Raw genomic sequence first — 56,029 nt, 5'->3', positions numbered from 1 at the left:
ATTGGCCGGCCGAGGCGGCGGCCACCGAGCCCGTGCTGCTGTGGGGCGACGCCCGGGTGGGCAACGTGCTGTACAGCGACTTCCGGCCGGTCGCGGTGCTGGACTGGGAAATGGTGACACTGGGACCGCGTGAGCTCGATGTGGCGTGGATGATATTCGCACACATGGTTTTTCAAGAACTCGCCGGCCTGGCAACGCTGCCGGGGTTGCCGGAGGTGATGCGCGAGGAGGACGTGCGCGCCACCTACGCGCGGCTGGCCGGCGTCGAAGTCGGCGACTTGCACTGGTTTTACGTGTACTCGGGCGTGATGTGGGCCTGCGTGTTCATGCGCACCGGCGCTCGGCGGGTGCACTTCGGCGAGACCGAGAAGCCCGACGATGTCGAATCGCTGTTCTACCACGCCGGATTGATGTGGCGCTTGATCGGAGAGGACCAGTAATGCTCGGACCGCTCGACGAGTTCCCGGTACATCAGATTCCCCAGCCGATAGCGTGGCCGGGCTCCTCGGACCGCAACTTCTACGACCGCTCCTACTTCAACGCCCACGACCGCACCGGAGACATCTTCGTGATCAGCGGCATCGGCTACTACCCCAACCTCGGGGTCAAGGATGCGTTCCTGCTCATCAGGCGCGGCGACACCCAGACCGCCGTACACGTTTCGGACGCCATCGACCAAGACCGGCTCAACCAACGCGTCAACGGCTACCGCGTCGACGTCATCGAGCCGCTACACCAGCTACGGATCGTCCTCGACGAAACCGAAGGCATCGCAGCCGATCTCACCTGGAAAGGGCTTTTCGACGTCGTTCAGGAGCAGCCGCACATCCTGCGATCGGGCAACCGAGTCACGCTGGACGCGCAACGTTTTGCACAGTTGGGCAGCTGGAGCGGACACATCATCGTCGACGGTGAGGAAATCGCCGTCGATCCCAAGACGTGGCTGGGCAGCCGCGATCGGTCCTGGGGCATCCGTCCGATCGGCGAGGCCGAGCCCGCGGGCCGTCCCGCGGATCCGCCCTTCGAGGGCATGTGGTGGCTGTACGTACCAATGGCTTTCGACGATTTCGCGATCGTGCTGATCATCCAGGAGGAGCCCAACGGGTTCCGCTCGCTCAACGACTGCACCCGGATCTGGCGCGACGGCCGCGTCGAGCAGCTGGGCTGGCCGCGGGTCAAGATCCACTACCGCTCCGGCACCCGCATCCCGACCGGCGCGACCATCGACGCCACCACCCCAGACGGCACCCCGGTGCACTTCGACATCGAGTCCAAGCTGCCGGTGCCCATTCACGTCGGCGGCGGTTATGGCGGTGACTCCGACTGGACACACGGCATGTGGAAGGGCGAGAAGTTCGCCGAGCGCCTGACCTACGACATGACCGATCCGGCCATCATCGGGCGAGCGGGCTTCGGCGTGATCGACCACGTCGGCCGCGCGATCTGCCGTGACGGGGACGGCAGGCCGGTCGAGGGTTGGGGCCTCTACGAACACGGCGCGCTGGGCCGGCACGACCCCTCTGGCTTCAAAGATTGGCTGACGGTCGCGCCATAGCCGCAGGGTGGCCGCGGCGAGGCCGGGAGACGCTCCGACAGCTTGCACAATTTGCGGTGAAATCCGTCGAAATGCGGTTCACTGGACCGCGTGCCGAAACCCCCGCGGATTGTCGACGTTGTCGTGGTCGGTGCGGGCTTTGCCGGACTCGCGGCGGCCCGCGAGCTGTCTCAACAGGGCCACGACGTGGTGGTTTTCGAGGGGCGTGACCGAGTCGGTGGGCGGTCGCTGACCGGCAGCGTCGCAGGCTTGCCGGCCGATCTGGGCGGCACTTTCGTCGGGCCGACCCAGGACGCGGTCTTGGCGATGGCGGCCGAACTCGACGTCCCGACCACCCCGACCCACCACGACGGCAAGAACCTCATCCATTGGCGCGGGTGGACGCACGCCTATCACGGCACCATCCCCAAGCTTTCGCTGACCGGGCTGCTGGACATCGGCCGGCTGCGGTGGCAGTTCGACCGGATCGCCCGCAGCATCCCGCTGGCGGCGCCGTGGGATGCCCGCCGCGCCCGCGAACTCGACGGCTTGTCGCTCGGCGGCTGGTTGCGCTCCGTGCGCGCGACCGCTTCGTCGCACGACCTGCTGGCGATCGTGGCGCGGGTGACGTGGGGATGTGAACCCGACGACGTGTCGATGCTGCACGCCGCCCGTTACGCGCACGCGGCCGGTGGCCTGGACCGGCTGCTCGACGTGAAGGACGGTGCCCAACAAGATCGCTTTCCCGGTGGCACACAACAGATCGCCGAGGCCGCGGCCGCCGACCTGGGCGCGCGGGTGGTCCTCAACGCTCCGGTTCGCCGAATCGAACGCCACGGCGCGGGCGTGACCGTCACGACCGATCTCGGTGCGACCGAAGCCGGATTCGTCATCGTGGCGATCCCGCCCGCCCACCGCGCCTCGATCGAGTTCGCTCCCCCGTTGCCCGCCGAATACGAGCAACTCGCCCAGCATTGGCCGCAGGGCCGGCTCAGCAAGGCGTACGCGGCCTATTCCACGCCGTTTTGGCGGACCAACGGATTTTCCGGACAGGCGCTGTCCGACGAGGGCCCCGTCTTCATCACCTTCGACGTCAGTCCGCATCCGGAGGGCCCCGGGATCCTGATGGGTTTCGTCGACGCCCGCGCGTTCGACTCGCTACCCGGCGATCAGCGCCGCCGTGACGCATTGCGTTGTTTTGCAACGCTTTTCGGCGACGACGCGCTCAAACCCCTCGACTATGTCGATCATTGTTGGGGGGTGGAGGAATTCGCGCCCGGCGGCCCCACCGCCGCGGTCCCGCCGGGGTCGTGGACGCGGTTCGGGCCGTGGCTGCGCGAACCAGTCGGGCCGATTCACTGGGCCGGCACCGAAACCGCCGACGAGTGGACCGGGTTTCTCGACGGGGCGATCCGCTCCGGGCAGCGCGCCGCCGCCGAGATCACCGCCCTGCTATGAGCTGATACGGCGGGTGGCCGCGTTGTGGACCGCCATTTCGGCGAGTCCGCGCAAGTGGCGATTCACCTCACGCGGGTGTTCCAGCATCGAGCAGTGGCCGCCGGGCAGTTCAACCAGCTCGATCAGGTTGGGCGCGCAGCGTGCGATCCTGCGGGACTGGCTGATCGGGGTCAGCCGGTCGAGCGCGCTGCCGATGACCAACGTCGGCACGGTCAGCCCGTCCAGATTCAGATGCCGCGACCCCAGTGCGGTCACCAGCGCCCGCGCACAGCCGGCCCGTCCGGCCGGTGATGTGTTCTCGAACAGCTCGCAGACGAGCCTGGCGACACTCGGGTCGGCGTCTCGTCCGGTGGCCAGCATCGCCACCGCATACCGGCTCGGGATACGTGCCGCACGCGGGAGCGGGAACCCGCCGAACGCGTTGATCAGGGCGCGCCCGGCGAGAACCCGGGCCGGCGACAACCCGTAGGGCGCCCGCAACAGCTGCACCTGCCGGATCAGATCACCGGTGGTGGTGTTGATCAGCGCGACGGCGTCGGCGCGCCGGGGAACCTTGTGGCGGTAGCGCTCAGACCACGCGGCGATGGTGATGCCGCCCATCGAGTGACCCGCCACCACGGCCCGTTCGTGCGGCGCCAGGGTCGCATCCAGCACCGAATCCAGGTCGGAGGCAAGATGTTTGAGGCTGTAGTCTTTGCGTCCCGGTACGCCACTTCGTCCATGGCCGCGATGATCGAACGCGATCACCCGGTAGTCGTTGGACAAGTCGGCGATCTGATATGCCCACGCCCGTATCGCGCAGGTGATGCCGTGGATCAAGACAATCGGATAACCGTCGGGCGGCCCGAACACCTCCGCGTGCAGCCGGGTGCCGTCGGCGGCCCTAACAGCCACGGTCTCACTCGGCGGCAGCCGGTCGGGGAACGGGTCAACTGAGCGAGCCGACCGTCGAGCACTCATGTTTCCGCTCCCCCCTCGAACGCGGCCCCATTGCCGCAGCTAAGGATGAGACGATCTTATGCCTGGAGTCGGTCCGCTTTTGGCGAATCCGGCAACCGATTCTTAAGAAATGCTTAGACCTGCTGCCGCAGCGTGGTGTGCGGGCTCTGGCCGTACGTCTGCCGGTAGAGCACCGCGAACCGTCCGGTGTGGGCGAATCCCCACCGCTGGGCGATTTCGGTGACTGTCGCGGTAGCACTGGTCGCGGCGACCAGCTCTTGATGGGCGTGGCTGAGTCGGACACGACGCATGTACTCGGTGGGCGTCGTGTCGAGCTGCCTGCGGAAGAGGTACTGGACAGCTCGGGGCGTCAGATGCACGGCGGCGGCGACTTCGTTGATGCCGATGTCGTCTGCGGTGTGACGGTGGATGAAAGACACCGCCTCCTTCAGCGTTTCTGGCAGAGCGAGGTCACTGGCGGGATCTTGTTCGGTGAGGTTGGACGGGTAGCACTCGAGCAGCGCACCGGCGAGCAAGGTCGCCATCCCCGCGGCGATCAGCGGCTGGTGGGCGGTGTCGGCGGAGGCCAAGGTGCCGACGACATACTCCAGCGCTCGGTGCCACGCCCGTACGGCGGCACGCGAGCGCGGCCGCCAATTCACGAACTGAGTCTGCTGGCCCAGCGATGTCTGCCAATCCGCCGCGACTTTGTTCAGCACGTCGGCCTCGACGGTCACCACGTCGAAACGTGCCCCTTTGCAGTGCAATACGCATGGCATGCCATGGGCGACAAGGAGGGGAAAGTCTGCGGTGGCGACAGGACCACCAGCGACACTCAACGATCCCGCGCGCGGCTGGATCACCACAGTGGTGTCGGCGGCGGGAATCTCGAGCGTCACACGTCCCTGGATCATCACCTCGTCCACCATCATGGAGCCGGCATCACTACGCCGGTGTGACACCGCCGCGTGGCTGGTAAGTCCGGAGATGAGCCAACCCGGCTGATACGCGCCGGCGAAGAATCGCCGCGCCGCCTGCGCATCGGTGGTGCGAAACTGCTTGTATTGCACGACAACCGGACGGAACCCGTGCTCGGCATCCGGCGTGGGACAATTCGGGCAGTAGTTGGATCGAGGCCCGTCGGGCGACTCGCCGGCAGAACCGATGACGACCCTGGCGGCTTTGCCGTCGATCCCGCTCGTCGCGATGGTCATGGCCGGCCTTGCAAAAGGACCGCGTGCGCTCGCATCACCGCGCCGCCGTCGGTCGCAAACCTGCCCGATCCGGCGACCCGATGCTTCCGTAGATGCTCAGCGCATCGAGCGCTATTCGCTCCCACGCGAAGCGCGACACGGCGCGGGTTCGGCCCGCCGCGCCCATGCTCTCGCTTTGAAATCTTTGGCTCACAAGCTTTCTCAATGCCACAGCCAAGGCCGCGGGGTTCTCCGGCGACACCATGACGCCGGTGATGTCGTCCAGCACGACGTCGGCCAGGACGCCCACGGTGGCCGCGGCTACCGCCATCCCGGTGGCCATGGCCTGTAACACGGCGGTGGCGCGTGGTGGCTGCCGAGGCGTGCACACCGCGACGTCGACGGACCGCATCAACTTCGGCAATTCGTCATCGCTGACCGTTCCGGCAAAGCGGACGCGGTCACCCACGCCCAACTCCACAGCAAGATGTCGCAGCCGAGCCCGCGCGTCGTTGTGGACACCGTTCGTGGCGTCATTCTCCGCGATCACCAACTCCGCACCGGGCACGTTAGGCAGGGCACGGATGGCGATATCGATACCGTTGCACCGCAAAGGATTTGGTGCCACACAGAGAATGCGTTGCATCCCGTTACGTGAGACCCCCGGACCGGCCGGCGCGTAGAGCGAGGAGTCCACGCCGCAAGTCAGTGCGGACACTCGGGCGCGGCTACGCCGCAGCCGGGCCAGCGCGTCGACGTCGTCGCTGCTCTCGCCCGTTACCCAGGCCGCGCTGCGCGCCAGGAGCGGCTCGACGCGCAGTCGTTCGCTGTGGTGTTCCGCGTCGGCCTGTCCGCGCGACGTCGCGGCCAGACCCAGAAACGTTTGCACGACGGGGATACGCCGACGGCGAGCCGCCAGCTGAGCCGCCAGGCCGGCCAGCCAGCCATAGGCGTGCACAACGTCGGGTTGTTCTTTGGACCAGGCGCGCTCGAGTTTGGCGGCCCACTCTCCCACATAGGGCAGGACCTCGACGGGCGGTGCGGCCCTGCGCGGGCCTATGGGAGCCGACATACATCGGTAGTGGCCCTCGGCCGCCGCCTGTACAGCGCGTCGAGTTGCGCGCCGCAGACACGCCGTCGCGTCATGCCCTTGGGCCGCCAGGGCGGCACACAACTGCTCCGGGTCTTGCCCGACGATGTCATCGCCGCAGACAATTGCAATCCTCAACCGCAATCCCTCCGCGCGCCACGCCCATCCGCCAACAGTAGGCGAAATACCCTGCTCGATAGTCGCGAAACGGCCCGACGGCATCTTCGCAGGCTGGCCTAGCTTTCGCCTGCCGGCCGCTGCGTCCGCCGCAGCGCTATGTCGGCAGGTCGACACGGTGGAGACTTAAGAGGTGACGACTGACAAGCAAGGCCGCGGCGTTCAGCTGGTGGTCCTGCTGGCGTCGGCAGGCGGTCTGGAGCCGCTGTCGACCGTTTTGCGAGGTCTGCCTCGCGACTTTCCCGCCGCCGTCGTCGTGCAACAACACCTGGGCGGTCACCACAGCCTGCTGACCACGATCCTGCACCGCCACACGGGACGTGCGATCGGCTGGGCGCAGGACGGAATGGTGCTGCGGTCCGGACAGGTGGTCGTCTGCCCACCGGCGATACTGCTGCAACTCGACTCCGACGGCCGCTGCCGCCTGCAGACTGCCCAGAAGCATCAGGCGCTGGTGTTCGACGTGCTGCTGGCGTCGGTCGCCGGCTCGTTCGGCCCGCGCAGCGTCGCGGTGGTGCTGTCGGGTTCCGGACATGACGGCGCGGCGGGCACCGTCGCGATGAAGCTGGCCGGTGCCGTCGTCATCGCCCAAAGCCCGGAGACGGCGCAGTACCCGTCAATGCCGATCGCTGCCGCCCGCGCCGGCGCCGATCTGGTCTTGGATGTCGACGAGATCTCCGGCGTTCTCACCGACATTGTCGGAGGTGCGGCGCTGCCCCCCCGGCGAGAATCGTCGGCACCGACTCCCGAAGACCGACCCGATGCCACCCTCACCACCTACGACGTTCTCGATCGGCTGCCTCCGAAGTTTGCGACCAATAGCGCGGCGGCGCGGGGCGAGCTCGCCCGGCTGCGCGCGGCGGAACTCGAACGCCGCCGCAAGGAGCTGACGGCGGGATTCGGTGCCACGCGGGAAACGGTCGCCATGGCCCGGCGTAGGGCGCAGGAGTCGCGGTCCCGCGCTCAGCTGGCTCACCAGGCGGCCGAGGAGGCAACCACCCGGTGGCCCACCACAGCAGCGGGCCACCTCACTGCGGGCGGCTAACCCACCACCTCCATCAGCAGCAACGCCCCGCCGACCGTCCCCTCGATCGAACGGAACGACGTGCAGGTGATGCGCACGGTCGCCGGGCGGCCACGCCGGTTGACCGCCTCCACCACGACTTCGCCGGAGCTCTCCGGGTCGACGAAAGCGTTGCCGATCAGCGGCCGCACAGCGTCGAGCGGTAGGCCGATGTCCAGATTTGTCAGCCCGGTCCCCCTCGTCTCATCTGCACGCAATCCCCAGAGCTCCTCACAGCCGCGGTTCCACAAGATCACCTTCATCTCGCGGTCGACCACCACCATGCCCATCTGCACCGAGTCGATCAGCGAGTCCTGGAAATGCTTGGCTTCGTCGAGTTCCAGGCTGCGCTCGCGCAGCATGTCGTTGATGGTGTGCAGTTCGTCGTTGGTGGACTGCAACTCCTCGTTCATCGTCTCGAGTTCTTCGTTGGTGGACTGCAATTCCTCGTTCGTGGTCTCGAGTTCCTCAACGGTGGACTGCAATTCCTCGTTGGTCGTTTCGAGTTCTTCGTTGGTGGACTGCAGCTCCTCGTAGGCGGCCTCCAGCTGGCGGTTGGTCTGGACGACCTTGTCGAGCAGCGCGCGGGTCGCGGTGACGTCGAAGAAGACGATCGACACACCGAGCAGACCGTTCTCGGCGTCGACCAGTGGATTGACGTGGATCTCGAACCACACCGTTTCGGCGCCCGGGCGTTGCCATTTGACGTCTTGGATCCGCGCCGAGCGCCGCTCCACCTTGGCCTGCTCCAGGTACGCGCGCAGCTCGACCGGACGGTAGGACACCTCGAGGTCGCGCAGCAGCCGGCCGATGTCGCGGGCCGAGAGCCCGAAGATGGACTCGGCCTGCTGGTTGATCATCGCGACGGTGTCTTCACCGGTGACCACGATCTGTGCCACCGGGCTGGCACGAAAGGCCAAGTCGCGCACCGTCGTCAACCCCGCCAGGTCGATGTTGCGTTCGTAGAACGCCGCGTTCGGGTCGTAACGATCCACGCCGCCGTGGGTTCCGGCCGCCTTGCGGAAGATGCGGTGTTTCAGGTTCAGCGGGGCGAACCGGTCGCCGTGACTGAGCAGCATCTCGGCGTGTCCCAAAAACAGCGTGCCCTGCGGCGCAAGGGCAAAATGCAGACGCCCCAACACGTTTCGTTGGGTCTCCGCATTGAGGTACATCAGGCTGTTACGGCACACCAGGAGGTCGACGCGCGAAATCGGCGCATCCTTGACCAGGTCGTTACGCCCGAAGATCACCGCGCGGCGCAGGTCCTTGTGAAATACGTAGCGGCCGTTGACGTGTTCGAAGTAGCGTCCCAACAAATCCGCGGGTACGGATTCGACCGCCTTGGCGTCGTAGGAGGCGATGCGCGCCTCGCTCAGCGCGTCCTCGTCGACGTCGGTGGCGTAGATCTTGACGCGCTGCCGGAATCCGTCGGGTCCCAGCGCCTCGGCCAGCAGCATGGCCAGCGTGTAGGCCTCCTGTCCGGAGGCGCAGCCGGCGCTCCACACCCGGATCGGATCGTTGGGGCCGCGCTCGGCCAGCAGCCGCGGGATGACCTCCGCGCTGACGAACTCCCAGGCATCCGGGTCGCGGAAGAACGAGGTGACGTTGATCAGGATGGTGTTGAAGAGCGCGGTGAATTCGTCGGAGCTGGCCTGCAGGAAATCGAGGTACTCGTCGAATGCGGTGTAGCCCGCCTGGTCCATCCGGTGGCGGACGCGGCGCATCAGCGAGGTGCGCTTGTAGCCGGTGAAGTCGAAGCCGCGCGAGTCCCGCATATAGCGCAGCAGGGCTTCGAACGCCTCGTCAGTCGTGGATTCCATCCAAGTCCCGTCGATAGGGGTGTATCGAAGGATTTGAACATTACTCGCGACGTCAGAAGTGGTTTTCCCGACCGATCAATGCCCAGACCGTTTTGCCCGACGACGTCGGGGTCGCACCCCATGCCCGGCACATAGCGGCGACGATGGCCAGCCCAGAGACGATATCCGCCCCGAGGTCGGCATCTTCATGGCGCCCGGGCAGGTGGGAACTGTTGTCCTCCACAGCGACAGTGACCGTGTCTTGAAAGCTCTCGACAATCAAGACCGGTGCGCTCTCGGTGTGGTCGAGGACGTTTTCGACGAAGACGGTGGCCAGTGTGGCAGCGACCGGAATCACCTCACTGATGTCCCACCGGGAAAGCCATTCCGCGATCACACTGCGCGCAACCTCGAGGCTGCTGCTATTTCGCGCAAGGCTGGCGCGCGCCCGCCGCCGGACCTGAAGCGACCGGTCCTGCAGGGCGTCTTGGGCAAGCTCCAGGCTGGCATGCATCGGCACATAGCGAGTAACACCGGCGTTGGTGATCTCCCGCCGCACCCGCGGCTCGCCGCACACGAGCAGGATCGGCACGTCCGGCCAGATGCTGACGTGCCAGCGGGCGCTGGTGAACACCCCCCATGCGGAAGCCGATGGCGCGCGCAGACGGTTGACGTCGACGATCACCGCGCGGGGCTCGTCGATCGCGGCCTTGATGACGGCGTCGCGAACGGTTCGATAGGTATAGCTGTCCAGCACGCCCTCGACGGTCAGGATCGGTAGGTCGGGTGAGGTCTCCAGCTCGATTCGGACGGCTAATCGATCATCGCTCATCCGGCTTCGCCCTCCTGTTGAGCAGTGGCCGACAGCCGATCGCTGAGTAGTGTCAGGGCGCGCTCGGTCTCGTCCGCAATTGCCGTGTAGCGGCGGTGCAGTAACCCGGTTCCGGCTTTGCCGGCCATGTCGCGGGCCAGCTTGGCCTTTTCCCGCAGGCTGCGCACCGCAATCCACATCGCCCCCTCGAGCTCGGCGTCCCGCGCGCCGAGCAGGGCCTCGGCCGTCCACGCATGGCCCACCTGGCAGCGAAAGTTGGCCTCACTGATGGAGACCAGCGAGCCGTTGCAGTCGGGGCAGGTATAACCCGATGGGACTCCCAATGTTTCGGTGTCGAAGTCGGTCGCGAACCGCGACATCATGGCGATGCGGTTCTCGAGCTCCATCGCTGAGTCGCGCTCCACGTGAATATCCTTTATCTCTCGGTGCGACAGCTCTTTGAGGACCGCGCCGATGCCGGCCGCCGAGGACTGCCGATCCACCACGCCGGCCTCGGCGGCATTGATGGGCATCGCCGGGAACAACGCGTCCTCAGGTGCCTGCGCGATGGTGGTGCCGCCTCGCGAACGGATGGCTCCCATTCCCAGCACGCCGTCATCGAGCACGCCAGAAAGCAACACGCCAATCGCGCGGGGCCCGAAGTTCAGGGCCACCGACCGGAACAACGCGTTGATCGCAGGCCGGTGCCCGTTCTCGGTTGGCCCCTGCGACAGGAGTACATGATGGTCGGCGACCAGCAGATGGCGATCCGGAACCCCGACACAGATGCGCCCCTGTTCCAGGGGTGCCCCGTCCTCGGCGGCGACCGCGGGCAGCGGACCGCTGCGGTCGATGATGCGGGCCAAGATGCTAGGCGCGCCGGGGGGGATGTGCAGCACCATCAGATAGGCGTAGGGCACGTCCGGCGATAACCCGGCCGCAAGGTTCGACAGCGCTTCGACGCCTCCCGCCGACGCACCGATCGCTACCACACCTTGCAGGGCGCCGACTTCAGCCGTCTCAATCACCACTTTCGACTACCCCTATAGATGGTAGGCAACCCTTTCCGTCCTGGATAGGGCCGCGGTCATCCCGTTTGCGCCGGTCAGACGGTGGTACTCCCCACGGTTGAAAGGAGGCGAGCCATGGCCGCCGATCAAAATCCGAAACAGCGCGATCTGGACTCCGCGCGGTTCCGCCGTGACACCGGATACCTGACCACGCAACAGGGCGTTCGCGTCGACCACACCGACGATTCGCTGACGGTCGGTGAGCGAGGACCGACACTGCTGGAGGACTTCCACGCCCGCGAGAAGATCACCCACTTCGACCACGAGCGCATCCCGGAGCGCGTGGTGCACGCACGTGGAGCCGGCGCCTACGGTTTTTTCGAGCCATACGACGACTGGCTGGCCGATCACACCGCGGCGAAATTCTTGACCACTCCGGGCCTTCAGACGCCGGTGTTCGTTCGATTCTCCACGGTGGCCGGGTCGCGCGGATCGGCCGACACGGTGCGCGACGTACGCGGCTTCGCCACCAAGTTCTATACCGAACAAGGCAATTACGACCTGGTGGGCAACAACTTCCCGGTGTTCTTCATCCAGGACGGCATCAAATTCCCCGACTTCGTGCACGCGGTGAAACCAGAGCCGCACAACGAGATTCCGCAGGCGCAGTCCGCACACGACACATTGTGGGACTTCGTGTCGCTGCAGCCCGAGACCCTGCACACCATCATGTGGCTGATGTCGGACCGGGCGCTCCCGCGCAGCTACCGCATGATGCAGGGCTTCGGCGTGCACACCTTCCGGCTGGTAAGCAACAGCGGGGAAGGCACTTTCGTCAAGTTTCACTGGAAGCCCCGGCTCGGGGTGCACTCACTGATCTGGGACGAATGCCAAAAGATCGCCGGCAAGGATCCCGATTACAATCGCCGCGATCTGTGGGAGGCCATCGAGTCCGGGCAATACCCGGAGTGGGAGCTGGGCGTGCAGCTGATCGCCGAGCCCGACGAGTTCGACTTCGATTTCGATCTGCTCGACGCGACCAAACTCATTCCGGAAGAACAGGTTCCGGTTCGCCCGGTGGGCAAAATGGTGCTGAACCGCAACCCGGACAATTTCTTCGCCGAGACCGAGCAGGTGGCGTTTCACACGGCGAACGTGGTGCCCGGCATCGACTTCACGAACGATCCGCTGCTGCAGTTCCGCAACTTCTCCTACTTAGACACTCAGCTGATCCGCCTGGGCGGCCCCAACTTCGCTCAACTGCCGATCAACCGGCCGGTGGCCGAAGTGCGAACCAACCAGCATGACGGCTACGGACAGCACGCGATCCCGCAGGGGCGCTCGAGCTACTTCAAGAACAGCATCGGCGGCGGCTGCCCGGCGCTGGCCGATGAGAACGTCTTCCGCCACTACACAGAGCGACTCGACGGGGAGACAATGCGCAAGCGCGCCAAGTCGTTTGAGAACCACTACAGCCAGGCGCGGATGTTCTGGCTGAGCATGTCGGCGGTCGAAGCCGAACACATCGTTGCCGCGTTCGCCTTCGAGCTCGGCAAGGTCGAAGTGCCCGAGATCCGTTCGGCCGTGGTGGAACAACTCGCGCGAGTCGACAGTGGGCTGGCCGCGCAGGTGGCGGCGAAGCTGGGTCTTCCCGATCCGCCCGAGGAGCCCGTCGACAATCGGGTGGCCCCGTCGCCGGCGCTCTCCCAGATCGGTGTCAGCGACACCATCACCTCGCGCAAAATCGCGGTCCTGGCCGCCAACGGTGTCGACGTGGTGGGGACGCAACGCCTCATCGAGCAGATGGGCGAACGCGGCGCCATGGTCGAGGTGTTGGCACCGGTCGCCGGTGGCACGTTGGAGGGCGGATCCGGCGGCGAGCTTCCGGTCGACCGATCGTTCACGACGATGGCATCGGTGCTTTATGACGCCGTCGTGGTGGCGTGCGGGCCACAATCGGTGCAGACCCTGTCCGACGACGGCTACGCGGTGCACTTCGTGACCGAGGCCTTCAAACATCTGAAGCCGATCGGCGCCTACGGGGCGGGCGTCGACCTGCTCCGCACGGCCGGCATCACGAATCGACTCGCCGAGGACACCGACGTCGTCAACGATCAAGCCGTCATCACCACCAAAGCCGCTGCCGATGAGTTGCCGGACCGCTTCGTCGAGGAGCTGGCCGCCGCTCTCGCCCGCCACCGTTGCTGGGAGCGGCGCACCGACCCGATTCCTGCCTAAGACGTGGTTTTCTCCGCGCCCGGGGCGGGCACTCCGAGATTCGGGGCGTCTCATGGTGGACAGGAGGATCGCTGATGCCGCGTTCGTCGATCAAGAATGAAAAGCTGTATCAGGATTTGCGTAAAAAGGGCGACTCCAAGGAGAAGGCCGCGCGCATCTCTAACGCGGCCGCCGCCCAGGGCAAGTCGAAGGTCGCGCGTAAGGGCGGCAAGTCCGGGTCTTATCAGGACTGGACCGTGGCGGAACTCAAGAAGCGGGCCAAAGAGCTTGGTATGTCCGGCTATTCAAGCCTGACCAAAGACAAGTTGGTCGCCAAACTGCGTAATCACTAGCTGGTGAGGCCGAGCCGCTCGGCCAGCACCAAGAACGCGACCGCGTAGTCGTTGTCCTTGGTCATCGTTCGGATCGCCTCCCAGTCCAGCCGTTCGCGTACCGCGCGCACCGCCGGCAGCAACCTGGCGAAGTCGCAGTGGTGCTCGTGCAGTGCCCGTAGCTGCTGGACGATCACCAAAGTGGGCGGCAACACCGCCATGCCGATGGCGAGCACCTCTTGCTGTTCGGCGCGGTCCAGCATGCCCGCGTCGACCGGGACTCCGTTGATCCGGTGCAGGACGTCGACGAGCGTGTCGGCGCTGCGGGCCTTGAACAGCCAGTCCTCCGGCGGACGCTCGATGACGAATCCCGCGTCGGCCAAGGTTGTCACGGCCGCTTCGACATCGGACTCCGCCACCACCAGGTCCACGTCGTGACGGGGTTCCGGTGCCCCGTAAACCCATAACGCATAACTGCCGGCCAGGGCGAAACGTGGTCCGTTCGCCTTGAGAGCTGACGCCGCGCCACGCAGCGCGTCCCGCAACGGCGTGGCGCACGCGGGTGGATCGGGCTGGGCTTCGGTAGCTGCCATGGTGAATAGGTCATACCCGGCCTGTCCCGGGAGCAACCTGGCGAGGCGGCCAAGGCCGTTTAACTTGTGGCGAACTGGGAAATCTCGGGGTTATGTCAACCGCCGTGCCATGCGCCTATGACGCTGCCGCTGTAGTGGTCGGTCAGCTGAGGTCCGGCGCGCACACGGTCGGCCACCACACAGATCGTGACACCGACTTGTCGGTGATCACGTCGAAGCGAATCCCGGCTCGGGACCCGTACGGATTCGCCGATTACCTCACACCATTGGGGAGAACGGCGGCGGGTGATTGCGCGTGACGGCGGGCCTTGTTGAGCACTGGCTGGAGTCCGGACGACTTGAGTTGCCCTTTCCCGCATCGGGGCGCACAGCCGAACGCTGGCAGCGTCTGGCGCGCCTGGCCGAAGAGAACATCGTGGCGGCCAGGATCGCCGAAGCGCACGTCGATGCGGTAGCGATACTTCACGAATTGGGCGGCAAGCCGCCCGAACCGGGCCAATTGTGGGGGGTGTGGACGGCCGAGGCGCCGGACGCCGTTCTGACGGCCACCAGCAACGACGGCGCGTTCTCGCTGAACGGGACGAAGGTGTGGTGCGCGGGCGCGGGATTCTGCACGCACGCGCTGGTCACCGCGCGCCTTGACGACGGAACGCGCGGGCTGTTCGCCGTCGCCGCGATAGACCCCACCGTCAAGGCGTTGCCCAGCACGTGGTGGAACGCCGGGATGGCCGGCAGCGATACCAGGCCGGTCCAGTTCACCAATGCCCAAGCCGTGGCGGTGGGCGATCCCGACGCCTATCTGGAGCGGCCCGGGTTCTGGCACGGCGCCATCGGTGTGGCTGCCTGCTGGCTGGGCGGTGCGCGGCGGGTCGCCGACCCGCTATACCGCTGCGCCGCAAGCCAGTCGGCCGACGCGTACTCGCTCGCGCACCTTGGCGCGGTGGACGCCGCGCTCGCCGCCGGCGATGCGATCCTGTCCGCAGCGGCGACTCAGATCGATGACGACCCCTTCGACAGGGCCGGCACAGCGCAGCTTCTCGCCCGTCGAGTCCGCACGGTGGTGGAACACGCGGTCGATGAAGCGATTACGCGCACCGGGCGCGCTCTGGGCCCCGGCCCACTGTGCCAGGACGGCCGGCACGCGCAACGCGTGGCCGATCTGAGCATCTACATCCGGCAAAGCCATGCGGAGCGGGATTTGGCCGAGCTCGGACGCCTGGCGGGACAGCAGGGGATGCGGGCGCCATGACAACCGCGTCGGCGGGCAACCGCACCCGGTTTGCGGCCGAATCGCTCACCCACGGCGGCACGCCAGCGCCGTTGTGGCTGGCCGCTTTCGCGGAGAGCCCCCTGCCGACGTTGGATCTCACGGAGTGTTTACGGCTGATCGTCGTGGCTCCTCACCCCGACGACGAAACCCTCGGGCTGGGCGCCACAATCGCTCAGCTGACCGCGCGCGGGGTTAGCGTTCGAGTGGTCTGCGTCAGCGACGGTGGCGCCGCCCGGCCCGGCACGTCAGCGTCGGAGCGGCTTCGCAGGCAGACCATCCGTCGTTGCGAATTACGCAGAGCGACAAACCTTTTGAACGCCCCGCCGCCGTTGATGCTGGGTCTGCCCGACGGTGAGCTGGCAGACCACGAAGACGGTATCACCGAGACGCTGACCGAAATCCTCGACGAGGCCGGACCCGGGACCTGGTGTGCGGCGACGTGGCGCGGGGACGGCCATCCCGACCACGAAGCCGTCGGCCTCGCGGCTTCGGCCGCGTGTGCGCGTACCGCGACGACATTGTTGGAATATCCGGTGTGGATGTGGCACTTGGCATTTCCAGCCGACGAGGCGGTGCCGTGGGACCGGGCCTACTCGGTGCCCGCACCCAGTTGGGCGTCGGAACGCAAACTGCGTGCGGCGCAATGTTATCGAAGCCAATTCGAGCGCAGTGGCGACGGCGCCGCGCCCAGGTTGCCGGGCTGCGTGCTGCCGCGCTTGCGCGCGGTGGGCGAGGTCGTCTTTCGGTGACCCGCACCGACCGCCGGGTGTTCCAATCAGGATGCGCCCCCGTCGGTTCGTGTCGTAGCGAGCCCGCGCGTCGGGGACGGCGGCGACTGCACCGGGAAAAAAGTGATAGGGGAAACCTATGCGTGTGGCGACGTTCAACATCCTGCACGGGCGCACGGTCGGCGACGGCGTGGTGCTCCAGCGGCTGCGTGACTGCGTACAACGCCTCGATCCGGACGTGCTGAGCTTGCAAGAGGTCGACTGCGACCAACCGCGCTCCGAGCGCGCCGACCTGACCGCAGCGGCGGCCGAAGCCATGGGCGCCGTGGAACACCGGTTCGTGGCGGCGATTTCGGGCACGCCGGGGGCGACCTGGATGGCCGCCACGGGCCGCGAGCAACCCGGCACCGCCGCATACGGAATCGCGTTGCTGTCCCGATACCCAGTCACCAGCTGGCAGGTGCTACGGCTGCCCCGCATACCGATGCGGTTTCCCATGTACCTCCCGGGACCCAACCGGGTCATGGTCGTCAACGAGGAGCCGCGCGCGGCGGTCATCGCGCAGATGCGCACGCCCCTGGGCGCGCTCACGGTGGCCAACACTCACCTGTCCTTCGTCCCGGGCTGGAACCGGCGTCAGCTACGCCGACTGATTCATGACCTGCGCGGCTTTCCCGGACCACGGCTGCTGACCGGGGACTTGAACATGACCCCGAAGGCGGTGGGCCGGTGGTCGGGCATGCGGACGTTGGCCACCGCCCAAACGTTTCCCGCGGACACGCCCAATCGCCAGCTCGACCACATCTTGACCGACGACCGCCGGCTGCGCGGGGGCGTCGTGGGATCGGACCTGATGACCATTTCCGACCATCGTCCGCTGGTGGTCGATCTGCAGCGGGCCTGAGATTTCAACCGTCGGCCGAAGGCATCTCGTCGGCGCAGCCGCCATACCCGACGCGCGAAAGGGGCCCGGTCCGTCAATCGGACCGAGCCCCCTGCGGGTGACCTACTGGTTCTTCTTCTGCCGCTCCTCGGCGGCGTCGGCGCCCGCGCGCGCCGACTCAGCTTCGGCTTCCTTCTTGCCCGCATCGCGTTGAGCGTCGGCTTTGTCCTGCTGGGCCTGGCCCTCTCTGTGCAAGTCGTCGCGCCCGAGCACGGCCCCGCCGACCTCTTTGACCTTCCCCTTCACGCCTTCCACGGTGCCCTTGACCGCTTCCTCCGGCCCGCTCTTGTCATCCCCCATGGGTTCAACCTCCCTCTCGGTGATTACTGAGCTTGCGCTCGCATGGCACCTAGGGCGTTCCCACCGCACGCCCCATCAAACGCGCGCGGTCCGCGTGACCCTTCGACGCGACCGCCGAATCCGTCCGTTTGAACGAGGCCTGTTTGGGTAGTAGCCACGCCGAAGGGGGTGATGGCGCTGACCACTATCGCCGTGATCGGCGCGACCGGCACCGCAGGTACCCGCATTGTCGCCCGGCTGAGGTCGCGCGATGTCGCCGTCGTAGAGATATCGCGTGAGCATGGTGTCGACCTGTTTGACGGGCCCGGTCTTTCGCGCGCGCTCAAGGACGTTGACGTCGCCATCGACGTGTCCAACCCGGTGCCTCCCGACGGCCGGTCCGACATCGGCCAGACCCTGGCGGCGGCCTCCCACAACATCGTGGGCGCGTGTGCCGCGCAAGAAGTTCAGCGCCTGGTGGTGTCGACGATCGCCGGAATCGAGGACCCCGTGTTCGACGGCTTCGCCTATTACGAAGCCAAGCGCAGGGCCAAAGACATCATGCTCGACGGTCCGGTACCGACCACGATCGTCAGGTCGACGCAATGGTTCGAATTCGCCACCAACGACGACGCGGTGACATGCAACTCCGACGAGGTCATCGTCGAGGACTGGCTGATTCAACCCGTCGCCGCCGATACGGTCGCCGACGTGATGGTCGAGGCGGCCCTGGGGCAGCTACACGCACCGCGCACCATCACCGGCCCGGACGCCATCCGGCTGCCCGATCTCACATCCAAACTCCTTGCCCAGCAGGGCGATAGCCGACAGGTGCGAACCGTGCAGCCCGCGGTTGCCGCACTGGGCGCCGGAGCGCTGCTCGCTCCCGGCCAGGCCGTCGTCGTCGGCCCCGGCGTCGACACGTGGCTGCAGACCCTGGCTCCCCCCGGCACCAACGGCCACCATTGCGCCGACGGCTCGAGTCCGCACTTCGGGACCAGCCAGTAAATAACGATCCCGTCACGATCCCGCCGACGATTCCCTAAGACCCCGGCCGTTTTCTTAAGAATTCGTTGCTCCTTTAATCGTTCGCTTAGCAAACGACCGCCGGAAAGGGGGTAACGACCGCTAGCGTTCGTCGTCGGCGAACATCAGCGAATACTGCCACCGTCCGCTTCCGCTACTTTGGATTCCGAGGATCGGGAGCCTCTCGCAGAAACAATCATTTTCGTTTCGAAGGACAACAAGATCATGAAAATCAGCAGTATCGTCGCGCGCCGGAAAGCGGCCGGGATCAGTGCCGGCTGCCTGCTCGGGGGAATGGCGATGGGCATCATCGGTGCGCCCTCGGCGGCCGCAGCGCCCGACTGCAGCCCAGCCGGTGTGAACAACACCGTTTCCTCGGTGGAAGGCTCCGCCCAGCAGTATCTGGCGGCGCATCCGGGCGCGAACCAGGTGGTGACGGCCGCCTACGGGCAGCCGCGGCCGGAGGCCGAATCGAGCCTGCGCGGCTACTTCACCGGCCACCCGCAGGAGTACAACGACCTGCGCGGCATTCTGGCGCCAATCGGCGACACCGAGCGGCAGTGCAATGTCACCGCCCTGCCGCCGAACCTGGAGTCGGCTTACCACGAGTTCATGGCCGGCTGATTGCGCTACGACACGACCCGCCACAGCGCCGTGGCGGGTCGTTGCCATGTGGGGGCGCTAGTTCGGCCGTGTGAACAACTTCTCCGGCGGGTAATTGTGCAGTCAGCTACCAGAATTGGAGGGCGGAAAATGCGGCTGCGCCGGAGCGTGCTGAGCAAGCCTGGTATCGCGCGCAAGCGTCGCGGTAAAGGCTTCGCCTATTACCAGCCGGATGGCAAACCGCTGTCCGACCCGGAAACCCTGCAGCGCATCAAGGATCTGGTCATCCCACCTGCCTGGAAGAACGTGTGGATTGCGCCGTACAGCAACGGCCACATCCAAGCCGTGGGCGTCGACGCCGCCGGGCGGCGGCAGTATCTGTACCACTCCCTCTGGCAACAGGAACGCGCCGAGGAGAAATTCGACCGTGTGCTGGAACTGTCGACGCGGCTGCCGGTGTGGCGCGCCGAGATTGCCAAAGACCTGACGCGCAAGGGCTTGACCCGCAAGCGGGTGCTGGCGCTCGCGCTGCGGCTGCTCGATCGCGGGTACTTTCGCGCCGGCGGCGAGCAATACGCCGAGGAGAACGAGTCCTACGGTCTGTCCACCCTGCTATGTGAGCATGTGGTGGTCCGGCGCGATGCGGTCGAGTTCGATTTCCCCGCCAAGAGCGGAGTCCGGCGCACCGTGGAAATCGAGGATCCCGACGTGGTCCGCGCGGTGCGTGCGTTGACGCGCCGCCCCGACCGCACCGAGCGATTGCTGGTGTGCCGCACCTCATCCGGCTGGCTCGATGTTCGTGCCGCCGACCTGAACGAGCGATTCAAGGAACTGGTCGGCGACGAATACACCGTGAAGGACCTGCGGACGTGGCATGGGACGGTGCTGGCGGCCGCGGCATTCGCCGACGCGGACCCTGCCGTCTCTCGCCGGGTGGCCAAACGCGTTGAATCCGCAGTGATGAAAGAGGTGGCCGAGGAGCTGGGCAACACTCCGGCGGTCGCGCGCGGATCCTACGTCGACCCCCGCGTGGTCACCGGTTACGAGCAGGGGCTGACCATCGCGGCGGCGACCCGCCGCGCCGAACGCGCCCGCAAACCCGACGTCGCCCAGGAGATCCTGGACAAGGCCACCCGCATGTTGATCCGGCGAGTGGCCAAGGGCCACAGCGCTGGTGGATCCTCGGCGCTGCCCAAATCGGCGTGAGCGGTCGCGCCAGCTGAAAACTGGCTGAGAGTCGCCTGACCTGCCGAATAACACCGGCGAATCCGGGTAACCGGGCTCGTGTGGGAAGTGCCCAAGTCGTCCTCGCGGCGGCAGCCTGCGTGGGTCTCGTCTGTCAGCGGCGGCCGCTAGCGGCTGGTTCGCGTCTCGACAACGGTGCCACGCAGGTGGTTCAAACAATAGCCACACCGCCCATCCGCCAGCACAGTAGGACCGTCTGCCGAGGAGCGAAAACATGTCCAAAAAAGAGGTTTCCGACTATCTGCTAGAGCGCTTGCGGGCGTGGGGCGTTGAACATGTATTCGGGTACCCCGGCGACGGCATCAACGGCCTGCTGGCGGCGTGGGGACGCGCGGACAACAAACCCAAGTTCATCCAGTCGCGCCACGAGGAGATGAGTGCCTTCGAGGCGGTGGGCTACGCGAAATTCACCGGCCGGGTCGGAGTTTGCGCCGCCACCTCGGGCCCCGGCGCGATCCACCTGCTCAACGGCCTCTACGACGCCAAGCTCGACCATGTTCCGGTGGTGGCCATCGTCGGCCAGACCAACCGCAGCGCGATGGGCGGAAACTACCAGCAAGAGGTCGACCTGCTGACCCTTTTCAAGGACGTCGCCAGCGACTACGTCCAGATGGTCACCGTCCCCGAACAATTGCCCAACGTGCTCGACCGCGCGATCCGCATCGCGATGACCCAGCGGGCCCCGACGGCGTTGATCATCCCCAGCGACGTCCAGGAGCTGCCATACTCTCCGCCCGAACACGCGTTCAAGATGGTGCCCTCCAGCCTCGGCATCGAATATCCGGAAATCGCCCCGGACGACACCGCCATCGCGCGCGCCGCCGATGTGCTGAATGCGGGCAAGAAGGTCGCCATGCTGGTGGGCTCCGGCGCCCGCGGCGCCCAAGACGAGCTCGCCGAAGTCGCCGACCTGCTCGGTGCGGGCGCGGCGAAGGCGTTGCTGGGCAAGGACGTGTTGTCGGACGAATTGCCCTGGGTCACCGGCTCGATCGGCTTGCTGGGGACGCGGCCGAGCTATGAGTTGATGCGCGACTGCGACACGCTGCTGACCGTCGGCTCGAGCTTCCCGTACACGCAGTTCCTGCCGGAATTCGGTCAAGCGCGCGCGGTGCAGATCGACGTCGACGGCCGGATGATCGGCATGCGCTACCCGTTCGAGGTCAACCTGGTTGCCGACGCGAAGACCGCACTGCGGGCGTTGATCCCACACCTGCGCCGCAAAGAGGACCGCTCGTGGCGCGAGGGCATCGAGAAGACCGTGGCCCGCTGGTGGGAGACCATGGACAAGGAGGCCATGGTCAGCGCTCACCCGGTCAACCCGTTGCGATTGTTCTCGGAGCTGTCGCCGCAGTTGCCCGACAATGCCATCGTCGCAGCCGATTCCGGCTCGTCGGCCAACTGGTATGCGCGCAATCTGCGCTTCCGCGGCAACATGCGGGGCTCGCTGTCGGGCAACCTCGCCACGATGGGCCCGGGGGTTCCGTACGGCATCGGCGCCAAGTTCGGCCACCCGGACCGGCCCGTCATCGTGTTCAGCGGTGACGGCGCAATGCAGATGAACGGCATGGCCGAACTGATCACGATCAAGCGGTACTGGAACGAGTGGAAAGATCCGCGCCTGATCATCGCGATCCTGCACAACAACGACCTGAATCAGGTCACCTGGGAAATGCGGGCGATGGCCGGCGCGCCGAAATTCGCGGAGTCCCAAAATCTTCCCGACATCGACTTCGCCGCGTTCGCGGCCAGCCTGGGCCTGAACGCGATGACCATCAAGGACCCGGAGGAGCTCTCGGACGCCTGGCGCAACGCGCTGTCCGCGGACCGCCCCACCGTGCTGGACGTCCACACCGACCCGGACATGCCGCCCATCCCCCCGCACGCCACCTGGGAACAGTTCAAGTCGGCGACCGCGGCGGTGCTCTCCGGTGACGAAGACCGGGTGGGCTTCGTCAAGGTCGGACTGAAGACCAAGGCGCAGGAGTTCTTGCCGCACAAGAAGAGTTGACCCGCGCGGGTCAACTCACCAGGCTCGCGCCCGCGCTGCGCAGGTCGTCGACGAACGAGTTGTACACCTGATCGTGTCGGTCGCTGCGGTCGCGCAGCACCGACGAGGGGTGCACCGTCGCAAAGACGATCGGCTCCGGTGTGAGGTCGACGTCGACGGACGCCGGCAGCCGCAGTTGTTGGCCACGCTGGGTGGAAACACGAAAGGTGTTGCCCAGCAAGGACTGCGCGGCCGTCGCACCCAGGCACACGACGACTTGGGGCCGCACCGCCTCGATCTCGGCGATCAGCCATGGTCGGCACGCGACTACTTCGGTGCGGCCGGGCTTTTGGTGGATGCGTCGCTTGCCGCCCTTACGGGTGAACTTGAAGTGCTTGACGGCGTTGGTCTCATAGACCAGCGCCGGGTCGATGCCGGCATCGTCGAGAGCACGGGCGAGCAACCGCCCGGCCGGGCCTACGAACGGCTCGCCAGCGCGGTCCTCCTGGTCGCCCGGTTGCTCGCCCACCAACATGATCGGCGCCCCGGAATTCCCGTTGCCGAACACCGTTTGGGTGGCGTCTTCGAAAAGTAAACAGCCGTGGCACGTTTCGGCCGCGTCGCGCAGCGCGTCGAGGTCCCGCTGCTGCGGAAGGTAGCGGTCGGCCCCGGGTGCGTTCGATGTTGCGGCCATGGTGCGCTGAAGGGCGTGGTACCCCCCGCTCCCCCACCGAGCAGGGGGTACCACGCCATGGGTGGCTGCGTCAGCCTTTGCCGAGGATGGTGTCGCGGGCCCGGTCAAGCATCGCCGCGAACGGTCCGGCGGCCAGATTGGCCACCTGCGATTCCACTCCGGGGTGCGGGCGGGTGGGCGCAATCGCCTCGGCGAGCTTGGCGGCGCGCCCCATGCGCTCGAGCTCCTCGCCGCTCAATTCCTCACCCAGCTTGGCGAATTCGTCGTACTCCTCGTGCTCGGCGTGTTCGATGACCGCGTCGCGCAGCTTGGTCAATTCGCGAGTGAACTCCTCGCTGTCGACGTCAAGCTTTTCCAGCTTCTGCAGAACGGTCTTGGCTTCGTGCTCTTCGTGGAGGCGCTTGTCGACCACGGCGGCGCCGTCGGAGATCTTGCGCTTGGCGCGGGGGTGCACGATCTCCTCCTCCGCGGTTTCGTGGACGGCGAGCAGCCGCCGAAGCTCGACGAAGGCCTTCTCGCGGGCCTTTCCGGACGCCGCCAGTGTCTCGGCGAACATCGCTTTGATCTGCTCATGCTGACTGACGAGGAAGTCGACCACGTCGGTGGGCGACTTGATGGCGTTCGTTGCCACAGTGTCCCTCCCATCTACTTTGGTTCGACGCGCAAGGCTGTGCGCGCTCCGTCAACGGCTACCCGACGAATCCGGGCGTCAAACGGAGTGTGGCCGCGCCCGCGCGGGGTATGTACTGGACAAACAGCGAAAGGAGCTCGCGGTCGATGGATGCCGAAATCGATTCCCGCACTCGCCACCGCATCCGGGCTCTGTTGCGCTGCGGAGTCGTCGGCGTGCTCGCGACGGCCGCGCTGAGCACGGGCTGTTCGCGCCCCGGAGCATCGCTGGAAGCCGCGCCCGACGTCGAACTCTGGCAGGCAGGCGCCGCGTTGCACGAGCCGGTGTGGTCGTATCGGATAAACGCGTTGGTCGCGCTCACCGACGACCACCGATTGGCCGAGGTCAGTGCCGGCGATCACGGCGCAGGGGCCAAGACGCGGTTTTCCGCGCCCATGGCGTCCGGGCGCAACCTGCAAATCAGCCGAAAAGACGAGCGGGTGGTGTTCGTGCCACAACCCGAGCGCGGCAAGGTGGCGGAGGTCGACCTGGAAAGCCTGCGCCAGGTCAACGATTTTGACGCCGGACCGGCGCCGGCCTACCTGACCGAGGATTCGGGATTGCGGATGCTGCTTGCGCTTTCGGCGGATGGGAAGGCGGTGACGCCGGTGGATCAGTACGGCTACCGCAAGCTCCCCACCGCGACCACCGGCGAGAGCGCGGACACCATAGACGGCGCCGATCGCGGCCGCGAGCTGGACTACCACCTGTTCGGCTCGTCGGGCATCCGCCATTTCCAGGGGACATCGTCGCCCGCGGCGGAACGCGGATCACTGGACTTCGACGTCGCGGTTTCGGCGGGCGACGGCACCGCGGTGACACGCAGCTACGTGGCCGGACGCGACGACGACACCCTGCGCGCCGTCGACTCGCGCCGCGGCGGAAAGGGATTGGAGGTGCTGGCCAGCACGCGGTTACCGTCCCCGATCCGCGAACTCGGCACCGACGACACCAGGATCTATGCGGCCACCGACCACGAACTGGTGACGCTGGAGGCGGCGTGCTTCACCGGTTTTCCGGACGGTCACATCCCGGTACTGCGCGCCATCGATTACCGGTCGGGGCTGCCGCCCGACGCCCGGGCGGCCCAGCTCTCGGGAATGGCCGTCGGGCCGCATCGGGTCTACCTGACCTTCGCGCACGCGCCCTACGTGGTCGGCATCGCCAAACCGCGCCTGTGACGGGTTTGCCCAAGCGCCCTCGTCGGCTACATTTCGGGCAGGTTCTCCCCGCTAAGGAGGCACTGGGGTGACCAACCCGCAGGACCCGTACTGGCAAAACCCGCTCAGCTATGACCCGCTCGGCCGCGTCCCGCCGGCCGACGAGGAGCTACCCGACGAGCTGCCCACCGCGCCTTCGCCTTTCACGCCGCCGCCAGCGCCCTACCGCCCGCCGGTCAACACCATGGCGACGCTGTCGCTGGTCTTCGCATTCCTCTTCGCGCCGGCGGGGGCGATTCTGGGACATCTCGGCCTGTCGCAGATCCGCCGCACCGGCGAACTCGGCCGCGACCGCGCGCTGGTGGGCGTGACGCTGTCGTACATCTTCATCCTGTTGGCGGTCGTCGCCCTGGCCGGGTGGGCCACGCTTTCCGGTTCGACCTCCCCGAACCGGACGCCTCCCGGGTCCAGCACGGCGGCCGGGCCGCCGCCGCCCACAGTCCCCCCGGAGACCATCGCCACGCTGCTACCCGGGCTCGACGCCCTGCGGAACATCACCGGCGATGCGAACCTCGATGCCGGACCGACCTGGAACAGCCCCGGCCGACCCGCGGATGACGGCAGCATCGACCGCCCGGAGTGTTGGGGAAGCATCGCCGCCGGCAGCCCGGACGCCTACCCTCCGGGGGCGCTGGCCGGATATCACGCCGGGCAATTCACCGATACGCGCAGCATGCTGAAGTCGATGCAGGTCATCCAGGGCGTGGGGGCGTTCCGCGATCCCGCCGCCGCCCAGGCCCAGCTTGCGGGCTTGTTGTCGGGATGGCGCCAGTGCGGCGGCTACACCGTCACCGTGACCGCCCCCGGCGGACGGCCGATCCCGATGTCGTTGGGCACGCCCGCCGACGCCGGCAACGGCATCACCACCCTGGATCTGACGCCCAAGGCCATTCAGGTGCGCTCGGCGCGGGCGATCGCCACCAAGGCGAACGTCGTCATCGACCTGAGCGTGTCCGCCAACGGCACCACGGACAGCGGGCCGCCCCGCGCGGCCGCGGTCAGCATCGCCAACTACATCCTCGGCAAGATCCCCGGCTGAGCGGGCTACGGTTCGCCGCGACCCACGAGCGTGGCGACCCGCAGCGCCCGGCTCCGCCGCGCTCGCGATCGCCACTACGCTGAGCCCATGAAATTTGTCGACGTCGACGGGGTCGGCCGGGTCAGCCGGATCGGCCTGGGCACCTGGCAGTTCGGTTCGCGCGAATGGGGTTACGGAGATAGCTACGCCGCCGGTGCAGCCGGCGACATCGTCCGCCGCGCCCTTGCCATGGGGGTGACGCTGTTCGACACCGCCGAGGTGTACGGCCTGGGCAAGAGCGAGCGGATCCTGGGCGAAGCCCTCGGCGACAAGCGCGCGGACGTCGCGGTGGCCAGCAAGATCATGCCGGTCGCGCCCTTTCCCGCCGTGGTCAAGCAGCGCGCCCGCGCCAGCGCGCAGCGGCTGAGGCTGGACCGGATCCCGCTTTATCAGATTCACCAGCCCAACCCGGTGGTGCCGGATTCGGTGATCATGCCGGGCATGCGCGACCTGCTGGAGCGCGGCAAGATCGGCGCGGCCGGCGTCTCGAACTATTCGCTGCAGCGCTGGCAGAAGGCCGACGCCGCGCTCGGGCGCCCGGTGATCAGCAACCAGGTGCACTTCTCGCTCGCCTTCCCGAAGGCGCTGAAGGACCTGGTGCCCTTTGCCGAGCGGGAGAACCGCATCGTGATCGCCTACAGCCCGCTGGCACAGGGCCTGCTCGGCGGCAAGTACGGCGTCGACAACCGCCCCGGCGGCGTGCGGGCGGTGAACGCGCTGTTCGGCGCCGAAAACCTGCGCCGCGTCGAGCCGCTGCTGCAGCTGCTGCGCGACGTCGCCAAGGACGTGGACGCCAAGCCGGCGCAGGTGGCACTGGCCTGGTTGATCAGCTATCCGGGCGTCGTCGCGATTCCGGGCGCCTCCAGCGTCGAGCAGCTCGAGTTCAACGTCGCCGCCGCCGACATCGAACTGCCCACCGCATCACGTGACGCGCTCACCGAGGCGGCCCTGGCGTTCCGGCCCACGTCGACGGCGCGTTTCCTCACCGACCTGGCCAAGGAGAAGCTCGGCCGCGGTTAAGACTGGTTGGCCTCGGCGAACGCGGCGGGGCTGGCCGGCGCCCCGCGCGCCACCACGAGCGGCATCGATGTCGAGGCGTTGGTGCGCAGGATGGTGTGGACGACGTCGACGAGGTCCTCGACCGGCATCAGCTTGCCGGGCATGCAGCCGCGCGCCGACCACAGCGGCACCGCTTTCATCGCGAGATCCATATCCCAGCCCTCGTTCATGCCGGTCTGGCTGTCACCCTCTCCGCCCGCGCACTCCCCGACGATCAGGTTGGTGAAGCCGATGTCGGAGTGTTCGGCTCGCCACGCTTCGACGAGCCGCTCCAGGGCGGCCTTGCTGACGCCGTAGGCGCCCAGACCCGGCCACGGCGGCCCGAAGGTGCCGGCGTCGGAAGACAGGTACACTGCCTTGCCGGCCGACGCGGTGAGGTAAGGCACCGCCGCGGCCGTCACCAACGATGCGCCGATGACGTTGGTGTCGAAGATGCGCCGCCACGTGTCGGCGTCGGTGTCCACCATGCGGACCAGCGGCCCCACCGCGGGTGTGTAGACGATGTTGTCGATGCCGCCGAGGGCGTCGGCGGCGTGGTCGATGGCCGAGCGGCAGGAGCCCTGGTCGGTGACATCGCATTCGACGGCGATCGCGTTCGGGCCGGCGTCCTTGGCCGCGGCTTCGATGCGCTCCCGGCGCCGGGCGAGTAGCGCGACCTGATCGCCGCGCTGCGCAAGACCGACGCCTATGCAGCGCCCCAACCCACTGGAGGCGCCGATGACCACTGTCCTTGACATATTCGCCCTCTCCTGTAACGACCCCGCTGCAGCCACAGCGTATCGGCAGGCGGCGCGTTACGTAACGTTCGGGCGGGTTTGTGTCAACGTGGTCAGCCGCCGTCGGGCGCCTGCAGCACCACGGCGGTATGCGCGTCGACGGTGAAAGTACCTCCGCCGGGCACCTCGTCGGCCGGTGTGGTCTCTTCGGGCCCGGTGAAGACCACAACCTGCCAAGAAGCGCCGAATTCCTTTGGCGGCAAGGTGAATTCGATCGGCTCGTAGTGGGCGTTGAAGCACAGCAGGAAGGAGTCGTCGAGCACCCGTTGCCCCCGCGGATCGCGGTCGGGGATGCCGTGCCCGTTGAGGAACACGGTGACGGATTTCGCGAAGCCCGCGCCCCAGTCCTCCTCGGTCATCTCGGTGCCTTCCGGGGTGAACCAGGCGATGTCGGCCAGCCCGTCCTGACCTCGACGCCCCAGCGGTTTGCCGGAGAAGAAGCGGCGCCTGCGGAAGACCGGGTGCTCGGCGCGCAGCGCCGACACCGTCCGGGTGAATTCCAGCAGCCCGGCGTCGGCGCTGTCCCAGTCGATCCAGGTGAGTTCGTTGTCCTGGCAGTAGCCGTTGTTGTTGCCGTTCTGGGTACGACCGAGTTCGTCGCCATGGCAGATCATCGGCACGCCCTGGGACAACAGCAGCGTGGTCAAAAAATTGCGCTGCTGGCGGGCGCGTAGCTGGTTGACCTGTTCGTCGTCGGTGGGACCCTCAGCTCCGCAGTTCCAGGACCGGTTGTGGCTCTCGCCGTCGTTGTTGTCCTCGCCGTTGGCCTCGTTGTGTTTTTCGTTGTAGGACACCAGGTCGCGCAGCGTGAAGCCGTCGTGGGCGATGACGAAGTTGATCGACGCCACCGGCCGCCGGGCGGTGTGCTCGTAGAGATCCGCCGATCCGGAGAGTCGATAGGCGAACTCGTCCAGGGTGGAGGGCTCGCCGCGCCAGAAGTCGCGCACGGTGTCGCGGTACTTCCCGTTCCACTCGGTCCACTGCGGCGGGAAGTTGCCCACCTGGTAACCACCCGGGCCGACGTCCCACGGCTCGGCGATGAGCTTGACCTGGCTGACCGTCGGATCCTGCTGCACGAGTTCGAAAAACGTTGCCAGGCGGTCGACGTCGTAGAACTCGCGGGCCAGCGTCGAGGCCAGGTCGAACCGGAAGCCGTCGACATGCATCTCGGTCACCCAGTAGCGTAGCGAGTCCATGATCAGCTGCAGCGCGTGCGGATGTCCGACGTTGAGGCTGTTGCCGGTGCCGGTGTAGTCCATGTAGTACTGCTTGTCGTCCTCGACCAGCCGGTAGTAGGCGGCGTTGTCGATGCCGCGCATCGACAGGGTCGGGCCCAGGTGATTGCCCTCCGCCGTGTGGTTGTAGACCACGTCGAGGATGACCTCGATGCCGGCCTCGTGCAGCGAGCGCACCATGGCCTTGAACTCTTGAACCTGGCCGCCCGGCGTGGTGGCGCTGGAGTACTTGAAGTCGGGTGCGAAGAATCCGATCGTGTTGTAGCCCCAGTAATTCGACAGCCCCTTGTCCACCAGGGTGGAATCGTTGGCGAAGTGGTGCACCGGCATCAATTCGATGGCTGTGATGCCGAGGTCCTTGAGGTGCTCGATGATCACCGGGTGCGCCACCGCGGCGTAGGTGCCGCGCAGCGGCTCGGGGATGTCGGGGTGGGTCTGGGTCAGGCCCTTGACGTGCGCCTCGTAGATGACCGAGTCGGCATATTGATGGTCCGGCGGCCGGTCGTTACCCCAGTCGAAGTAGGGGTTGATCACGACCGACTTGGGCATGCTGGCCGCCGAGTCGTCGTCGTTGCGGCTGTCGGGGTCGCCGAAGTTGTAGCTGAACAGCGACTGATTCCATTCGAACGAGCCGTCGATGGCTTTCGAATACGGGTCCACCAGCAGCTTGTTCGGGTTGCACCGGTGCCCCGCGGCCGGGTCGAACGGCCCGTGCACGCGGTAGCCGTAGCGCTGGCCCGGTTCGATGTTGGGGATGTACGCGTGCCAGATGAAGCCATCGACCTCCGGCAGGGTGACGCGGCTCTCGACACCCTCGGCGTCGAACAGGCACAACTCGACGCGCTCGGCCACTTCGCTGAACACCGCGAAGTTGGTGCCCGCGCCGTCGTACGTCGCCCCCAGCGGGTAAGCCCTGCCCGGCCACACCTCTCCGGTGGGTGTGGGAGCGACAGCGTCTGCGGTGGTCATGGCGCAATCAATACCCTGCTTACCGGACCGTCAAACTGTGCGTCACGCCCGAAAGCGCCGCGACTTACTGGAAAGCCTTGGCGCATAGGAGATCACGGCTTGAGTATGACCTTCACCGCACCGTCCTGCTTCTTCTGGAAGATGTCGTAGGCGTGCGGGGCCTCGTCGAGGGGTAGCACGTGGGTGGCGAAGCTGTCGACGCCGAGCGGGTCTTCGTCGGTCAGCAGCGGCATGATGTCATCGACCCAGCGCTTCACGTTGGCCTGCCCCATCCGCAGCGTCACCTGCTTGTCGAACAGGGTGAGCATCGGCAACGGGTCGGCCATCCCGCCGTACACGCCGCTCAACGAGATCGTGCCGCCGCGCCGCACGATGTCGATGGCGGAGTACAGGGCACTGAGGCGGTCCACGCCGGCGGTTTGCATGACCCGCTTGCCCAGCACATCGGGCAGCAACCCGGCAACCTGCTGTGCCAGTTTGGCCGCCGGCGAGCCGTGCGCCTCCATTCCCACCGCGTCGATGACGGAATCGGTTCCCCGCCCGTCGGTCAGGTCGCGGATCACGTCACCCAGCGGGGTGTCGAGCCGACTCGAATCGATGGTGTGGATACCGCGTTTCGCGGCGCGGGCGAGCCGCTCGGGCACCAGGTCGACGGCGATGACGCGGTAGCCCAGGTGATCGGCGATGCGCGCAGCCATGTCCCCGATGGGACCCAGCCCCAGCACGGTCACCGAGCCGCCATCCGGGACGTCGGCATAGGCCACCGCCTGCCACGCGGTCGGCAGCACGTCCGACAAGTAGACGAAGCGTGAATCCGGCGGTCCCACAGGAACTTTGATGTGGGTGAACTGGGCCTGCGGGACGCGCAGCAGCTCTGCCTGTCCGCCGGGGACTTCGCCGTAGAGCTCCGAATAGCCGAACAGGGCGGCGCCCATACCCTGATCGCGCACCTGAGTGGTCTCGCATTGGGTGAAGAGCTGTTGGTCGCACATATGGCAACTGCCGCAGGAGATTTGGAAGGGGATGACCACCCGGTCCCCCACCCGCAGGTCACCCGTTTGACCGCCGACCTCCCGCACGATGCCCATGGCCTCGTGCCCGAGGATGTCCCCGGGGTTCATGAACGCCCCGAGAATCTCGTACAGGTGCAGGTCGGACCCGCAGATATTGGTCGAGGTGACTTCGATGATCGCGTCGGTAGATTGCTCGATCTTCGGATCGGGCACCGATTCCACCCGCACATCGCGTTTGCCGTGCCACGTGACAGCCTTCATGGGAGGGCGATACCCGTCTCGCACCCGTCGAAACCGCTTTGCCACCGCTGTCGCGAATGGCTTTAACCGCGGCGGTGTTTGAGGGGATGTTCGCTGTCGATGAGGGCGGCCGCGACGTCCACCAGCCGGATGTTGGATTGCTGCGAAAGACGGGTGAGCAGCCCGAAGGCTTCGACGGAATCGAGGTTGAAGCGCTCCATGATGACGCCCTTGGCCTGCCCGATGATGTCACGCGTGGCCAGGGCGCTGCGAAATTGGTCCTGGCGGCGCATCATCGTCCAGGCCAAGGCGATATGGGTGGCGTACACCGTGCCCAGCTCCACTGACTCACCGCCGAATGCGCGCGGGGCGTCGGCGTAGAAGTTCAGCGCTGCCATGCTGCTGCCGTCGACGAACAGCTCATAGGACAGGATGGAACGGATCGGGGTCTGCTCGAGCGCATGCCGCCGGTAGCGCGGCCAGCGCTGTTCGGCGTCCAGGTCGGCGATATGCATGATGTGGTGTTCCCAGGCCGCGGCCAGGCACGGCCCCTCGCCGTACCTGTTCTGAATCGCGTCAAGAACCATCGGGTAGTGATGCGTGGCGGCCACGCTGCTGACCGACCGGCTCTTCTCGGCCAACGTGATTCCCGCATACTTGGCGCCGGTCACGTGGTCGACGCCGTTATCGATCAGCTCGTGCAGCCCGGCCGCGGTATCGCCGTTCTCCCGCTCCAGGTTCGTCACCAGCTCCACAAGCTGATTGACGATGGTGGCGCGTCCATCTCGCATCGAACATCACCCCCTCGGGCCTGTCGGGCCGCAGAGCCCCTTCTCGCAGGGGTCAGAGTGGCATTGACAAGTGTATGAGCCATTTAGCGAAGCGCAAGGCCGGACAACGAATGCCCATCAAGCGATGACCGCCCACCCAGCGCACAGAGGGGCTTCGGTGCGAAGGTAACATCAAAAACTGCCCCGCACAACGTCTTTCGCGTCGACCGCGAGCGCGGGATCGAAGGGGCACCGCGCCGGTCCCCGACGGCCGCCTACACTCGGCTGGGTGACCTCCATTGTGATCGTGGGAAGCGGCTTCACCGGATTCACCTGCGCCCGTCGGCTGGCCAAAATTCTGCGGCGGCGGCGCGCCCCGGTCGACATCACGATAATCTCGCCGGTCGACTACATGCTCTACACGCCACTGCTACCCGACGTCGCCGGTGGTGTCGTCGATGCCCGCTTTGTCGCTGTGCCACTGGCCAATTCGCTCAAGGGTGTCCGCGCTGTGCGTGGACGCGTGGACGCTGTGGACTTCGCCCGGCACACGCTGACCTATTGCGATCCCGAAGAGCGCAGCCATTCCATGTCCTGGGATCGTTTGGTGCTGACGCCCGGTTCGGTGACGCGGTTGTTCGACGTACCGGGGCTCGCCAGGCACGCGCGCGGGCTGAAAACCACTGCCGAAGCCCTCTATCTGCGAGACCATTTCGTGGAACAGCTGGAGCTGGCCAACATCGAAGACGATGCCCGGATGGCCGCCGCCCGGCGCACCGTCGTGGTGGTCGGCGCGTCGTATTCGGGCACCGAGCTGGTGGCGCAGCTGCGCGCTCTAGCCGATGCCGCGGCCAAGCAGATGGGTTTCAACCCCGCCGAGGTGCGGTTCTTGCTGCTGGACCTGGCCGACCAAGTGATGCCCGAGGTGGGGAAGAAGTTGGGTGACGCCGCGCTCAAGGTGCTACGTAAGCGCGGCATCGACGTTCGGCTCGGCATCACCCTCAAGGAGGCGCACGCCGATCACGTTGTGCTCAGCGATGATTCGCGCATCGAGACACGCACGATCGCGTGGGTGACGGGGGTAGTCGGCGCGCCGTTGATTCAGAACCTGGGGCTACCGACGGAGAAAGGCCGGCTCACCGTGCAGCCCGATCTGCAGGTGCCCGATCACCCCGACGTCTTCGCGGCCGGTGACGCGGCCGCGGTGCCCGACTTGACCCAACCGGGAAAGGTCACGCCGCCGACCGCCCAACACGCGACCCGGCAGGGCAAGGCGCTGGCCCGCAATGTCGCGGCCAGCCTCGGTTACGGCAGCAGCAAGGAGTACAAGCACCGCAACCTCGGCCTGGTCGTCGACCTCGGACCGCGCTACGCGGTGGCCAACCCGCTCAACATCCACTTGTCCGGATTGCCCGCCAAGGCCGTCACCAGGTCGTACCACTTGTACGCGATTCCACGCGGCGTCAATCGGTGGGCGGTGTCACTGGCGTACTTGACCGACTTGCTGTTCACCCGCTCGGTCGTTTCGATCGGGTTGTCCTCGGAGGACGACGCGCAATTCACCGCCAGCGAGGGCATCCCCATGCCCAAGACGAGTTGACTCGACCGGCGTCAGCCTTCGGCCGACTGTTGCGCCATCGCGTAGGCGAGTTGAAGGAAGTCCGCGCCGGCCAGTGCGGTGAACACCCCGGCGACGAGCCGGGTGAACCTGGGTGCGAAAACCAGGCCGATGGCGAATCCCGTGGCGACCCACATGTCCAGGCAGAAGGGGCAGGTGAGCAACTCGCCCAAGCTGTGCCGGAGCTGACTCTGGTCGCGGGCCTCTTCCTGGACTTCCGCCGGTCCGCCCGTGCCCGCGTAGTGCGTGAAGGGCGCTCGCAGCGGGCTCGTCACCGCGTCCTTGGTCAAGGTGCGCGACAGCTTGTGGGTGCCCAGGGTGAGCAGGACGAGGTCCTGGACCCGCCACCGGGTCGGAAGTGTGCGCCCGCTGGCCAGCGCGGCCAGCACCGCAAAGACCACTACGACGCCATAGACGAACATCACCGCCAGGTAGCCGCCCAGTGGCCGGTCGTTGTCGCCCCGGTAGGCATCGGCTTCCTGCCGCGCGCTGCTGGCGACCTGGGCACCGGTATCCGTCAACTCACCCATCGCTTCTCCTCAAAGGCATAGCGGGTTGGGTACCCGGCGTCGGCCGGCGCAATCCGGAACGGCTCAGGCTGTGTCCGGTTCGACGGCGTTGGTCCTTTTTGCGGCTTCCCGCAAGGTGCGGTTGGTGGACCGCAGGTCGGTGTTGGCCGCCGACAGCGTGGCGTTGTGATCTTCCAGGTCGAGGATGCGCGCGACGCCCGCCAGGTTGACCCCGGAGTCGACCAGCTCACTGATGCGTCTGAGCCGCATCAGGTCGTCGGCGCTATACCGGCGGGTGCCGCCTTCGCTGCGGGCGGGTGTGATCAAGCCGTAGCGCTCGTAGAGCCGCAATGACTGCACCGCGATCCCGGACAATTCGGCGGCCACCGAGATGCCGTACACACCATGGTCGGACGAGGGGGCACCCGCGTCGCCGCGGTAGTCGGCCATCACCCATCTCCTTCAACCACCCGCACAAAAAATCTATCTAGCACACTTGCATCATTCTGTCGAGAGTGCTATATGAAATCTATGTCATTAGACATAGGAAATTGCCGACCCACCGCCTAGATTGGAGTGAGAGGTGACCACCATGCTGATGCGTTCAGATCCGTTCCGTGAGCTCGACCGCTTCGCTCACCAAGTCCTCGGCACTGCCGCCCGGCCGGCAGTGATGCCGATGGACGCCTGGCGCGAAGGCGAGAAATTCGTCGTCGAGTTCGACCTGCCCGGCATCGATGTCGACTCGCTGGACATCGACATCGAGCGCAATGTGGTGACCGTGCGCGCCGAACGGCCGGCCGTCGATCCCAACCGCGAGATGCTGGCCACCGAGCGGCCGCGCGGCGTCTTCAGCCGCCAGCTGGTGCTCGGCGAGAATCTCGATACCGAAAAGATCGAGGCCTCCTACGCCGAAGGCGTTCTGCGCCTGCATGTTCCGGTGGCCGAGAAGGCGAAGCCGCGCAAGATCACGGTCGGCCGCGGGGACACGCCGCGGGCCGTCCGGGACAGCGCCGGCGAGCGCGAGGTCATCAACGCCTGACCGACCGGCGGCCCGGGCGGCGGTCAACTCCCCCGACCAGCGCCCGCCGCCGGCCCCGGACCACCGGTGCGGACGTCTCGCCCGGCGCCAGGAAGACCGAATCCAGATGAAATGGGAACTCGATGGCCAGACGGCCAACGTCGAACGGGCGTTGGCCGGCGGCGCCGCACAACCGGCGGGCTGGTTTCGGTTCTACTTCACCGACCAACGCTGGGAATGGTCGGAACAAGTGCAACGCATGCACGGGTATGAGCCCGGCAGCGTCACTCCGACCACCGATCTGGTGCTCTCGCACAAGCATCCCGAAGACCGCGGGCATGTCGCGGCCACCATCGATCAAATAGTCCATACGCACCAGGCGTTCAGCACTCGGCATCGCATCGTCGACACCCGGGGAAATGTGCGCCACGTCGTCGTCGTCGGCGACCGGATCTTCGACGACGACGGTGACGTGATCGGAACGCACGGGTTTTACATCGACGTCTCGGGACCGCGCGAGCGATCGCGCGAGGACGAGATGAGCGCGAAAATCGCTGAAATCAGCGAGAATCGGGCCGCCATCGAACAGGCCAAGGGCATGCTGATGCTGATCTACGGCCTCAGCGAAATCGCGGCGTTCGATTTGCTCAGGTGGCTGTCCCAGGAAGCGAATGTCAAGCTGCGACCGCTGGCCGAGCAGATTGCCGAAGACTTCCGCCGAGCCGGCCTGCCGCTGAACACGCAGTCGCAATTCGATCACCTGATGCTGACCGCGCATGAGCGCGTCCACCCGTCCGCCGACCACGAGTAAAACTTTGGCGGGCAACGCCTTTGGCCCTCAGTGGTCGATCAGCGGGGCGACCCAGTGGACCCGGGTGCCGCCGCCGGGCGCACTGGTGATCTCACAAGTGCCGCCGAGTTGTTCGGCGCGCCGCTTCATGTTGGCCAAGCCGCTGTGCCGCGTGTTGCCGGCCGGTATGCCGCATCCGTCGTCGACCACGTCCAGGGTGAAGGTGTCCGCGACGCTGACGTCGACGGTCAGCCGCGACGCGCCCGCATGACGCAGGGCATTGCTGACGGCTTCGGTGGCGACGGCTTCGGCGTGGTCGGCCAGTTCGGTACCGATGGCGGTCGTCGGCCCGTCCAGGCGCACGGTGGCGACGAGATCACGGTTTTCGGTCAGGTCGGCCACCACCCGCTGGATGCGCCGGCGGAAATCACCGCTCGCGGCGATCGGGTCCTTGAGCGCGAAGATCGTCGTGCGGATTTCCTCGATGATGGTCTGCAGATCGTCGAGCGTGCGATTGAGCCGCTCGGCCACTTCGGGCGAACGCGCCCTTGCCAGCGTGCCTTGCAAGTTCATCCCGGCCGCGAAGAGGCGTTGAATGACGTGGTCGTGCAGGTCATGGGCGATGCGTTCGCGCTCAGCCAGGATGGCCAACTGCCGCGCGTCCTCGCGTGCCGACGCCAGCACCAGCGCGATGGCGGCATGCGTGGCGAAATCGCTGACCAGGTCCAGATAGCTCTCGTTGAACGGCGGCTGCTCGGCGCCGCGGGCGATCGCGATCACCCCGACGACCTCGTCGCGGGCGCGTAGCGGCATCACGATCGCCGGGCGCTGCCCGACGTCGGTGAAGGCCTGGATCGGGTACTGCAATTCCTCGGTGATCAGCGGTTCGCCGGATCGGTACACGGCGCCGCTGGTGGAGCCGTCCACCGGAACCCGTTGACCGAGCACATCGGAGGCGTGCAAACCCACCGCAGCGGAGACCACCAGCGTGTCGGCATCGTCGTCGGCCGCGTCGGTGTCGGCCGGCACCAGCACGATGGCCTGTTCGGCGCCGGTCAACACGCGCGCGCGTTCGGCGATCAGTTGCAGGGGGCGGTGGTGCGGTTCGGAACGTGACAACAGCGCGGTGGTGATCTCGCGGCTGGCCTCCATCCACTTCACCGATGTCCGTTCGCGTTCGAAGACCTGCGCATTGTCGATGGCGACGGCGGCCGCGAACGCCAACGCGCGGGCGGCAACCTCGTCGGACTCGGAGAACACCCGCTTCGGATCGGTGTGGGTGAGATACAGGTTGCCGAACACGGTGTCGCGGATGGTGATCGGAACCGCGAGGAAGGCACGCATTCTCGGATGGTGCTCGGGAAAACCGACGGCGGCGCGGTGCGTCGTCAGATCGTCCATCCGCAGCGCGGGCGTGTCCAGCAGTGACAAGCTCAACAGACCCCTGCCGACCGGCAGGTGCCCGATGCGCGAAACCGTCTCGGCGTCCATGCCCTCGTGGACAAACGACTTCAAGTTGCCGTCGCGATCGCGGATAGCCAGCGCGCCGTATTGTGCGGAGGTCAAATCCCTTGCCGCACTGAGGGTCCGATGCAGAGTGGCGTCGCGATCGAGGCCCGCGCCGATCTCGACGATGACCCGAAGCAATCGCTCCATCTGATCGCGCGCGTCCAGCAACTCGTCGAGCTGGGCGTGCATCTTGGTGACCAGCCCGCGCTGCCCGAATTCCGTGGACCCCGAGCCGTTTTCGCCGCCGGTCACCCCGACCAGTCCGGCGCTGTCGATGATGGGCCGGCCCGCTGATTCAGTTTCGAAGCGAACACCGCGGCCTGGGTGCGGCGCTCCATGCCGAGTTTGGCCAACAACCGCGAGACGTAGTTCTTCACCGTCTTCTCCGCGAGGAACATCCGCGCGGCGATCTGCCGGTTGGTCAATCCCTCGCTGAGCAGTCCGAGCAGCGTTCGCTCCTGCTCGGTCAGCCCGGACAGCGGGTCGTCGCGCGCGGTGGTGCCCCGCAGCTTTGCCATCAGCGCCGCGGCCGCCCGGTTGTCCAGCAGCGATTTACCGGCGCCCACCTCTTTGATCGCGTGGGCCAGCTCCATGCCCTTGATGTCTTTGACGACGAACCCGCTGGCGCCGGCCAGGATCGCCTCGAGCATCGCCTCGTCGGAGGTGAACGACGTCAACATCAGGCAGCGTAGGTCGGGATGATCCGACACCAGGTCGCGACACAGTTCGATGCCGTTGCCATCGGGCAGACGAACGTCGAGGACGGCGACGTCGGGCGACAGCGCCGGTATCCGCGCTTTCGCCTCCGCCACCGTGCCCGCCTCGCCGACGATCTGGAGATCGGGGTCGGAAGCGAGCAGATCGGAAAGACCGCGGCGGACGACTTCGTGGTCGTCGACCAGGAACACCTTGACCATGGCGGGCCCTTTCCTGCCGGTCTATCCATCGCGGCAGACCAACCCAATATCTCATATTCTCGGCGGATGACGTCGAGAAGAAACTGGTTCAACGACTTTGGACCCTGCGGGTGAGGACGTTCGGTCGATGTCGCTTCAATAGCGTTGCGGCCGTAGCCCATTGCGGGACGGGTCGATCCCCCGCAGGGGCAGGTCCGATGACCGCTTAGGCCTGCGATCAATCGGCCCACTCGACGAAGTCGCGCAGGTCACGTCGCGGGGTCGCCGGCAACGGGTCGGCGTTGATCGGCGCCCAACCCACCCGAAGCAGCATCTGCGCGTAGTTGCTGTCGCCGAAGATGCCGGAGCGCACCGCTGCGCGGGTCTCGGCCGTCTCCAGTGGTTCAGTGACCGGGCAACTGGCCAGTCCCGTCGACGTCGCGGTGAGCAGCACGAGGCTGGTGGCCTCACCGGCGCGGAGTTGCGCCAGCCGGTCGTCGTGGCGGGTGCCCAACGCGAGAACCACGGCGTTGTCGTCGGCCGCGGACGAATCCGGCGCCATCGGCAGTGTGGCACCGGCGAATAGCCGACTCGGTATCTTGGCGTCCGGATCCGATATCGGCGTATTTCGGGCGGGAACGCCCGCAACCGAGAAGTAGCGCCCACTCCACGTCGTGAGCTCGGCGAGATAGTCGTTGGTCAGGTGATCGCGGACGGATTCGGCGACGATGTCGTGCAGCCTGTCGATGTCTTCCACTTGGCACAGCGTGACACCGGTGCGGGCGGCCCGCGCGGCCATGAGCGCGATATCGCCCATCGGCACCGCCCAGGAGCTGTAGTGGCGTCGATCGGTTCGCCGCCGGGGGATGGCCGCGGCGAGCGCGATGTCGACGAAATCGGCCGACTGAGGCCAAAGCTCGATGGTGGCAAGGTGATCGGGGTCGTCGGCGTTCGGCAGCCGGCTCACCCGGGAGCGCCATCCCACCGCCGCGAACGCCGCAACGCAGTGATGCAGCGCCGTCCCGCAACTCAGGATCAGGTCGCGACCATCGGGATCGGTGTTGGGGAGTCGACGGTCGGGGTCGGCGTACAGCTGCAGGCTTGCCGCCTCGACGCGCCACCGCCATGGCTGGGTGTTGTGCACCGACGGGGCGCGCGATGCCAAAGTCAGGGCCGTCCGGATCGTGCCGGCGTCCGGAAAGCGGATGCTCATCCTCGCTCTCCCTCTCTCCTAGCGCCTGTTCGTATCACCGTCACGCATCATCGGCGACGCCACGAGGGCACGACGGCTCTAAATCAAAGGACTTTCGGCCAATCTTCGTGGCCGGTCCACCGCGGCGCCGTCCGCCCTTATGCTGGCCACGATGGCGAATCACGGCCCCGATCCCACCACGCCGCTGTGGCGCGCGGCGCAAGTGTTCCGGTTGCTGAGCTGCGTCTATGCCACCGGATTTCAGATCGCGGTCAACCCGGATCTGATTCGGCCCGCGCTGGGTTGGGTGCTGTTCGCGGCCCTGATCGGTTGGAGCGCGGCGTGCGCGTTCGCCTACCTGCGGGGGTTCGGCCGCAAACCGACGTGGGTGCTCGCCGAGCTCGTGGTCGTCGTCTTGCTGATGTGGTCGAACAACTTCGTTGCGAGCCCGCACTGGGCGGCCGAGAACCAAACCTGGCCGACGACGTTATGGGCGAGCAATCCCACGATCTCGGCCGCCATCCAATTCGGTCCCGCGGGCGGAATGCTGACGGGACTGGCGGTGATGGCCACCAACTTCGCCGTCAAGAACTACCTCGCGCTCAACCTCGGGCACAACGCCACGATCATCATCGAGCTGGCGATCGGCATGGCGATCGGGATGGCCGCGCAAACCGCGCGCCGCGCCCACGCCGAGCTACAACGAGCGGCCGAGTTGACGGCGGCGGTGCAGGAACGCGACCGGCTGTCGCGGCAGGTACACGACGGAGCCATCCAGGTGCTGGCGCTGGTCGCCAAGAAAGGGCATGAGATCGGCGGCGCCACAGCAGAACTCGCCGACCTGGCGAGCGAGCAAGAACGCGCGCTGCGGCGCTGGCTGGCGTGCACGGACATCGGCCAGGAAACAGACGGCGCCACCGTCGACCTGCGCACGCTGCTCCAATGCCGGGAATCCGATCGGGTGTCGTTCAGCCTGCCCGGCACCCCGGTGCCGTTAGCACGTTGGGCGGCAACTGAACTCGACGCAGCGGTGGGCAATGCGCTGGACAACGTGGTCACCCACGCCGGTCCGGATGCGCACGCGTTCGTACTCTTGGAGGACCTCGGCGATTCAGTTCTGGTCAGTGTCCGCGACGATGGAGTGGGAATCACCCCGGGCCGGCTCGAGGAAGCGAAGCGCCAGGGACGGCTCGGCATCTCCCAATCGATCGTGGGACGGTTGACGTCGTTGGGCGGCAGCGCCGAATTGCGCAGCGAGCCCGGAGAAGGCGCCGAGTGGGAGTTGTGCGTGCCGCGCGGGGAGGGACGCCATGGCGGATGACGGGACGCCGACGACGGTGATGGTGGTCGACGACCATCCGATCTGGCGTGACGCGGTCGCTCGTGACCTGGCCGAGCACGGCTTCACCGTGGTCGCCACCGCCGACGGGGTGGCGGCCGCACAGCGGCGGGCGGCCGCGGTCCAGCCCGACGTGGTGGTGATGGACATGCAGTTGACCGACGGCGACGGCGCGCAGGCGACCGCCGCGGTGCTCGCGGTCTCGACCTCATCGCGGGTGCTGGTGTTGTCGGCCTCCGACGAACGCGAGGACGTGCTGGAGGCGGTCAAGGCCGGCGCGACGGGATACCTGGTCAAGAGTGCCTCGAAAGCCGAACTGGCGCAGGCGGTCACGGCCACGGCGGCGGGGCGGGCCGTGTTCACCCCGAGCCTGGCCGGGCTGGTGCTGGGCGAATATCGGCGCATCGCGCAGAGCAAGGACGACGGCCCCGCGCGCCCCAGCCTCACCGACCGTGAGACCGAGGTGTTGCGTTATGTCGCAAAAGGGCTGTCCGCCAAGCAGATCGCCAACAAGCTTTCGCTGAGCCATCGCACTGTGGAGAACCATGTGCAGGCGACATTCCGCAAGCTTCAGGTCGCCAATCGCGTGGAGCTGGCTCGCTACGCTATCGAGCACGGCCTGGACGAAGAGCCGTGACCCGCCACGATCCGGGCGGTCACCAGCGCGGTCACCACCACGGCCATGCACACCAGCCCGTCGTCCTTGAGTCCCCACCTGATCGCGGCGAGCAAGGCCACGCCGGCCACGCATAGCAGGGCACCGATGGCGCGACCCTGCCCACGTGACGTCACCGCGGGTGCGCCGTCCCAACCGGACAGCGGGTTGTTCTCCAGCGGCCGCAGCGCGACGAACAGCACCGCCACCGCGACGACGACGATGAGCACTTGCGCGAGGCTGACGGCGAGGAAGTCCTGCTCGCCCAGAAAGCGCGGGCAGCCAAGGTAATCGAAGGCCAGGTGCACGCCCAGCAGCACCGGCATGTGCCACAGGTACAGGGTCATCGCGCCGGAGTTACCGATGGCGGTCCACCACCACACCCGCGGACGCTGCGCCCAGCGCGCGATCGTCGGTGCGGCCGCGATTGCCAACGCGCTCAGGATGATTGCATGCCCCGCCAGCAGCAGCGACGGCGGGCTGGTGTTGGACAGCTGGTGGTCACCGGTGCCCACCATGCTGATCTGATACGGCCCCCAGTGCACCAGGGCGACGTCCACGGCGAAGAAGGCGGCGGCGACGGCCAGCGCGGCGCGGCCACCGAGTAGCCCGCGGCGGTAGGCCACGCCGAACATGGCGGGAATGAGCCAGACGGCCAGGTTGAGGTAACCCAGCGGCATCATCGCCGGCCAGTGCAGCCGGATCGTGTCGATCAGCGCGATCGCGCCATAGACCGTCGCCACACCGGCAACCAGGCGCCCGGCCGTGGTGATGCGGTACAGCACGGGCATGGCCGCCAGCACCAGGACGTAGGCTCCCAGGAACCAGAGCAGCTGCGTGCTGACGCCGGCGATCGGCTCGTAGATGTGTTGCGGCAGTGCCCGATACAGCACCGTCAGCGCGACGGCCCAGAACGCAAGATAGTAGAACACCGGACGGAACAGCCTGGTGCAGCGTTTCATCAGCCAGCCGCCCCAGTTGGTGCCGGGAGCCCAGGTAGACACGCAGGCCGCCGCTCCGGCGAAGAAGAACAGCGGCATGATCTGCAGCAACCACGTCATCGCCTGGAACAGCACCGAGCTGGTGAGCAGGTTGTCCCAGATCAATACGTGGTTTTCGATAATGCTGGCCGCCATCACGGTATGGCCGAGCACCACGCCGACCAGCGATGTGATGCGGATGACGTCGAGGACGCGATCGCGATCGGCCGGCGTGCTCGCGGCCACCTCGGCGACGCCGGGAAACTTCACAAGAGTTGTCATGGGAGCGGATCTGCCCTTCTGCGGATGCGTTGTGGTGGAAAAGCGATGAGAGAAGCCTCGCCGAGGATGCGCGCGCGAGCCTGCGCACTTCTACGCGTCGAGGCTGAGTAGTACTACTCAGTTCGCGGCGTTGAGCGGGTCGTAGTCGGCGAGCAGCTTTTCGATGCGGGCCTCGTCGAGGCGTACCCGCACGGTCGCGGCCTCCTGCTGGTCGCGGATGACCTTGGCCAGGGTGAACGCGCTGGACACCAGGAATAGGAAGGTGATGCCGAGAAACAATCGTGGCCAAGGATCAAGCGGAAGGAAGTAGATTCCGCCGAGCGCGGCCACGAAGCTGATCGCGAACGCGACAGCGGCCTGAACGAAGAAGGCGGCGGTGGTTTTCGACATGCTGCTGGGAACGGTCATGCCAATGACTCTGCGGCAGTGGACCGTTCGCGGGCATCCGTAAGACTACTCAGATTTCAACGGTGTATCGCGGCGCCACGGCAGTACCGCCGCCGCAGCGGCCGCGGCGCCCACGCCGATCGCGGCGGCGACCACCGTCGCCACCCGGACGCCGGCGAACTCGGAATCCACGAGCGGCTTGACCACCGCCACCACGGCAAGCGCCGGCATCACCAGCCGCACCCACCAGGCCACCACGCTGTCGCCGGGGATCCGCGAATTAGCCTCTGTAACAAACACATACAGCACCATCAGCAGCAGGGGCACCGCGCCGAAGATAGCCGGCCCGATCCAGCCAGCGCGTTGCGCCGAGACCACGACGGCAACCACCGCGACGAGCCCCACCACCGAAAGTCGCAGACCGGCGTTCGGTGACGCCCCGCGCATCACCGCCAGACCCGAGGCGGCGCGCACCGCGGCCCAGCCGGACACCAGCGCGGCGGCCACAGCCAACGCGGTGCCGGCCACCGCCATCCACCGCCGGCCGTCGTCGGCGTAGAACTCGGGCACGGCCTCGGCCAGCATCTTGGCGCTCCATCGCCACGGCCCCGCCACGCCACGGTGATCACCGACCCACAACACCACCGCGGCCGCGACCACCAGCGCGACGGCCAGCGACATGGATCGCCCCGGCCTGGCGACGCGCGTGATGCGGAGGGTGAGCAGTTCGACGCCCACCATGCCCAGGCCGAAGCCGACGAGCTGGCCGGACAGCGGGCGCGGTGATGCGGCCGTCCCGATGACGACGGGGTCGGTGCTCAGCGCGACGAGGGCGATCACCGCCGCCGCGAGGCAGACGTAGAGGAGCAGGCCCGCGACCACGAGCGGCATCGCCAGCGACGCCACGACACGAGTCGATGTCCAACAGGCCGCGGCCCCGATGACGAGAGCCGCAGCCGCGGCGGCGACCGGGAGCCACGACACGATCGCGGCGGGATCGTCACCGGGCGAAAGCACCTGCAGCGCTTGCAATCCGAGCGTCGCAGCGAACTTCCCTGCCAGCACCAGGTAGGCGAGCAGCTGAACGATGCCCGCGGCCGCCCCCGCTCGCGGCCCCAGCGTGGCGCCGATCAACTCGGCGGTGCTGCGCGCTTCCGGAGCATGGCCACGCAACCGCGCTAGAGCGTAGATCACCGGAATCGCCACCGCCGCCCCGAGCAGCGCGCCCAGCCCGTACCAGGCCGCGGGCGCGATCACCGCCATGCTCAGCGCGGCGGCCCGCCACGTCCCCACCGTCGGGTCCCCCAAGCCGGTTTCCGGCTGCAGCGACAGGAGCGATTTCTTCGGCATTGCCTAAGCATGACCCAACGGAGCACTTAATGGTTCCCGCAATGCGGCGCGGTTTCGATAGTTTTGTAGGCCCAGCGGCAGTGAGGACTTGACGATGTCAGACACGGTGAAGGTGTCCGTCGACCGCGGCTCGGTCGCCATGGGCGACGATGTTGACTCGCACCGCGAGTTCTGGGTTTTCCCCGCCTCGGCCACGATCGATGACTTGTTGGTCGAAATCTCTTCGCACTTCTTACCGGGAATTGCCGGACCGGCCGGGTGGCGCGTGTATCTCGGGACTCGCGGCGACGAACAACAGCAAGTCGGCCTCATCTACACCCGCGATGACCTCAAACAGCAGGATCAGATCTGCAGGTTATACCCCGGCGAGAGAACGCTGGGCGAGCTGGCCCGTTGGACGGGATTGCCGGAGTTGGAGGTATACGTGTCGTACCTGACCCATGACCAGGCCCGGCCAATGGCACTGGACGAGCTGACGGGCGGCCCCACTTGCACAGGCAGCCGACCGGTCAAGCTGGAATCCGAAGCGGCGGCCAATGCCAAGCGTGACTGGGTGATGATGCGCGAACTGGACCGACGCGCCTCGGGGGTCGCCGATGCGCGGCGCCAGTGGGTTCGGGCCAATCTGCTAGCGGCGCCGCCGCCGTGGATCGACGTCTTCATCGCCCGCAATTTCCACTACCTGACCGAGCTGCACTGTCCCGCCAGCATGACGCTGGCGGCAGAAATGCTGGGGATCAACGAATCCAGTGGAGAGCAGTTGGCGGCGCGGGCCAACGTCGACGTGCGCGCCGATGTCGTGATCCTGGCGATGGTGCTGGCCGCTTTCGAGTGGGGAGCCCAACGCGACACGTGGCGCGTCGGCGAAAGACCTTATTACAAGGCCTATCTGGAGATGCTGGCTCATTGCGGCTATCGGCTCTCTCCGATAGAACACGTTATGGCCGGCCACATCAGCATCGAGGAATTCAAACTTTCGGCGACCGACACCGCCCGGCTCGACCGCATTCGGCAACTTCGAGACCAGCAATACCAGCTCCGGATGAACCGGTACTACACAAAAACGCTCAGCGAGGAGCAATACCGGGCCGCCATCGAATCCGTCCACGCCGAGCTGTCTGATCTGGGGGAGCTTCCCGGACCGATGTAGGTCCTCGAAACCTACTGTATTCGAAGAGAATTGCCCTGCGTTACCGCCCGTTAGCTGGCGCATCGAGCGCTCAGGCGTCGATCACCACGCGCCCGGATTTCGCGCGGGAAACGCACACCAGCATCTCGTCATCACCCTCGACGGTGCGCCCGCGGCGATCGACCTGTCCCCCAAGCACTTTGACCTTGCAGGTTCCGCAGAACCCCTGCTGGCAGGAGTATGCGGTGGTCGAATCGCGGTCGAGCATGACGTCCAGCGCCGACCGGTTCGCCGGCACGCTGAGCACTCGCCGCGAGCGGGCCAGTTCCAACTCGAAGGGAACACCATCGACCACCGGCGGCGGGCCGAAACGTTCGTAGTGCAGCGGCGCGTCCGCGTGGTCGTTGCGCGCGATGCGCACCGATTCCAGCATGGCGGTGGGGCCACACACGTACACCGCCGTCCCCGGCCCCGCGTAGGCAAGCAAGTCGGACGCGGTGGGCAATCGGCCGCGCTCGTCATCGGCCCACACGGTGACCCGGTCCGGGTCCACCGACACCACCTCGTTCAGCAGCGGCATGTAATCTCGGCTGCGACCGGCATAGACGGCGCGCCAATCGATTCCGCGCTGCTGGGCGGTGCGGATCATCGGCAGAATCGGTGTCACCCCGATGCCACCGATCACGAACAACACCTCACGCTCGTCGGTGACGAGATAGAACGCGTTGCGGGGCCCTTCGAACTCGAGTTTGTCGCCGGCCTTGAACGCATCGTGCATTTCGATCGAACCACCGCCACCCTCGGCGATGCGGCGCACCGCGATGCGATAGTCAGTGCGCCGGCCGGGCGAACCGCACAGCGAGTACTGCCGGCGCCGGCCCGATGGCAGCCGAACGTCGATGTGGGCGCCGGGTGTCCAGGACGGCAACAACCCACCGTCGGGGTCGACCAGCGTCAGCGCGACCACGTCGGGCGTCACTAGTTCGCGCTTGGCAACCACCGCGGTGGTGGTGCGCCGCACGGACTGAACCCGCGCGGATGTCCACCGCGACGCCGACGCTAGGCCGCCGAACAGCGAACCGACGCCGTACAACGCGGTGTACATGCGGTCACGCTTGCGACGGCCGTACAGGTCGGCCGGGACGCTGTCCCAAATAGTCTGCGCCACAATCATCCTCACATCTAGCCGATGCCGCGACGGTCGCCGGAGGAGGCGATCAGGTCGACCCACTCACCGGTCAGCCGGGCGATGACGTCGGGGTAGGCGGTGACCACCCAATGCCCGCCCTCGATCGGCACAACCCTGCCGCCCTCCGGGATGGAGCCGGTAAACCGTTGCAGGGCGGGCGACACGAAATAATCCTGGCGTGCGACCAGCACCTGCACCGGAACGGTGGTCCGCGGCAACTGCGCCGGGGGCGCCAGCATCGGTGCGGGCATGTTCGCGCGATACAGGTTGAGCCCGTTCAGGTAGTCATCGACCGAGCGGTAATTCGCACCACGTCCGCCGCGGCTACGAGCGCTCGATCCGCCGATACGCTCAACGGCCTCAAAGACTTTCACCGTCGCCCGGGCCCGGATCGCCAGCTCCGGCACGCCCGGGCACAGGAAAAACCAGATGTATGACGAGGCCAGGACCTGTTTGACCACGTCGAGAAGCGCGCGCGGCGTGCGGGCCGACCGCAAGAACTTGCCCGCGTAGTTCAGGTGCGGGCCGGAGACGGAGGTGAACGAGGCGATCTTGCCCATCACGGCGTCGTCGGTGACCGCCGCCCAGGCCTGGATCGATCCCCAGTCGTGGGCCAGCAGGTGCACCTCGTCCACGCCGAGGCGCTCGATCACCGCGCCGACGTCGGCGACCAGCTGTGGCAGCCGGTATCCCGAACGGCCTGGCGGCGTTGAGGATTGGCCGGCACCGCGGACGTCGTACGCCACGACGTTGAATCGGCGACCCAATGTCGTCGCCACGCCGTCCCATACGTGGTGGTTGTCCGGATAGCCGTGGATGGCCAGGATCGTCGGGCGCCCCGGGTCGATGTCGGTGTAGGCATGCACCGCCAGTCGCACGCCGTCGGAGGCGGTGACGGTAGTTGACACCAATTCGTTCGTCATCGTCAGTGCGACGCGCGGGCAGCGGGCGAGCGGGCCAGGTAGTCGACCGCGCGCCCGACCCCGCCCAGCTGGGAAGGATGGAAACTCGGCGTGTAATAGGCGCCGATGACCCGGAGGAATTGGAACGGGCCGGGCACCAAACCCCGGCGCGCGGCGCGGAAGTAGTCCCGCCAGCGCGGCTTGGTGCCGGGGGGCAGGTAGGGGTCGACCGAGTACATGAATCGCACGCCGCGGACGAACAACCACAGCAGCGCCGGGGTGATCAGCAGCTGGGTGCGCACCTGCCGCCAATACCCGGCGCGCAGGTGCTTCATGGTGTCGAAGGCAACCGCTTTGTGCTCGACTTCCTCGGCGCCGTGCCAACGCAACAAGTCCAGCATCACCGGGTCGGTGCCCATGGCGTCGTGCTGCGGGGTGTCGAGAATCCACTCGCCCAGAATGGCGGTGTAGTGCTCGAGTGCGGCCACCATCGACACCCGCTCGAGCAACCAGCTCTGCCGCCGGCGCGGGCTCCACCGCGGCCGGTCGCCGATGAGTTGGGTGAAAAGCCAACGCATTTGGTCGGTGAACGGGGTCACGTCGATGCCTTTGACCGCGAAGTGCCCGAGCACCCCCGCGTGCGCCTGGGAATGCATCGCCTCCTGGCTGATGAATCCCTGCACATCGCGGCGCAGCTGATCGTCTTTGATCAGCGGCAGGGTGTCCTTGAAAGCGGCGACGATGAACTCCTCACCCGCCGGCAACAACAGGTGCAGCACGTTGCAGAAGTGCGTGGTGAAGGGCTCGTTGGGCACGTAGTAGAACGGCAGCGTCGACCAGTCGAAGTCGACGTCGCGCGCCTGCAGGACGATTCGCTCGTGGTCGAGCGAAGCGTCGTGCGGGCCGGTTGCCTTGTCATCGACGGTGAACATCGTCGCCATCCCTTTCCGTCAGATCGTAAAGCTAGGCGCTGCGCTGCGCCTCGTCCTCCACCTCAGTGATCAAACGCTCGCTGCGCAAGAACCGGACCAGATGATCGACCGTCTCGGTCAGGGCCGGCTCGCGCAGGCGGACCTTGGCCAGCCCGCGTCGGTGGCGGTACTGGGTGTTGTCGTAGCGCTTGTCCCGCATCGCCGCGATCTTGTCCGCCGACCGGGTGAGGAAATCGACCAGCGGGTACATCTGATCGTTCGGCGTGCAGCGGCGGTTCAGCTGCTCGGTGAACGACGGGATGTCGTGGTAGTCAAAGCGATACCCGTACCGCTCGGACAAGATCCGGGTGACGTCGGTGAGGTTGTAGTAGTCGTCGGCGGTCATGTTGAAGACGCTGCCCGACTCGTCCGGCAGGCCCATCAGCGTGACGATGTGATCCGCGATCAGGTCCGCCGGCAGCAGGCTGATCTGGTTGAGCGCGTTGACGGCGACGCCGTGCTCGATCATGAACGCCGTCAAGCGCACCAGGATGTCGTCCTGGCTGCCGAAGCCCGCGCGGGTCGGCGAGATCAGCGACGGCCGGTAGATGCGGACGTCGAGTCCCTTGCGCTGCGCGGCCAGCGCCAGCTGCTCGCCGACCCATTTGGTCTGCGAGTAGCCGAAGTCCAGGCCGGCCATCTTTTCGTTGGCGTCCCACTCCCCGACCACCGGCTCGGTGCTCCAGCCGTAGATGAACGTGCTGGAGACGAGATGGAAAGCCTTGCGGTGGTTGGTCATCGCCAGCCGCAACAGCTCGCGGGTGCCCTCGACGTTGGCCGGCCGCAGGGCGTCATAGGTGCGCACGTAGTTGACCAGGGCGCCGTTGTGCACGACGGCATCGACGTCTTGCGCCAGCTGTTGGAAGGCCGCCTCCCCGATGCCCAGCGCGGGCTCGGCGAGATCGCCGCAGACGACGCGGACCCGCGCGCGAACGTCGGCTTCCAGCGCCGGCGTCCATAGCTGGGCGCGGCGCAGCGACGCCACGATGCGGTCCAGGCCGTGCGCGGCGTCCGTGGCACGCACCAGCGCATGCACCGTAAAGGAGGTTTGCGCCAGCAGGCTGCTCACCAGGAACGGCCCGAGGAATCCGGTCGCGCCGGTGAGCAGCAGATCCGTGGGCTCGCCCGGCCGCGCGGGTGCCAATTCCGGCAGCGGCAGTGCCGCGTCGGCCCGCATCTGCGCGGCCTCGTAGGCCTCGTACTCGGCGGAGATCTGATCCAGCGCGCGGCGCAGCGCCTCGAGCGGCTGCCCGGTCCCCTCACCGAATTGGCGGACCAGCCCGAAGAATTCGGACACCGTCAGCCGCTGCAACAGGCGGGTGTTGACCTCTTCGGCCAACTCCCCGGCGCCGTTCTCCTCCAGCAAGGCCTGCAGGTCGGTGCGGAGTTCGGCCAACGCCAGCGAGTCGATGCCGAGATCGGCGAACGAGCAGTCCTCGTCGCCGCTCAGGTCGTAGCTCTCGATGAGATTGCGGAAGCGCTCCAGCGGACCCGCGCCGTCAGCCAGGCCATCGTGAGTTCGGTTGGCCGACTGGTTGATCCAGCTCGCGAAGGTGGGCAGCTTGCCGTCCAGCCACAGCTGGCGTGTCGACGAGCGCCGGATCTTGCCCGAAGTGGTCTTCGGAATGCTGCGCGGCGGTGCGAAAACGATTGTGTGCGGATCGATGTGGCAGTGCCGCCGGATCGCGCGGGCCAGGGCCTTGGCGTCCGGAAGGCTGTGCTCGTCGCGCGCCTCGGCGACGACGATCAGCGCCTCGGACTCATCGTGCTCGACCGAGAAGGCGGCGACGCAACCCTTGCGGATCTGCGCGGCGGTGCGCTCGACGACGGCTTCGATGTCGGAGGGGTAGCAGTTGACGCCGCGGACGATGATCAGATCCTTGCTGCGGCCGCAGACGAACAACTCGCCCTCGTAGACGAAGCCGAGATCTCCGGTCCGCAGGTAGGTGCGTCCGTCATCACCGGCGACGCGCGCGCCGAAAATCTCCGCGGTGAGCTCCGGCCGGTTCCAGTAGCCGGCACCCTTGGAGCGTCCGGCCAGCCATACCTCGCCGACGCGGCCGTCGGGCAACGCCTGCCGGGATTCGGGATCGACGATGCGAACCACGGCATCCTCGATGGGCTTGCCGCAGCTGACCAAGGTGACCTGGTTGCTGTTCTCGGGCAGCGCCTTTTCGACGCGGGCGACGTTGCGCTCCAGTCCACGCTTGTTCACCGCGATGGTCTGGCGCCCGCGGATCGACACGGTCAGTGTGAATTCGGCCATGCCGTAGGCGCCGGTGAGCGCCTCGGGCCGCAGGCCATACTCGGCGAATCGCTGCCGGAAGCGAGCGAAGGTGTTGGCGCGCAGCGGTTCTGCGCCCACCACGATGCATTCGAGGCTGCTGAGGTCCACGCCGGTCAACTCGGCGGCGGGCAGCTTGTCCTCGCGCAGGCAGTATTCGAGCGCGAAGTTGGGGCCCGGCGTGTGCGTGGCGCGCACGTCGCTGATCAGCCGAAGCCAGGATGCCGGCCGGGCGAGGAAGTCCAGGGGCGACATCGCATGCGTGCTTCCGCCCAACAGCACGACGAACATGTAGGCCGAGATCAGCCCCATGTCGTGGTGTTGCGGCAGCCACGAGGCCACCACCACGTCGCCGCCGCTGAAGGCGAAACCGTTGGCGATGATGTTGGCGTGGGTGACGATCACACCCTTGGGATCGCTCGTCGAGCCCGAGGTGTACTGCAGGAAGAGCACCTCGCCGGGCGTGTCCGCGACGGGCGCGCCGCCGAAGTCCTGGGCGCCGTCGGTGGCGAACCAGGGCAGCTCGGGCAGGCCGGCGCCGGATTCGTCCGCCCAGAGTTGCTGGCCGTGCCGTTGGCCAAGCAGCAGACGGAAGTCATATTCGAACTGCTTCGTCGACAGCACGGCTTTGGCCCCGCAATCGCGGGCGATGAAGCTGAGCTTGGCGAGCCCGGAATCGAAGGACATCGGCAAGGGCGGGCTGACCGGAACGGCGATCACCCCGATGCGGGCGCAGGCATAGAGCGCCGCGACCATTTCGAGTCCGGGCGAGTAGACCAGCAGTGCACGATCGCCCGACTCGAGGCCGGCCTCCTTGGACAGGTAGGCGGCCAGTTCACGGGTGCGTTCGGCGAAGCCCTGGTAGGTGTAGTGCTCGAGTTCCCGGCCATCGGCATCGACGAAGCGAAACAGGGTCTGGTCCGGCTTCTGCGCTTCCCACTTGTGTAGGTAATCGATCAGAGTCTCCATGTCGGAGTGATCCCCCTTCCAGGTTGGCTTGGCCCGAGCACGACTCACGTCGGTAATTATTAATCCAATGTAGCGCTGCCGGCCCGCCCTTAGCAAAGGGTTGAACAGCCTAAATGGTCATCACACATTGCATTCACAGGATTCAGATACCCGTCCGATTTAAATGCACGGATGCTGATCTCCGCGGCTACGGATTTCAGTATCTCAGTCGCTCGCGACCAGGTATTATCCCTGCGCCACGGCCTGAATTACTGAAGTACGTATCTACTAATCCGCGCATTTACTATAAACGGTCAAGCGACCGCCCGAGTCAATTAAGTCTTTTACCATCGTCGCACTCACAGGCCAAATCGCAAATAGAAATCGCAATTATCCGCAGGATAACGCGAGCCCGGAAACCGCGCGTGCGGGTGGGCCGCCAAGGGCGATTGGATGCCGGCCGCAGCCGGCTACGCGGGCCTGGCGATGCGGATCCGCGGTCCCGCGCGCGCCACCAGTTTCACGATGCCGAGGAAACGCTCACCGTCGATGATGGGCGACAGGGGTTCGTCCTCGGCTTCGATCGTCATCTCCTTGCCGTTGACGTCGCGCAGCCCGTTGCCGCGCAGCATGCCGTTGGTCAGTGCCGTCGGAAGCTGCGCCACGATCAGGGATGGCCGGAGGTTTCCGGCCTGGAAATGCAGCGCACCGGGCTCGGACGCCTTGGGGAACAACCGAAGCGGCCCACCGATGCGAAGGTCGATCGCGCCGGCGTGCAACAAGCTGTGCGTGCGCGACGGAACCTCATCGCCGTCGATCACCACCCGCGCCCGCGTCGGTGTGAACAGGATGGAGGCGTAGTTGGGCGTCTTCACCCGGCTCGGGGCGACCTTCGAGGTGAGGTAATCGCCGAAGCTGCGAGCGATCACCCGGGCGACCGCCAGCCGACCGTGATCGGGTGAGTCGTAATACCGGTCGTAGAAACGGTTCCCGACGCCCCCGGCGGCCAGCCCGAAGCAGAGCCGGTGAAACGCTGCGCCGTCGTCGGTTTCGCCGTCGAGCACCAGTGTGTCCAGGATCTCGTCGGGTGGAGGTTGATCCGTCTCGGCGGCGGACACCAGCGCACGGATGATCTTTTCGGGCCGTCCGCGCACCCGGGCCTTGCGCGCGACGGCGTTGACGCTGCCGCCGTTGGTCGGGACGAACGAAGGCCAGCGCTGCGGATCATCGATGCAGCGCTCGATCTCGTTGATCAACCAGTGCAGCGCACCGTCGCCGCCGTCGCCGACGAGGTGGGTCACCCGCGGCGCGAGTTGCTGGATGGCGCCGTGCAGCTCCTCGATCGAGTTGGTCTCGTGCACCTCGCCGTGCGAACCGACGATGCGACGCAGTCCGGCGATGCGGTCGCGAGAGGCGGCGCGATTCTTCCGCGCTTTCGGATTGACGATGACGCCTAGATACATCCGGCGAACCCCCATGCGCGCCCGAAAAAATGTCGTCCGATCCATCGCTCAGGTGGGATTTCGCTGGGCATCCCAGGCACGATACCCGCGCGTCCGAGTTGCCCCGCAACGCTGCCGCACGCCTCCGCCAGTCCCCGCGGCCCGGCAGCCGCCGTCGCAATTACGAAGTTAGGGTGTTTGCCATGCCGAATTGGACCGCAGCGGAGCTGCCCTCGTTCGCCGGGCGGAGCATCGTCATCACCGGCGCCAACGCGGGGCTGGGCGAGATCACCGCGCGCGAGTTGGTACGGGTCGGTGGCCGGGTCACCCTGGCCGTCCGCAATACCGACAAGGGCCATGCCGCCGCCGCGCGCATGACCGCTTCAGCGCCCGGCACCGGGGCGGGGACGGCCGAGGTGCGTCAGCTCGACCTGCAAGACCTGTCGTCGGTGCGGCGCTTCGCCGAGGGCATCGACACGGTGGACGTATTGATCAACAACGCCGGCATCATGGCCACCAAACATGCGGTCACCGTCGACGGCTTCGAGGGCCAGATCGGCACCAACCACCTCGGCCATTTCGCGTTGACGAACCTGCTGTTGCCTAAGCTGACCGATCGCGTGGTGACGGTGTCCTCGCTGATGCACCACTTCGGCTACATCAGCCTCAAAGACCTGAACTTCCAGTCCCGGCCGTATTCGGCCTGGCTGGCCTACAGCCAGTCGAAGCTGGCCAACCTGTTGTTCACCAAGGAACTGCAGCGGCGGTTGGACGGCGCCCGCACATCGGTGCGCGCGCTGGCGGCCCACCCCGGCTGGTCGCACACGAACCTGCAAGGCAATTCGGGCCGCAAGCTGGGCGACGCGGCGGTCCTGGCGGTCGACCGGATCGTCTCCACCGACGCCGAGTTCGGCGCCCGCCAGACGCTGTATGCGGCCTCGCAGGATTTGCCGGGCGACACCTTCGTCGGCCCGCGGTTCGGACTGTACGGCCGCACCCAGCCGACATGGCGCAACTGGCCGGCAAAGCGCGCCGGCACTGCCACCGCCCTCTGGGAACTGTCCGAGCGGCTCACCGAAACGAAATTCCCGCTCTGAGCGGTCCCGGCATTCAACCCGCTCACCCGGACAACCCCGTCCGCGCACCGGGCACGCGGGGCGCGGCTAGATTAGTTGGGTAACTCAACCGCACGCAGCGAGGAGGTAATGCCATGTCGGACGCGAATCTGGCGGCCCTTCTCGCCCTGTGCGCCGCGCTGGCGTCCGCGATCGGCAACGTGGTTCGGCAGCGCTCCGCGCAGGAAGTGACCGACAAACGGGTGGGCCACCTGACCCTGTTCGGCATGCTGCTGCGCGACAAGCGTTGGTGGCTGGGCGGTTTGGGCGATATCGGCAGTTACGTGCTGCTGGCCGCCGCATTGGACAAGGGCTCCGTGCTGCTGGTGATGTCGTTACAGGTGACGGCGTTGCTGTTCGCCCTGCCGATCTATTCGCGGATGACCGGTAACCGCATCACCGGCCGGGAATGGAGCTGGGCGCTGGTCCTGGCGGTGGCGCTGGCGGTGCTGATCTCGGTCGGAGACCCGACCGGCGGCCAGCAGCGGGCACCGCTGCACACGTGGATCGTGGTGGCCGTGGTGATCGTCCCGCTGTTGCTGCTGGGTTTGTTCGGCGCGCGGGTGTGGGCGGATCGCCCGGTTGCGGCTCTGCTGCTGGCGGCGGTGGCCGGCACCTTACTGGCGGTGTTCGCGGTCCTGATGAAGGGCGTCGTCGACATCCTGGAACGCCATCCCGGCCAGGTGTGGCACAGCTTCGAGCTGTACGCGCTGGTGTCCTGCGGGGTGGCCGGGATGATCTATCACCAGTCTGCTTATCGGGCCGGCGCCCTCACCGCGTCGCTGCCGACGATCATCGTGGCGAAGCCCGTGGTGGGTGGGGTGCTCGGCATCGTCGTGCTCAACGAGACCTTGGCAGCCGGCGGCTGGGAATGGTTTGTCATCGCGGTGACGACGGCCGTGGTGATCATCGCGACCGTCGGTCTGGCTCGCGGGGAGGCCGCCTCGATGTCGGCCGGCGCTGGGCGTGACCTGAAATCCAGCGCGCGGTCGAAGGCGGCTTCCCAAGCGTGAGCGGCTGATCTACACACCGAATTGGCTTGCCGGGTAAGTATTCTCACGGCGCCTGACGGGCTGCTATGGGTTGATGGTGTTGTCGCCGACCTGGCGGCCCCAGACGTACTCGATCGCATACGGCGATCCGGTGTCGAGGTGGTTGTAGGGCGCAATGCTGTTGCCGGTGTCCATCACCAACTCCGGTGCCGGCCACAGATCGCGGGTGACTTTCTGCCAGCACCCCGGCGCACCGCCCGGGCCGCCGCGCGCGTTCACCCGCGGCAGGTTCTCGGGATAGACGTAGGGGTTGGGCGCCCCGCCCACCACGCCGACGACGCCGCCCACCATCGACGCGAGGACGGGCAGCGCGGATACCGGGTTGGCGATCAATCCGAGCCCGGAGAGCGCCTCGGTGTTCATGTTCAACGAGTAGCCGTTGAAACCGCCCTCGGCCGCGCCCGTGGCGGGCAGCGCATCGTGTTCATTGCGCATCAAGCAGTAGATT

Annotated in this window: 51 protein-coding genes and 1 pseudogene (1 of these 52 cut by a window edge); 24 read left to right on the top strand and 28 right to left on the bottom strand. The window is 66.8% G+C overall.

Annotated elements, in window-relative coordinates:
- The 3 genes from AC5Y30_RS25110 to AC5Y30_RS25100 all read left to right on the top strand — a co-directional run.
- Positions 1-440: the 3' end of a phosphotransferase family protein gene (locus AC5Y30_RS25110; RefSeq protein WP_499921934.1), read on the top strand. Its footprint begins 697 nt before the window's first position; only the last 440 of its 1,137 coding nucleotides appear in the window; its start codon lies beyond the left edge, outside the window; the stop codon is at positions 438-440.
- Positions 440-1,555: an Rv3169 family protein gene (locus AC5Y30_RS25105; protein WP_499921932.1), complete on the top strand. Its 1,116-nt coding sequence runs from the start codon at positions 440-442 to the stop codon at positions 1,553-1,555. The genes AC5Y30_RS25110 and AC5Y30_RS25105 overlap by 1 nt, the downstream gene beginning before the upstream one ends.
- Positions 1,556-1,645: 90 nt before the next feature.
- A complete protein-coding gene (locus tag AC5Y30_RS25100) occupies positions 1,646-2,992 on the top strand; it encodes a flavin monoamine oxidase family protein (protein ID WP_499921930.1) in 1,347 nt (448 codons plus the stop codon).
- On the opposite strand, the gene AC5Y30_RS25095 is transcribed toward AC5Y30_RS25100, so the two are convergent.
- From AC5Y30_RS25095 to AC5Y30_RS25085, 3 genes are all read right to left on the bottom strand, one after another.
- A complete protein-coding gene (locus AC5Y30_RS25095) occupies positions 2,987-3,952 on the bottom strand; it encodes an alpha/beta fold hydrolase (protein ID WP_499921928.1) in 966 nt (321 codons plus the stop codon). The genes AC5Y30_RS25100 and AC5Y30_RS25095 overlap by 6 nt on opposite strands.
- 113 nt (positions 3,953-4,065) lie before the next feature.
- Positions 4,066-5,145 carry a helix-turn-helix transcriptional regulator gene (locus AC5Y30_RS25090; RefSeq protein ID WP_499921925.1) on the bottom strand — a complete coding sequence of 360 codons (1,080 nt, stop codon included), beginning with the start codon at positions 5,143-5,145 and terminating at the stop codon, positions 4,066-4,068.
- Positions 5,146-5,179: 34 nt separating this feature from the next.
- Positions 5,180-6,352 carry a glycosyltransferase gene (locus AC5Y30_RS25085; protein ID WP_499921923.1) on the bottom strand — a complete coding sequence of 391 codons (1,173 nt, stop codon included), beginning with the start codon at positions 6,350-6,352 and terminating at the stop codon, positions 5,180-5,182.
- Between the two features lie 172 nt (positions 6,353-6,524).
- Between AC5Y30_RS25085 and AC5Y30_RS25080 the strand changes: the two genes are divergently transcribed.
- On the top strand, positions 6,525-7,436 hold the full coding sequence (locus AC5Y30_RS25080) for a chemotaxis protein CheB (RefSeq protein WP_499921921.1): 912 nt from the start codon (positions 6,525-6,527) through the stop codon (positions 7,434-7,436).
- Here the strand turns inward: AC5Y30_RS25080 and AC5Y30_RS25075 are convergent.
- The 3 genes from AC5Y30_RS25075 to AC5Y30_RS25065 are packed head-to-tail and all read right to left on the bottom strand — an operon-like array spanning position 7,433 to position 11,095.
- Positions 7,433-9,274: a CheR family methyltransferase gene (locus AC5Y30_RS25075; protein ID WP_499921919.1), complete on the bottom strand. Its 1,842-nt coding sequence runs from the start codon at positions 9,272-9,274 to the stop codon at positions 7,433-7,435. The two genes, AC5Y30_RS25080 and AC5Y30_RS25075, sit on opposite strands and share 4 nt — an antisense overlap.
- Positions 9,275-9,326: 52 nt before the next feature.
- A complete protein-coding gene (locus tag AC5Y30_RS25070; RefSeq protein WP_499921918.1) occupies positions 9,327-10,085 on the bottom strand; it encodes an STAS domain-containing protein in 759 nt (252 codons plus the stop codon).
- On the bottom strand, positions 10,082-11,095 hold the full coding sequence (locus AC5Y30_RS25065) for a chemotaxis protein CheB (RefSeq protein ID WP_499921917.1): 1,014 nt from the start codon (positions 11,093-11,095) through the stop codon (positions 10,082-10,084). The genes AC5Y30_RS25070 and AC5Y30_RS25065 overlap by 4 nt, the downstream gene beginning before the upstream one ends.
- A 114-nt stretch (positions 11,096-11,209) precedes the next feature.
- On the opposite strand from AC5Y30_RS25065, the gene AC5Y30_RS25060 reads away from it, so the two are divergent.
- Together AC5Y30_RS25060 and AC5Y30_RS25055 are read left to right on the top strand one after the other, a co-directional pair.
- Complete coding sequence (locus tag AC5Y30_RS25060) at positions 11,210-13,312, top strand: catalase (RefSeq protein WP_499921915.1); 2,103 nt, start codon at positions 11,210-11,212, stop codon at positions 13,310-13,312.
- A gap of 74 nt (positions 13,313-13,386) precedes the next feature.
- A complete protein-coding gene (locus tag AC5Y30_RS25055; protein ID WP_499921913.1) occupies positions 13,387-13,644 on the top strand; it encodes a DUF7218 family protein in 258 nt (85 codons plus the stop codon).
- Here AC5Y30_RS25055 and AC5Y30_RS25050 read toward each other — a convergent pair.
- Positions 13,641-14,216, bottom strand: coding sequence for a nucleotidyltransferase family protein (locus AC5Y30_RS25050; protein WP_499921911.1), 576 nt, complete (start codon positions 14,214-14,216; stop codon positions 13,641-13,643). The genes AC5Y30_RS25055 and AC5Y30_RS25050 overlap by 4 nt on opposite strands.
- A 295-nt stretch (positions 14,217-14,511) precedes the next feature.
- Here AC5Y30_RS25050 and AC5Y30_RS25045 point away from each other — a divergent pair, with 295 nt between their 5' ends.
- The 3 genes from AC5Y30_RS25045 to AC5Y30_RS25035 all read left to right on the top strand — a co-directional run bounded on the left by AC5Y30_RS25045 (position 14,512) and on the right by AC5Y30_RS25035 (position 17,118).
- Positions 14,512-15,465, top strand: a complete 954-nt coding sequence (locus tag AC5Y30_RS25045; RefSeq protein WP_499921910.1) for an acyl-CoA dehydrogenase family protein — start codon at positions 14,512-14,514, stop codon at positions 15,463-15,465.
- On the top strand, positions 15,462-16,235 hold the full coding sequence (locus AC5Y30_RS25040; RefSeq protein ID WP_499921908.1) for a PIG-L deacetylase family protein: 774 nt from the start codon (positions 15,462-15,464) through the stop codon (positions 16,233-16,235). The genes AC5Y30_RS25045 and AC5Y30_RS25040 overlap by 4 nt, the downstream gene beginning before the upstream one ends.
- 118 nt (positions 16,236-16,353) lie before the next feature.
- A complete protein-coding gene (locus AC5Y30_RS25035) occupies positions 16,354-17,118 on the top strand; it encodes an endonuclease/exonuclease/phosphatase family protein (protein WP_499921906.1) in 765 nt (254 codons plus the stop codon).
- A 102-nt stretch (positions 17,119-17,220) separates the two neighbouring features.
- Here the strand turns inward: AC5Y30_RS25035 and mbp1 are convergent, their stop codons facing one another.
- Positions 17,221-17,457 carry a microaggregate-binding protein 1 gene (mbp1, locus tag AC5Y30_RS25030; RefSeq protein WP_499921904.1) on the bottom strand — a complete coding sequence of 79 codons (237 nt, stop codon included), beginning with the start codon at positions 17,455-17,457 and terminating at the stop codon, positions 17,221-17,223.
- Positions 17,458-17,625: 168 nt separating this feature from the next.
- Between mbp1 and AC5Y30_RS25025 the strand changes: the two genes are divergently transcribed.
- The 4 genes from AC5Y30_RS25025 (at position 17,626) to AC5Y30_RS25010 (ending at position 22,318) form a co-directional block, all read left to right on the top strand.
- The gene (locus tag AC5Y30_RS25025) at positions 17,626-18,444 is read left to right on the top strand and encodes an SDR family oxidoreductase (RefSeq protein ID WP_499921902.1); all 819 of its coding nucleotides are present in this window, start codon (positions 17,626-17,628) and stop codon (positions 18,442-18,444) included.
- A 243-nt stretch (positions 18,445-18,687) separates the two neighbouring features.
- Positions 18,688-19,086 (top strand): heme-binding protein, encoded by a 399-nt coding sequence (locus AC5Y30_RS25020; RefSeq protein ID WP_499921967.1) that lies wholly within the window; start codon positions 18,688-18,690, stop codon positions 19,084-19,086.
- Between the two features lie 129 nt (positions 19,087-19,215).
- Positions 19,216-20,271, top strand: coding sequence for a DNA topoisomerase IB (locus tag AC5Y30_RS25015; protein WP_499921900.1), 1,056 nt, complete (start codon positions 19,216-19,218; stop codon positions 20,269-20,271).
- Between the two features lie 253 nt (positions 20,272-20,524).
- Positions 20,525-22,318: a thiamine pyrophosphate-requiring protein gene (locus tag AC5Y30_RS25010; RefSeq protein WP_499921899.1), complete on the top strand. Its 1,794-nt coding sequence runs from the start codon at positions 20,525-20,527 to the stop codon at positions 22,316-22,318.
- A 10-nt stretch (positions 22,319-22,328) separates the two neighbouring features.
- Here the strand turns inward: AC5Y30_RS25010 and AC5Y30_RS25005 are convergent, their stop codons facing one another.
- Both AC5Y30_RS25005 and AC5Y30_RS25000 read right to left on the bottom strand, forming a co-directional pair.
- Positions 22,329-22,991: a UdgX family uracil-DNA binding protein gene (locus AC5Y30_RS25005; RefSeq protein ID WP_499921897.1), complete on the bottom strand. Its 663-nt coding sequence runs from the start codon at positions 22,989-22,991 to the stop codon at positions 22,329-22,331.
- A 70-nt stretch (positions 22,992-23,061) separates the two neighbouring features.
- On the bottom strand, positions 23,062-23,622 hold the full coding sequence (locus AC5Y30_RS25000; protein WP_499921896.1) for a hemerythrin domain-containing protein: 561 nt from the start codon (positions 23,620-23,622) through the stop codon (positions 23,062-23,064).
- Between the two features lie 146 nt (positions 23,623-23,768).
- Here AC5Y30_RS25000 and AC5Y30_RS24995 point away from each other — a divergent pair, with 146 nt between their 5' ends.
- From AC5Y30_RS24995 to AC5Y30_RS24985, 3 genes are all read left to right on the top strand, one after another.
- Positions 23,769-24,842: a hypothetical protein gene (locus AC5Y30_RS24995; RefSeq protein WP_499921894.1), complete on the top strand. Its 1,074-nt coding sequence runs from the start codon at positions 23,769-23,771 to the stop codon at positions 24,840-24,842.
- Between the two features lie 67 nt (positions 24,843-24,909).
- Positions 24,910-25,920, top strand: coding sequence for a sensor domain-containing protein (locus tag AC5Y30_RS24990; RefSeq protein ID WP_499921893.1), 1,011 nt, complete (start codon positions 24,910-24,912; stop codon positions 25,918-25,920).
- Positions 25,921-26,007: 87 nt separating this feature from the next.
- Positions 26,008-26,979 carry an aldo/keto reductase gene (locus AC5Y30_RS24985; protein ID WP_499921965.1) on the top strand — a complete coding sequence of 324 codons (972 nt, stop codon included), beginning with the start codon at positions 26,008-26,010 and terminating at the stop codon, positions 26,977-26,979.
- Here the strand turns inward: AC5Y30_RS24985 and AC5Y30_RS24980 are convergent.
- The 4 genes from AC5Y30_RS24980 to AC5Y30_RS24965 all read right to left on the bottom strand — a co-directional run bounded on the left by AC5Y30_RS24980 (position 26,976) and on the right by AC5Y30_RS24965 (position 32,042).
- Entirely contained in the window at positions 26,976-27,743 is a 768-nt protein-coding gene (locus tag AC5Y30_RS24980; RefSeq protein ID WP_499921963.1) for an SDR family oxidoreductase, read from the bottom strand. The two genes, AC5Y30_RS24985 and AC5Y30_RS24980, sit on opposite strands and share 4 nt — an antisense overlap.
- A 104-nt stretch (positions 27,744-27,847) precedes the next feature.
- Positions 27,848-29,998 carry a glycogen debranching protein GlgX gene (gene glgX / locus AC5Y30_RS24975; RefSeq protein WP_499921891.1) on the bottom strand — a complete coding sequence of 717 codons (2,151 nt, stop codon included), beginning with the start codon at positions 29,996-29,998 and terminating at the stop codon, positions 27,848-27,850.
- Positions 29,999-30,090: 92 nt separating this feature from the next.
- A complete protein-coding gene (locus AC5Y30_RS24970) occupies positions 30,091-31,272 on the bottom strand; it encodes a zinc-dependent alcohol dehydrogenase (protein WP_499921890.1) in 1,182 nt (393 codons plus the stop codon).
- A 62-nt stretch (positions 31,273-31,334) separates the two neighbouring features.
- A complete protein-coding gene (locus AC5Y30_RS24965; protein WP_499921888.1) occupies positions 31,335-32,042 on the bottom strand; it encodes a GAF and ANTAR domain-containing protein in 708 nt (235 codons plus the stop codon).
- A gap of 268 nt (positions 32,043-32,310) precedes the next feature.
- Between AC5Y30_RS24965 and AC5Y30_RS24960 the strand changes: the two genes are divergently transcribed.
- A complete protein-coding gene (locus tag AC5Y30_RS24960; protein ID WP_499921886.1) occupies positions 32,311-33,621 on the top strand; it encodes an NAD(P)/FAD-dependent oxidoreductase in 1,311 nt (436 codons plus the stop codon).
- An 11-nt stretch (positions 33,622-33,632) separates the two neighbouring features.
- On the opposite strand, the gene AC5Y30_RS24955 is transcribed toward AC5Y30_RS24960, so the two are convergent.
- Positions 33,633-34,169 (bottom strand): DUF1360 domain-containing protein, encoded by a 537-nt coding sequence (locus AC5Y30_RS24955; RefSeq protein WP_499921885.1) that lies wholly within the window; start codon positions 34,167-34,169, stop codon positions 33,633-33,635.
- Positions 34,170-34,232: 63 nt separating this feature from the next.
- Positions 34,233-34,598: a MerR family transcriptional regulator gene (locus AC5Y30_RS24950; protein ID WP_499921883.1), complete on the bottom strand. Its 366-nt coding sequence runs from the start codon at positions 34,596-34,598 to the stop codon at positions 34,233-34,235.
- A 142-nt stretch (positions 34,599-34,740) separates the two neighbouring features.
- Here AC5Y30_RS24950 and AC5Y30_RS24945 point away from each other — a divergent pair, with 142 nt between their 5' ends.
- Together AC5Y30_RS24945 and AC5Y30_RS24940 are read left to right on the top strand one after the other, a co-directional pair.
- Positions 34,741-35,190: an Hsp20/alpha crystallin family protein gene (locus AC5Y30_RS24945; protein WP_499921881.1), complete on the top strand. Its 450-nt coding sequence runs from the start codon at positions 34,741-34,743 to the stop codon at positions 35,188-35,190.
- Positions 35,191-35,296: 106 nt separating this feature from the next.
- On the top strand, positions 35,297-35,980 hold the full coding sequence (locus AC5Y30_RS24940; RefSeq protein ID WP_499921879.1) for a PAS and ANTAR domain-containing protein: 684 nt from the start codon (positions 35,297-35,299) through the stop codon (positions 35,978-35,980).
- 27 nt (positions 35,981-36,007) lie between these two features.
- Here AC5Y30_RS24940 and AC5Y30_RS24935 read toward each other — a convergent pair whose 3' ends face one another.
- The 3 genes from AC5Y30_RS24935 to AC5Y30_RS24925 form a co-directional block, all read right to left on the bottom strand.
- Entirely contained in the window at positions 36,008-37,657 is a 1,650-nt protein-coding gene (locus tag AC5Y30_RS24935; RefSeq protein ID WP_499921961.1) for a GAF domain-containing sensor histidine kinase, read from the bottom strand.
- Positions 37,658-37,716: 59 nt separating this feature from the next.
- Positions 37,717-38,385 (bottom strand): response regulator, encoded by a 669-nt coding sequence (locus AC5Y30_RS24930; protein WP_499921877.1) that lies wholly within the window; start codon positions 38,383-38,385, stop codon positions 37,717-37,719.
- Positions 38,386-38,602: 217 nt separating this feature from the next.
- Positions 38,603-39,577 carry an Acg family FMN-binding oxidoreductase gene (locus tag AC5Y30_RS24925; RefSeq protein WP_499921875.1) on the bottom strand — a complete coding sequence of 325 codons (975 nt, stop codon included), beginning with the start codon at positions 39,575-39,577 and terminating at the stop codon, positions 38,603-38,605.
- Positions 39,578-39,716: 139 nt separating this feature from the next.
- On the opposite strand from AC5Y30_RS24925, the gene macS reads away from it, so the two are divergent.
- Complete coding sequence (macS, locus tag AC5Y30_RS24920) at positions 39,717-40,877, top strand: MacS family sensor histidine kinase (protein ID WP_499921873.1); 1,161 nt, start codon at positions 39,717-39,719, stop codon at positions 40,875-40,877.
- Positions 40,867-41,532: a response regulator gene (locus tag AC5Y30_RS24915; RefSeq protein WP_499921871.1), complete on the top strand. Its 666-nt coding sequence runs from the start codon at positions 40,867-40,869 to the stop codon at positions 41,530-41,532. The genes macS and AC5Y30_RS24915 overlap by 11 nt, the downstream gene beginning before the upstream one ends.
- Here AC5Y30_RS24915 and AC5Y30_RS24910 read toward each other — a convergent pair.
- From AC5Y30_RS24910 to AC5Y30_RS24900, 3 genes are all read right to left on the bottom strand, one after another.
- Positions 41,496-42,812, bottom strand: coding sequence for an acyltransferase family protein (locus AC5Y30_RS24910; protein ID WP_499921870.1), 1,317 nt, complete (start codon positions 42,810-42,812; stop codon positions 41,496-41,498). The genes AC5Y30_RS24915 and AC5Y30_RS24910 overlap by 37 nt on opposite strands.
- Positions 42,813-42,929: 117 nt before the next feature.
- On the bottom strand, positions 42,930-43,220 hold the full coding sequence (locus AC5Y30_RS24905) for a YiaA/YiaB family inner membrane protein (protein ID WP_499921868.1): 291 nt from the start codon (positions 43,218-43,220) through the stop codon (positions 42,930-42,932).
- 45 nt (positions 43,221-43,265) lie between these two features.
- On the bottom strand, positions 43,266-44,549 hold the full coding sequence (locus AC5Y30_RS24900) for a hypothetical protein (protein WP_499921866.1): 1,284 nt from the start codon (positions 44,547-44,549) through the stop codon (positions 43,266-43,268).
- 94 nt (positions 44,550-44,643) lie between these two features.
- On the opposite strand from AC5Y30_RS24900, the gene AC5Y30_RS24895 reads away from it, so the two are divergent.
- On the top strand, positions 44,644-45,699 hold the full coding sequence (locus tag AC5Y30_RS24895) for a hypothetical protein (protein ID WP_499921864.1): 1,056 nt from the start codon (positions 44,644-44,646) through the stop codon (positions 45,697-45,699).
- A gap of 70 nt (positions 45,700-45,769) precedes the next feature.
- On the opposite strand, the gene AC5Y30_RS24890 is transcribed toward AC5Y30_RS24895, so the two are convergent.
- The 5 genes from AC5Y30_RS24890 to AC5Y30_RS24870 all read right to left on the bottom strand — a co-directional run bounded on the left by AC5Y30_RS24890 (position 45,770) and on the right by AC5Y30_RS24870 (position 53,435).
- Positions 45,770-46,852, bottom strand: coding sequence for a PDR/VanB family oxidoreductase (locus AC5Y30_RS24890; RefSeq protein ID WP_499921862.1), 1,083 nt, complete (start codon positions 46,850-46,852; stop codon positions 45,770-45,772).
- Positions 46,853-46,860: 8 nt separating this feature from the next.
- Positions 46,861-47,790 carry an alpha/beta fold hydrolase gene (locus AC5Y30_RS24885; protein WP_499921861.1) on the bottom strand — a complete coding sequence of 310 codons (930 nt, stop codon included), beginning with the start codon at positions 47,788-47,790 and terminating at the stop codon, positions 46,861-46,863.
- A 2-nt stretch (positions 47,791-47,792) separates the two neighbouring features.
- Positions 47,793-48,701: a metal-dependent hydrolase gene (locus tag AC5Y30_RS24880; protein ID WP_499921959.1), complete on the bottom strand. Its 909-nt coding sequence runs from the start codon at positions 48,699-48,701 to the stop codon at positions 47,793-47,795.
- A gap of 31 nt (positions 48,702-48,732) precedes the next feature.
- Entirely contained in the window at positions 48,733-51,993 is a 3,261-nt protein-coding gene (locus tag AC5Y30_RS24875) for a thioester reductase domain-containing protein (protein WP_499921859.1), read from the bottom strand.
- Between the two features lie 449 nt (positions 51,994-52,442).
- Positions 52,443-53,435: a diacylglycerol/lipid kinase family protein gene (locus tag AC5Y30_RS24870; RefSeq protein WP_499921857.1), complete on the bottom strand. Its 993-nt coding sequence runs from the start codon at positions 53,433-53,435 to the stop codon at positions 52,443-52,445.
- A gap of 182 nt (positions 53,436-53,617) precedes the next feature.
- Here AC5Y30_RS24870 and AC5Y30_RS24865 point away from each other — a divergent pair, with 182 nt between their 5' ends.
- Positions 53,618-54,511: an oxidoreductase gene (locus AC5Y30_RS24865; RefSeq protein WP_499921855.1), complete on the top strand. Its 894-nt coding sequence runs from the start codon at positions 53,618-53,620 to the stop codon at positions 54,509-54,511.
- A 113-nt stretch (positions 54,512-54,624) separates the two neighbouring features.
- Positions 54,625-55,542: a DMT family transporter gene (locus AC5Y30_RS24860; protein WP_499921853.1), complete on the top strand. Its 918-nt coding sequence runs from the start codon at positions 54,625-54,627 to the stop codon at positions 55,540-55,542.
- A 63-nt stretch (positions 55,543-55,605) separates the two neighbouring features.
- On the opposite strand, the pseudogene AC5Y30_RS24855 reads toward AC5Y30_RS24860, so the two are convergent.
- Positions 55,606-56,029 (bottom strand): annotated as a pseudogene (locus tag AC5Y30_RS24855) (MCE-family protein MCE1A); the annotation flags it as partial.

The sequence above is a fragment of the Mycobacterium sp. NGS27 genome (genome assembly GCF_059813005.1).
This window is presented reverse-complemented; position numbering and strand designations above follow the sequence as displayed.

Coding starts and splice junctions, on each gene's coding strand:
- AC5Y30_RS24890 (WP_499921862.1), bottom strand. CDS start 46,852: ATGATTGTGGCGCAGACTATTTGGGACAGCGTCCCGGCCGACCTGTAC.
- AC5Y30_RS25010 (WP_499921899.1), top strand. CDS start 20,525: ATGTCCAAAAAAGAGGTTTCCGACTATCTGCTAGAGCGCTTGCGGGCG.
- AC5Y30_RS25060 (WP_499921915.1), top strand. CDS start 11,210: ATGGCCGCCGATCAAAATCCGAAACAGCGCGATCTGGACTCCGCGCGG.
- AC5Y30_RS25035 (WP_499921906.1), top strand. CDS start 16,354: ATGCGTGTGGCGACGTTCAACATCCTGCACGGGCGCACGGTCGGCGAC.
- AC5Y30_RS25005 (WP_499921897.1), bottom strand. CDS start 22,991: ATGGCCGCAACATCGAACGCACCCGGGGCCGACCGCTACCTTCCGCAG.
- macS (WP_499921873.1), top strand. CDS start 39,717: ATGCTGGCCACGATGGCGAATCACGGCCCCGATCCCACCACGCCGCTG.
- AC5Y30_RS24915 (WP_499921871.1), top strand. CDS start 40,867: ATGGCGGATGACGGGACGCCGACGACGGTGATGGTGGTCGACGACCAT.
- AC5Y30_RS25055 (WP_499921913.1), top strand. CDS start 13,387: ATGCCGCGTTCGTCGATCAAGAATGAAAAGCTGTATCAGGATTTGCGT.
- AC5Y30_RS24940 (WP_499921879.1), top strand. CDS start 35,297: ATGAAATGGGAACTCGATGGCCAGACGGCCAACGTCGAACGGGCGTTG.
- AC5Y30_RS24865 (WP_499921855.1), top strand. CDS start 53,618: ATGCCGAATTGGACCGCAGCGGAGCTGCCCTCGTTCGCCGGGCGGAGC.
- AC5Y30_RS24965 (WP_499921888.1), bottom strand. CDS start 32,042: ATGCGAGATGGACGCGCCACCATCGTCAATCAGCTTGTGGAGCTGGTG.
- AC5Y30_RS24910 (WP_499921870.1), bottom strand. CDS start 42,812: ATGACAACTCTTGTGAAGTTTCCCGGCGTCGCCGAGGTGGCCGCGAGC.
- AC5Y30_RS25070 (WP_499921918.1), bottom strand. CDS start 10,085: ATGAGCGATGATCGATTAGCCGTCCGAATCGAGCTGGAGACCTCACCC.
- AC5Y30_RS25090 (WP_499921925.1), bottom strand. CDS start 5,145: ATGACCATCGCGACGAGCGGGATCGACGGCAAAGCCGCCAGGGTCGTC.
- AC5Y30_RS24895 (WP_499921864.1), top strand. CDS start 44,644: ATGTCAGACACGGTGAAGGTGTCCGTCGACCGCGGCTCGGTCGCCATG.
- AC5Y30_RS24970 (WP_499921890.1), bottom strand. CDS start 31,272: ATGAAGGCTGTCACGTGGCACGGCAAACGCGATGTGCGGGTGGAATCG.
- AC5Y30_RS25020 (WP_499921967.1), top strand. CDS start 18,688: ATGAAAATCAGCAGTATCGTCGCGCGCCGGAAAGCGGCCGGGATCAGT.
- mbp1 (WP_499921904.1), bottom strand. CDS start 17,457: ATGGGGGATGACAAGAGCGGGCCGGAGGAAGCGGTCAAGGGCACCGTG.
- AC5Y30_RS24955 (WP_499921885.1), bottom strand. CDS start 34,169: ATGGGTGAGTTGACGGATACCGGTGCCCAGGTCGCCAGCAGCGCGCGG.
- AC5Y30_RS24995 (WP_499921894.1), top strand. CDS start 23,769: ATGGATGCCGAAATCGATTCCCGCACTCGCCACCGCATCCGGGCTCTG.
- AC5Y30_RS24950 (WP_499921883.1), bottom strand. CDS start 34,598: ATGGCCGACTACCGCGGCGACGCGGGTGCCCCCTCGTCCGACCATGGT.
- AC5Y30_RS25075 (WP_499921919.1), bottom strand. CDS start 9,274: ATGGAATCCACGACTGACGAGGCGTTCGAAGCCCTGCTGCGCTATATG.
- AC5Y30_RS25040 (WP_499921908.1), top strand. CDS start 15,462: ATGACAACCGCGTCGGCGGGCAACCGCACCCGGTTTGCGGCCGAATCG.
- AC5Y30_RS24880 (WP_499921959.1), bottom strand. CDS start 48,701: ATGTTCACCGTCGATGACAAGGCAACCGGCCCGCACGACGCTTCGCTC.
- AC5Y30_RS24925 (WP_499921875.1), bottom strand. CDS start 39,577: ATGAGCATCCGCTTTCCGGACGCCGGCACGATCCGGACGGCCCTGACT.
- glgX (WP_499921891.1), bottom strand. CDS start 29,998: ATGACCACCGCAGACGCTGTCGCTCCCACACCCACCGGAGAGGTGTGG.
- AC5Y30_RS24930 (WP_499921877.1), bottom strand. CDS start 38,385: ATGGTCAAGGTGTTCCTGGTCGACGACCACGAAGTCGTCCGCCGCGGT.
- AC5Y30_RS24860 (WP_499921853.1), top strand. CDS start 54,625: ATGTCGGACGCGAATCTGGCGGCCCTTCTCGCCCTGTGCGCCGCGCTG.
- AC5Y30_RS24985 (WP_499921965.1), top strand. CDS start 26,008: ATGAAATTTGTCGACGTCGACGGGGTCGGCCGGGTCAGCCGGATCGGC.
- AC5Y30_RS24885 (WP_499921861.1), bottom strand. CDS start 47,790: ATGACGAACGAATTGGTGTCAACTACCGTCACCGCCTCCGACGGCGTG.
- AC5Y30_RS24935 (WP_499921961.1), bottom strand. CDS start 37,657: ATGCACGCCCAGCTCGACGAGTTGCTGGACGCGCGCGATCAGATGGAG.
- AC5Y30_RS24875 (WP_499921859.1), bottom strand. CDS start 51,993: ATGGAGACTCTGATCGATTACCTACACAAGTGGGAAGCGCAGAAGCCG.
- AC5Y30_RS24905 (WP_499921868.1), bottom strand. CDS start 43,220: ATGACCGTTCCCAGCAGCATGTCGAAAACCACCGCCGCCTTCTTCGTT.
- AC5Y30_RS25105 (WP_499921932.1), top strand. CDS start 440: ATGCTCGGACCGCTCGACGAGTTCCCGGTACATCAGATTCCCCAGCCG.
- AC5Y30_RS25095 (WP_499921928.1), bottom strand. CDS start 3,952: ATGAGTGCTCGACGGTCGGCTCGCTCAGTTGACCCGTTCCCCGACCGG.
- AC5Y30_RS25015 (WP_499921900.1), top strand. CDS start 19,216: ATGCGGCTGCGCCGGAGCGTGCTGAGCAAGCCTGGTATCGCGCGCAAG.
- AC5Y30_RS24900 (WP_499921866.1), bottom strand. CDS start 44,549: ATGCCGAAGAAATCGCTCCTGTCGCTGCAGCCGGAAACCGGCTTGGGG.
- AC5Y30_RS25050 (WP_499921911.1), bottom strand. CDS start 14,216: ATGGCAGCTACCGAAGCCCAGCCCGATCCACCCGCGTGCGCCACGCCG.
- AC5Y30_RS24945 (WP_499921881.1), top strand. CDS start 34,741: ATGCTGATGCGTTCAGATCCGTTCCGTGAGCTCGACCGCTTCGCTCAC.
- AC5Y30_RS24870 (WP_499921857.1), bottom strand. CDS start 53,435: ATGTATCTAGGCGTCATCGTCAATCCGAAAGCGCGGAAGAATCGCGCC.